Source organism: Vibrio sp. SCSIO 43153 (genome assembly GCF_023716625.1).
Lineage (GTDB): Bacteria > Pseudomonadota > Gammaproteobacteria > Enterobacterales > Vibrionaceae > Vibrio > Vibrio rotiferianus.
Map to the genome: position 1 here is coordinate 1,610,638 of NZ_CP071856.1, position 57,671 is coordinate 1,668,308.

General features: G+C 44.4%; 49 protein-coding genes and 1 tRNA gene (1 of these 50 running past the window's edge). 27 read left to right on the forward strand and 23 right to left on the reverse strand.

Annotated features, from left to right (window positions below):
- Positions 1-685, forward strand: the 3' portion of a protein-coding gene (gene cyoE / locus J4N37_RS23530; RefSeq protein WP_252042546.1) for a heme o synthase. Its footprint begins 230 nt before the window's first position; only the last 685 of its 915 coding nucleotides appear in the window; the start codon falls outside the window, past its left edge; its stop codon occupies positions 683-685.
- A 348-nt stretch (positions 686-1,033) separates the two neighbouring features.
- Here the strand turns inward: cyoE and J4N37_RS23535 are convergent, their stop codons facing one another.
- Positions 1,034-2,032 (reverse strand): OmpA family protein, encoded by a 999-nt coding sequence (locus tag J4N37_RS23535; RefSeq protein WP_252042547.1) that lies wholly within the window; start codon positions 2,030-2,032, stop codon positions 1,034-1,036.
- A gap of 453 nt (positions 2,033-2,485) precedes the next feature.
- Between J4N37_RS23535 and aroG the strand changes: the two genes are divergently transcribed.
- From aroG to J4N37_RS23550, 3 genes are all read left to right on the forward strand, one after another.
- Positions 2,486-3,538 carry a 3-deoxy-7-phosphoheptulonate synthase AroG gene (aroG, locus tag J4N37_RS23540; protein WP_045394517.1) on the forward strand — a complete coding sequence of 351 codons (1,053 nt, stop codon included), beginning with the start codon at positions 2,486-2,488 and terminating at the stop codon, positions 3,536-3,538.
- A 187-nt stretch (positions 3,539-3,725) separates the two neighbouring features.
- Positions 3,726-4,904 (forward strand): MFS transporter, encoded by a 1,179-nt coding sequence (locus J4N37_RS23545; RefSeq protein ID WP_252042548.1) that lies wholly within the window; start codon positions 3,726-3,728, stop codon positions 4,902-4,904.
- A 195-nt stretch (positions 4,905-5,099) separates the two neighbouring features.
- Positions 5,100-6,662 (forward strand): methyl-accepting chemotaxis protein, encoded by a 1,563-nt coding sequence (locus J4N37_RS23550; protein WP_171357765.1) that lies wholly within the window; start codon positions 5,100-5,102, stop codon positions 6,660-6,662.
- A 121-nt stretch (positions 6,663-6,783) separates the two neighbouring features.
- On the opposite strand, the gene tkt is transcribed toward J4N37_RS23550, so the two are convergent.
- Together tkt and tal are read right to left on the reverse strand one after the other, a co-directional pair.
- Positions 6,784-8,775 carry a transketolase gene (gene tkt, locus J4N37_RS23555; protein ID WP_252042549.1) on the reverse strand — a complete coding sequence of 664 codons (1,992 nt, stop codon included), beginning with the start codon at positions 8,773-8,775 and terminating at the stop codon, positions 6,784-6,786.
- 125 nt (positions 8,776-8,900) lie between these two features.
- Positions 8,901-9,851 carry a transaldolase gene (gene tal, locus J4N37_RS23560; RefSeq protein WP_005425862.1) on the reverse strand — a complete coding sequence of 317 codons (951 nt, stop codon included), beginning with the start codon at positions 9,849-9,851 and terminating at the stop codon, positions 8,901-8,903.
- A gap of 465 nt (positions 9,852-10,316) precedes the next feature.
- Here tal and J4N37_RS23565 point away from each other — a divergent pair, with 465 nt between their 5' ends.
- Together J4N37_RS23565 and J4N37_RS23570 are read left to right on the forward strand one after the other, a co-directional pair.
- Positions 10,317-11,318, forward strand: a complete 1,002-nt coding sequence (locus tag J4N37_RS23565; RefSeq protein WP_005435602.1) for a sugar-binding transcriptional regulator — start codon at positions 10,317-10,319, stop codon at positions 11,316-11,318.
- A gap of 126 nt (positions 11,319-11,444) precedes the next feature.
- A complete protein-coding gene (locus tag J4N37_RS23570; protein WP_252042550.1) occupies positions 11,445-12,740 on the forward strand; it encodes a glycoside hydrolase family 18 protein in 1,296 nt (431 codons plus the stop codon).
- A 29-nt stretch (positions 12,741-12,769) separates the two neighbouring features.
- Here J4N37_RS23570 and J4N37_RS23575 read toward each other — a convergent pair whose 3' ends face one another.
- The 6 genes from J4N37_RS23575 to moeA all read right to left on the reverse strand — a co-directional run bounded on the left by J4N37_RS23575 (position 12,770) and on the right by moeA (position 21,129).
- The gene (locus tag J4N37_RS23575; protein WP_252042552.1) at positions 12,770-15,061 is read right to left on the reverse strand and encodes a bifunctional diguanylate cyclase/phosphodiesterase; all 2,292 of its coding nucleotides are present in this window, start codon (positions 15,059-15,061) and stop codon (positions 12,770-12,772) included.
- 19 nt (positions 15,062-15,080) lie between these two features.
- Complete coding sequence (locus J4N37_RS23580; RefSeq protein ID WP_252042553.1) at positions 15,081-15,914, reverse strand: sulfurtransferase; 834 nt, start codon at positions 15,912-15,914, stop codon at positions 15,081-15,083.
- Positions 15,915-16,370: 456 nt separating this feature from the next.
- Complete coding sequence (locus tag J4N37_RS23585) at positions 16,371-16,802, reverse strand: hypothetical protein (protein ID WP_252042554.1); 432 nt, start codon at positions 16,800-16,802, stop codon at positions 16,371-16,373.
- A gap of 11 nt (positions 16,803-16,813) precedes the next feature.
- Positions 16,814-18,928 carry an LruC domain-containing protein gene (locus J4N37_RS23590; protein ID WP_045394493.1) on the reverse strand — a complete coding sequence of 705 codons (2,115 nt, stop codon included), beginning with the start codon at positions 18,926-18,928 and terminating at the stop codon, positions 16,814-16,816.
- A 206-nt stretch (positions 18,929-19,134) separates the two neighbouring features.
- Complete coding sequence (gene moeB, locus J4N37_RS23595; RefSeq protein WP_252042555.1) at positions 19,135-19,884, reverse strand: molybdopterin-synthase adenylyltransferase MoeB; 750 nt, start codon at positions 19,882-19,884, stop codon at positions 19,135-19,137.
- Between the two features lie 9 nt (positions 19,885-19,893).
- Positions 19,894-21,129, reverse strand: a complete 1,236-nt coding sequence (gene moeA / locus J4N37_RS23600; protein WP_252042556.1) for a molybdopterin molybdotransferase MoeA — start codon at positions 21,127-21,129, stop codon at positions 19,894-19,896.
- 286 nt (positions 21,130-21,415) lie between these two features.
- Here moeA and folE point away from each other — a divergent pair, with 286 nt between their 5' ends.
- Positions 21,416-22,069, forward strand: a complete 654-nt coding sequence (gene folE, locus J4N37_RS23605; RefSeq protein ID WP_005373478.1) for a GTP cyclohydrolase I FolE — start codon at positions 21,416-21,418, stop codon at positions 22,067-22,069.
- Between the two features lie 275 nt (positions 22,070-22,344).
- Positions 22,345-23,586: an NRAMP family divalent metal transporter gene (locus J4N37_RS23610; protein WP_252042558.1), complete on the forward strand. Its 1,242-nt coding sequence runs from the start codon at positions 22,345-22,347 to the stop codon at positions 23,584-23,586.
- 50 nt (positions 23,587-23,636) lie between these two features.
- Here J4N37_RS23610 and J4N37_RS23615 read toward each other — a convergent pair whose 3' ends face one another.
- Positions 23,637-24,602, reverse strand: coding sequence for a TDT family transporter (locus J4N37_RS23615; RefSeq protein WP_503048368.1), 966 nt, complete (start codon positions 24,600-24,602; stop codon positions 23,637-23,639).
- A gap of 211 nt (positions 24,603-24,813) precedes the next feature.
- The gene (gene clcA, locus J4N37_RS23620; protein ID WP_010452523.1) at positions 24,814-26,220 is read right to left on the reverse strand and encodes a H(+)/Cl(-) exchange transporter ClcA; all 1,407 of its coding nucleotides are present in this window, start codon (positions 26,218-26,220) and stop codon (positions 24,814-24,816) included.
- A gap of 632 nt (positions 26,221-26,852) precedes the next feature.
- Between clcA and J4N37_RS23625 the strand changes: the two genes are divergently transcribed.
- On the forward strand, positions 26,853-27,458 hold the full coding sequence (locus J4N37_RS23625; protein WP_252042560.1) for a hypothetical protein: 606 nt from the start codon (positions 26,853-26,855) through the stop codon (positions 27,456-27,458).
- Here J4N37_RS23625 and J4N37_RS23630 read toward each other — a convergent pair.
- The gene (locus J4N37_RS23630) at positions 27,455-27,874 is read right to left on the reverse strand and encodes a helix-turn-helix domain-containing protein (RefSeq protein ID WP_045394480.1); all 420 of its coding nucleotides are present in this window, start codon (positions 27,872-27,874) and stop codon (positions 27,455-27,457) included. The two genes, J4N37_RS23625 and J4N37_RS23630, sit on opposite strands and share 4 nt — an antisense overlap.
- Positions 27,875-27,970: 96 nt before the next feature.
- Between J4N37_RS23630 and J4N37_RS23635 the strand changes: the two genes are divergently transcribed.
- Positions 27,971-28,879 (forward strand): aldo/keto reductase, encoded by a 909-nt coding sequence (locus J4N37_RS23635; protein ID WP_138941131.1) that lies wholly within the window; start codon positions 27,971-27,973, stop codon positions 28,877-28,879.
- A gap of 49 nt (positions 28,880-28,928) precedes the next feature.
- Here J4N37_RS23635 and J4N37_RS23640 read toward each other — a convergent pair whose 3' ends face one another.
- Positions 28,929-29,102: an RNA helicase gene (locus tag J4N37_RS23640; RefSeq protein WP_252042562.1), complete on the reverse strand. Its 174-nt coding sequence runs from the start codon at positions 29,100-29,102 to the stop codon at positions 28,929-28,931.
- A 256-nt stretch (positions 29,103-29,358) separates the two neighbouring features.
- Here J4N37_RS23640 and J4N37_RS23645 point away from each other — a divergent pair, with 256 nt between their 5' ends.
- Both J4N37_RS23645 and pepT read left to right on the forward strand, forming a co-directional pair.
- Positions 29,359-30,213 carry a DUF6279 family lipoprotein gene (locus tag J4N37_RS23645; protein WP_182026801.1) on the forward strand — a complete coding sequence of 285 codons (855 nt, stop codon included), beginning with the start codon at positions 29,359-29,361 and terminating at the stop codon, positions 30,211-30,213.
- A 165-nt stretch (positions 30,214-30,378) separates the two neighbouring features.
- Complete coding sequence (gene pepT / locus J4N37_RS23650) at positions 30,379-31,608, forward strand: peptidase T (protein WP_252042563.1); 1,230 nt, start codon at positions 30,379-30,381, stop codon at positions 31,606-31,608.
- A 123-nt stretch (positions 31,609-31,731) separates the two neighbouring features.
- Here the strand turns inward: pepT and J4N37_RS23655 are convergent, their stop codons facing one another.
- A complete protein-coding gene (locus tag J4N37_RS23655) occupies positions 31,732-32,190 on the reverse strand; it encodes a dCMP deaminase family protein (RefSeq protein WP_005435882.1) in 459 nt (152 codons plus the stop codon).
- Between the two features lie 350 nt (positions 32,191-32,540).
- Between J4N37_RS23655 and vmeY the strand changes: the two genes are divergently transcribed.
- The gene (gene vmeY / locus J4N37_RS23660; protein ID WP_252042564.1) at positions 32,541-33,668 is read left to right on the forward strand and encodes a multidrug efflux RND transporter periplasmic adaptor subunit VmeY; all 1,128 of its coding nucleotides are present in this window, start codon (positions 32,541-32,543) and stop codon (positions 33,666-33,668) included.
- A gap of 8 nt (positions 33,669-33,676) precedes the next feature.
- On the forward strand, positions 33,677-36,829 hold the full coding sequence (vmeZ, locus tag J4N37_RS23665) for a multidrug efflux RND transporter permease subunit VmeZ (protein WP_252042566.1): 3,153 nt from the start codon (positions 33,677-33,679) through the stop codon (positions 36,827-36,829).
- A gap of 96 nt (positions 36,830-36,925) precedes the next feature.
- On the opposite strand, the gene J4N37_RS23670 is transcribed toward vmeZ, so the two are convergent.
- Both J4N37_RS23670 and arfB read right to left on the reverse strand, forming a co-directional pair.
- Entirely contained in the window at positions 36,926-38,695 is a 1,770-nt protein-coding gene (locus J4N37_RS23670) for a methyl-accepting chemotaxis protein (RefSeq protein WP_252042568.1), read from the reverse strand.
- Between the two features lie 78 nt (positions 38,696-38,773).
- Positions 38,774-39,187: an alternative ribosome rescue aminoacyl-tRNA hydrolase ArfB gene (gene arfB / locus J4N37_RS23675; protein ID WP_045394462.1), complete on the reverse strand. Its 414-nt coding sequence runs from the start codon at positions 39,185-39,187 to the stop codon at positions 38,774-38,776.
- 77 nt (positions 39,188-39,264) lie between these two features.
- Between arfB and J4N37_RS23680 the strand changes: the two genes are divergently transcribed.
- Positions 39,265-39,867, forward strand: a complete 603-nt coding sequence (locus J4N37_RS23680; RefSeq protein ID WP_252042569.1) for a beta-phosphoglucomutase family hydrolase — start codon at positions 39,265-39,267, stop codon at positions 39,865-39,867.
- A gap of 75 nt (positions 39,868-39,942) precedes the next feature.
- Here the strand turns inward: J4N37_RS23680 and bamJ are convergent, their stop codons facing one another.
- Both bamJ and J4N37_RS23690 read right to left on the reverse strand, forming a co-directional pair.
- Positions 39,943-40,416 (reverse strand): BamJ family beta-barrel-assembly machinery protein, encoded by a 474-nt coding sequence (gene bamJ, locus J4N37_RS23685; protein WP_010452495.1) that lies wholly within the window; start codon positions 40,414-40,416, stop codon positions 39,943-39,945.
- Between the two features lie 14 nt (positions 40,417-40,430).
- The gene (locus J4N37_RS23690) at positions 40,431-41,063 is read right to left on the reverse strand and encodes a thiol:disulfide interchange protein DsbA/DsbL (RefSeq protein WP_038882962.1); all 633 of its coding nucleotides are present in this window, start codon (positions 41,061-41,063) and stop codon (positions 40,431-40,433) included.
- Positions 41,064-41,296: 233 nt separating this feature from the next.
- On the opposite strand from J4N37_RS23690, the gene J4N37_RS23695 reads away from it, so the two are divergent.
- Positions 41,297-41,914: an OmpA family protein gene (locus J4N37_RS23695; RefSeq protein WP_038882972.1), complete on the forward strand. Its 618-nt coding sequence runs from the start codon at positions 41,297-41,299 to the stop codon at positions 41,912-41,914.
- Positions 41,915-41,962: 48 nt separating this feature from the next.
- Here the strand turns inward: J4N37_RS23695 and J4N37_RS23700 are convergent, their stop codons facing one another.
- From J4N37_RS23700 to J4N37_RS23715, 4 genes are all read right to left on the reverse strand, one after another.
- Complete coding sequence (locus J4N37_RS23700) at positions 41,963-42,322, reverse strand: glutaredoxin family protein (protein ID WP_010452490.1); 360 nt, start codon at positions 42,320-42,322, stop codon at positions 41,963-41,965.
- 128 nt (positions 42,323-42,450) lie between these two features.
- The gene (locus tag J4N37_RS23705; protein ID WP_038882963.1) at positions 42,451-42,993 is read right to left on the reverse strand and encodes a hypothetical protein; all 543 of its coding nucleotides are present in this window, start codon (positions 42,991-42,993) and stop codon (positions 42,451-42,453) included.
- Complete coding sequence (locus tag J4N37_RS23710; RefSeq protein ID WP_038882964.1) at positions 42,980-43,525, reverse strand: YaeQ family protein; 546 nt, start codon at positions 43,523-43,525, stop codon at positions 42,980-42,982. The genes J4N37_RS23705 and J4N37_RS23710 overlap by 14 nt, the downstream gene beginning before the upstream one ends.
- Positions 43,526-43,791: 266 nt before the next feature.
- Positions 43,792-44,001 (reverse strand): cold-shock protein, encoded by a 210-nt coding sequence (locus J4N37_RS23715; RefSeq protein ID WP_005433440.1) that lies wholly within the window; start codon positions 43,999-44,001, stop codon positions 43,792-43,794.
- Between the two features lie 369 nt (positions 44,002-44,370).
- Here J4N37_RS23715 and J4N37_RS23720 point away from each other — a divergent pair, with 369 nt between their 5' ends.
- Positions 44,371-44,637 (forward strand): alternative ribosome-rescue factor A, encoded by a 267-nt coding sequence (locus tag J4N37_RS23720; protein WP_252042570.1) that lies wholly within the window; start codon positions 44,371-44,373, stop codon positions 44,635-44,637.
- Here the strand turns inward: J4N37_RS23720 and J4N37_RS23725 are convergent.
- Positions 44,634-45,797: a threonine/serine exporter family protein gene (locus J4N37_RS23725; RefSeq protein WP_010452481.1), complete on the reverse strand. Its 1,164-nt coding sequence runs from the start codon at positions 45,795-45,797 to the stop codon at positions 44,634-44,636. The genes J4N37_RS23720 and J4N37_RS23725 overlap by 4 nt on opposite strands.
- Positions 45,798-46,129: 332 nt before the next feature.
- Between J4N37_RS23725 and J4N37_RS23730 the strand changes: the two genes are divergently transcribed.
- The 10 genes from J4N37_RS23730 to J4N37_RS23775 all read left to right on the forward strand — a co-directional run bounded on the left by J4N37_RS23730 (position 46,130) and on the right by J4N37_RS23775 (position 57,555).
- The gene (locus J4N37_RS23730; RefSeq protein WP_252042571.1) at positions 46,130-47,572 is read left to right on the forward strand and encodes a transporter substrate-binding domain-containing diguanylate cyclase; all 1,443 of its coding nucleotides are present in this window, start codon (positions 46,130-46,132) and stop codon (positions 47,570-47,572) included.
- A gap of 116 nt (positions 47,573-47,688) precedes the next feature.
- Positions 47,689-48,435 carry an outer membrane lipoprotein-sorting protein gene (locus tag J4N37_RS23735; RefSeq protein WP_252042573.1) on the forward strand — a complete coding sequence of 249 codons (747 nt, stop codon included), beginning with the start codon at positions 47,689-47,691 and terminating at the stop codon, positions 48,433-48,435.
- A 66-nt stretch (positions 48,436-48,501) separates the two neighbouring features.
- The gene (locus tag J4N37_RS23740) at positions 48,502-49,731 is read left to right on the forward strand and encodes an ABC transporter permease (RefSeq protein ID WP_252042574.1); all 1,230 of its coding nucleotides are present in this window, start codon (positions 48,502-48,504) and stop codon (positions 49,729-49,731) included.
- Positions 49,721-50,956 carry an ABC transporter permease gene (locus J4N37_RS23745; protein ID WP_252042575.1) on the forward strand — a complete coding sequence of 412 codons (1,236 nt, stop codon included), beginning with the start codon at positions 49,721-49,723 and terminating at the stop codon, positions 50,954-50,956. Before J4N37_RS23740 ends, J4N37_RS23745 begins: the two co-directional genes overlap by 11 nt.
- Positions 50,956-51,669 carry an ABC transporter ATP-binding protein gene (locus tag J4N37_RS23750; RefSeq protein ID WP_009704729.1) on the forward strand — a complete coding sequence of 238 codons (714 nt, stop codon included), beginning with the start codon at positions 50,956-50,958 and terminating at the stop codon, positions 51,667-51,669. Before J4N37_RS23745 ends, J4N37_RS23750 begins: the two co-directional genes overlap by 1 nt.
- Positions 51,670-51,748: 79 nt before the next feature.
- Entirely contained in the window at positions 51,749-52,921 is a 1,173-nt protein-coding gene (locus J4N37_RS23755) for a hypothetical protein (protein WP_252042576.1), read from the forward strand.
- Between the two features lie 67 nt (positions 52,922-52,988).
- Positions 52,989-54,989: a HAMP domain-containing methyl-accepting chemotaxis protein gene (locus tag J4N37_RS23760; protein WP_252042577.1), complete on the forward strand. Its 2,001-nt coding sequence runs from the start codon at positions 52,989-52,991 to the stop codon at positions 54,987-54,989.
- A gap of 284 nt (positions 54,990-55,273) precedes the next feature.
- Positions 55,274-55,753: a Dps family protein gene (locus J4N37_RS23765; RefSeq protein WP_252042578.1), complete on the forward strand. Its 480-nt coding sequence runs from the start codon at positions 55,274-55,276 to the stop codon at positions 55,751-55,753.
- Between the two features lie 215 nt (positions 55,754-55,968).
- Positions 55,969-56,043: transfer RNA gene (locus J4N37_RS23770), tRNA-Gly, on the forward strand.
- A gap of 507 nt (positions 56,044-56,550) precedes the next feature.
- Positions 56,551-57,555: an SEL1-like repeat protein gene (locus J4N37_RS23775; protein ID WP_252042579.1), complete on the forward strand. Its 1,005-nt coding sequence runs from the start codon at positions 56,551-56,553 to the stop codon at positions 57,553-57,555.
- The last annotated feature ends 116 nt before the right edge of the window (positions 57,556-57,671 follow it).

The following is a 57,671-nucleotide window of genomic DNA, read 5'->3' on the forward strand; positions in this document are numbered from 1 at the left end:
AATTGATGCGCGAATGGCTCGAACTCACAAGCGTCCTCTGCCTTCTGGTGACACGAATCCGTTATCAGTCGCGTTGTTTGCTGTTACGTTAGGTGTTGTTGGTTTTGTACTTTTGTACGCACTGGTTAATCCGTTAACAGCTTGGATGACGTTTTTAAGCTTGCTCGGTTACGCGGTGGTTTACACCATGTATCTCAAACGAGCGACCCCACAAAACATTGTAATTGCCGGAATTGCAGGTGCTATGCCGCCACTTTTAGGGTGGACTGCAGTGACGGGAGAGTTACACGCTCACGCTTGGTTGTTGGTGATGATTATTTTTATTTGGACACCACCACATTTCTGGGCGCTCGCGATTCATCGAGTTGAAGATTATCGCAAAGTGGATATTCCGATGCTCCCCGTGACTCATGGCATTGAATACACCAAAACTTCGATTCTTCTGTACACGATTCTACTCACGCTTGTTTGTATTCTTCCTGTGTTGGTGGGTATGGTTGGTTCGGTTTATCTTTTCTCTTCGCTGCTTCTCAATGCAGGTTTTATGTATCATGCTTGGAAGTTGAAGTTTTCCCCAGAGCAAAACAGCGCAATGGAAACCTTTAAATTCTCCATTTATCACTTACTCGCTCTGTTTGTAGCCTTGTTAGCTGATCACTATATTACCTTGTTCTTTGCGCAATAAATGCGCTTTGTCAACGGCATTAAACCGTGCTTAAGAGGCGCGGTTTTTATTTGTATCCCACATTGATTGCCATACTTTATGGAATCCACACCGTTTTGAAACTGCTTACCTAAGCTTATTCGCTAGCTATTGGTAACCTTTGAAGTGTTCTCTGGTTGGCTATGGGAGTATCAGGTTATGCATTGCTGTTTACGAAGAAGAGCTTGAAGCAAGAGTGTGTGAGAGCGAACAACTATATTGTGTTAAGCCATATGCTAGTTCGGGAGGTTCGAGTGGTAAATACAAATAGGAGGTAAACAAAAAGGGATGCTGAAGCACCCCTTTGACTAGGAATTAGAGCACAAACTCTTATTCTGGTTGTACAAGTTCTTCATATTGGAACTCAGGAACGAGTACTTCAACACGACGGTTCTTCTCTCGACCTTCATGTGTGCTGTTGTCGGCAACAGGGTTTTCTTCGCCCAAACCTTTAACTGTAAAGCGGTCTGCGTCAATACCTGCTGCGATTAGGTAATCAGCAACAGATTGAGCACGACGTTCAGACAGTTCTTGGTTGTAAACAGCTGAACCAGAGCTATCTGTGTAACCAGTGATTTCAACTTGAGCTTGAGGGTACTCATTCAAGAAGTTTACGAAGTTGTCTAGACGTTCAGATACTGAATCGGTTAGTTTAGCACTGTCGAATTCAAACGTACCTGTACCGTACTCTTCTTTGTGCATCTTTGTCATCATAACAGCTTCTTCGACAACAGTTTCTTCTACCACTTCCTCTACGATAATAGGAGCTGCGATAGGAGCTGCTCCGAATTTGTAGTTGAATCCTATACCGAAGAAGTTTGCATCCATATCATCGATGATATCGTCAGACATATCTTGATATCGTTGATATTCAGCCCTTAAGCTGAAGTTATAGTTCAACGTGTACTCAACACCTAATGAGCCAGTTGGTACGAAGTCTTTACCATTGTCATACATCATGTATGCAGCACCTACTTTAGCGAATAGTTGCCAAGAGTCATTGAGAGGCAAGTTAAACTTAGGTGCTAGTGTAAGAGCCCAAAGGTCGTCATCTATCACTCCGCTGTATCCCGCAGGCACTTTAAAATTACTATCAAAGTTGCCTAGGTAATCAGCGCCAAATTCAGCATCAATATAATCATTAAAGCTGTAGCCGATGTGTAAACCTGCAGCGAACGATTCTTCGTCACATGGGCTGCTTGCATAACATGAGTCATCTAAGGTACCAAGTCCAATCTTGCCGCCAATATACGGTTCAGCGTTAACTGAGCCGATAAGGGCACCACCACTTGCTACCACTGCTGCTATTGCAATTGCTACTTTATTCATAGTATTTCCTTGTATTGATTGCATATTAACTCTTACTTTCCTGACAAATCAGAGCGATTATTGGTCATAGGATATTAGTTTAATATTTACGCCATTTAACATTGCGCTACATAATCTTATATCCTGATACATCTTTTTTCCTATAAACCGCGACAAACTTCTGATATTTCTTACATTGTAGACGCTTTTTTGTACTTGATTAAAAAGTAGGAACAATCTGATGAGAGGGTGTAAGTAATAATTTACACTGTGTTTTAAAGTTAACGATCTTCCATGAATTGCATTTTATATAAAAAAGTGTTTGCAACTATTCTCCTGAGCCGATAAGTTAACTGTATCGATAAGATAAAATGAGCCCACAGCCTTTGTGTTTGCTTGCATTCTGAGCAGGTATGCCCTGAGCAAAATTGAAAGAAATTGTGGGACAGGGATAGCAACTAGGAAGTAGAAGTAATGTTTCAAACTGATGATGTAAGAATTAATAGAGTAAAAGAGTTATTGCCACCTGTAGCAGTATTAGAGAAGTTTCCGGCAACTGAAACAGCTTCCACAACAACATTTGAATGCCGCAATGCGATTCATAATATCCTTGAAGGAAAAGATGACCGTCTTCTGGTGATTGTTGGCCCGTGTTCAATTCATGATCCAGACGCAGCGGTGGAATACGGAAAAAAACTCAAAATACTTCGAGATGAACTCGGTGAGCAACTTGAAGTCGTAATGCGTGTTTACTTTGAGAAGCCGCGTACCACTGTAGGTTGGAAAGGACTAATCAACGACCCGTATTTAAATGATACTTACAAGCTGAATGATGGTCTTCGTATTGGTCGTAAGTTACTACTTGATCTAACAGATATGGGGCTTCCAACAGCAAGTGAATTCCTAGATATGATCACGCCACAGTATGTCGCTGACCTTATTAGTTGGGGGGCTATCGGTGCACGTACGACTGAATCTCAGGTACACCGTGAGCTAGCGTCAGGCTTGTCTTGCCCAGTTGGCTTCAAAAACGGTACTGATGGCAACATCAAGATCGCGAGTGATGCAATCCGTTCAGCAAGCGCATCTCACCACTTCTTATCTGTTACTAAGTATGGTCACTCTGCGATTGTCGAAACGGCTGGTAACCCTGACTGTCATATTATTCTGCGTGGTGGTAAAGAGCCGAACTACAGTGCATCTCATGTAGCGCAAATCAAAGATGAGCTAGACGCTGCAGGTCTACCGAAGAAAGTGATGATCGACTTTAGCCACGCGAACAGCTCTAAGCAGTTCAAGCGTCAAATGCTGGTTTCTGATGACGTATCGGAGCAGATTACTGGTGGCGAAGAGGCTATTTTCGGTGTGATGATTGAATCTCACCTGATTGAAGGTCGCCAAGATTTGGTTGATGGAAAAACTGCAACATACGGTCAATCCATTACTGATGCATGTATCGGCTGGGAAGATACAGAAACAGTTCTACGTCAGCTATCCGATGCAGTAAAAGCACGTCGCGCCAAGTAAACGTAAGCGTTTCAAATCCTTGAAAAGCCAGCACTCAGCTGGCTTTGTTAGTGCTCGAAGTCGTTTTATTGCATTGATAGCCGAAATGACTCGATTACAAAGGCCAATCTGTTGCACATATCCGATGTGTTTTAATCTCAAATCCGTTATGGTGTCTGAATAGATTAAAATAAACTCAAGGATTGAGATGAATAAAAACGTCTGGCTACTCTCACTTTGCCAAGCTTTATTAATGACTGGGAACATACTTCTTATTTCCGTCATTGCTCTTATCGGCAAACAAATCGCGCCTTCTCCAAGTATGATCACGCTCCCTGTCGCATTTCAGTTTTTAGGATTGATGTCTGCGACTATTCCTGCTTCTTTAATTATGGGCAAACTTGGCCGCCGTTTAGGTTTCAGTTTGGGTAACGTTATTGGCATCCTTGGCGCATCATTGGCAACGTATGCTTTGTCGTTAGAGAACTTCACCTTGTTTTGTACTTCTACTTTTTTATTGGGAGTTGGGATTGGCTTCGGTACACTCTATCGATTTGCAGCGATTGAAGTTTGTGATGAATCTGCTAGACACCGCGCCATTTCTATTTCAATGGCGGGCGGGGTATTAGCGGCAGTATTAGGACCAAACCTTGCAGTCTACTCACAAAAGTGGTCAGGTGATGGACTCTATATTAGTGCTTTTGCGGTACTTATTGTTTTGTACATCACGGCATTAGTATTACTGCAAACGATACGATTTCCGCCGGCGCATGCTCAAAATGTCCATGCAAAGCCCGACACTCTCAAAGAAATAATCTATCGCCCTAACTTTATGATTGCGGTCTTAGCAGCGATGGTTGCTTATGCCGTAATGAATATACTAATGACGGCAACACCGCTAGCAATGATTGGCTGTGGCTTTGATTTTACAAGAGCTGCCGGGGTTATTGAATGGCATGTATTGGGGATGTTTGTTCCCGCTTTCTTTACCGGCAGCTTGATTGAGAAGTTTGGTGCAAAGAAGATGATATTGGCTGGCGGTGTACTTTTTATTGCTTGTATTGCGATTAATATGCATGGGCTTTCTATTTGGCATTTCAGTGCGGCGTTGATCTTACTTGGGGTTGGATGGAATTTTATGTTCATTGCAGCAACCAGCTTGTTTAGTCAGAGCTATAAAGCAAAGAATAAGAGTAAAGCACAGGCGCTCAACGAGTTTTTCGTGTTCAGTTGCGTCACCATTACCGCACTTTTATCTGGTTGGTTAGAGTCCACTGTGGGATGGCAGAAATTGAACTTACATGTATTGCCCTTTGTTTTACTGGTGATGGCAATATTCTTAGCGAAGGAAAGAAGCACAGCCCAACAAGAGACGATTAACGAATAGTGCTTCTTGTTGAGTAAGTCATATTTTTGTTATTTGGCTCACCTGCTTATCTTTGGCGAAAGATTGTAATAAAAACAACCAATTTTGAGTAAAAAGTGTCGTTTGGTTAAGACTTTTTATCTAATATTTTGTAATAAGTTTGATATTTGTGTATATATCTCGCCACAAAAATAGAAATTTCAAAGAAAATTATATATGTCAGCCACTCTTTCCAATAAAGCTCAAGAAACCCTCGTAGGAGATTCTGACGAACTGGTTTCCACTACGGATCTCAAAGGCGTTATCACTTACTGTAACGACGCGTTTTGCAGAATTGCTGAATACAATCACGACGAATTGCTTGGACAAAACCACAATATCGTTCGTCACGGAGATATGCCAAAAGCTGCATTTGGTGATATGTGGGCGCGCCTAAAACAAGGCAAAGCGTGGCGAGGAATTGTAAAAAACAGTACCAAATCAGGTGGTTACTACTGGGTTGATGCTTACGTAACTCCAATTTATGAAGGCCACCAAGTAGTGGGCTATCAATCGGTTCGTGTTAAGCCCAAGCGAGAGTGGGTAGATATTGCTTCTAAAGCGTACCAAGGGCTGTTAAAAGCAGAGAAATCTGGTCGAGCGTGGGCATTGAAGTTAAATGACACCTTGCGCTATGCGATTCTTCTTGGGGCGTTAGCAGCACCCGTAACGAGCTTTGCTCTGTCATTAGAAGGACCACTAGCTTGGCTTGCTACATTGCTTCCTGCTAGTGTTTTGGCTGTACTATTTCGCCAAGAGCTTATCGATACACCTCAGCAGTTTAAAAAGCTGCAAGCTCAATACGATAGTGTTAGTCGCCTAGTGTATTCCGGTAATCATCAATTCTCGATTGCGGACTTTCACATCAAGATGCTTTCAGCTCGAATCCGTACCGTTCTAGGGCGTATGACCGATTCCGCTCTACCATTGCAAAGTTGTGCGGAAGAGCTTAACAGTACCACAGCAGAAGTATCAGCGGCGTTAACTCAGCAGAACAAAGACATAAGGCAAGTTCGAGACGCGACAGAGTCGATGGAAGCTTCTGCAAACTCGGTGTCATCCAGCACGAACGATGCGCATCTATTGATAGATGATACGTTGCAGTCATGCCTGATGGCGAAAGAGACCATCGACCAAACCCATACCAACTTAGCCCAACTTAGCTTACAGGCTGAGAAAGCGACCGAAACGACATATCAATTGAGCGATCAAGCACAAAAGGTAAGTCAATTAATGGAAGAGATTGGGGGGATAGCCGATCAAACTAACCTGTTAGCGCTTAATGCTGCAATCGAAGCAGCGCGAGCGGGTGAACAAGGTCGTGGCTTCGCTGTTGTTGCTGATGAAGTAAGAGCGCTTTCTGGGCGTACTTCAAATGCGACTGAGCAAATTAAAGCATCCATCGACACCATGTTGACAACGATTCATGGCTGGCAGAAAGATATTATTGCTAACAAAGAACAAACTGACACATGCTCAAATGTCGCTGAGCAAAGCGCATTGCGTTTATCTGAGGTAGAGCAAATGATGCAAACCATGAGTGGCTTGATGGTTAATGTCGCGGACTCTGCCAATAAACAGTTGCAGTTATCTAGTGACGTGAATCAGCACATTCATTCTATTGCCTCGACAGCGGAGCAGAATCTAGCGGCGACGCACTCTGTAGAGCAAAACAGTCAGCAGTTGAAAGAGCAAGTTCAAGACTTCTATCGACTTGCGAATCAGTTTGAAGAGAAGTGATTCGGGCTAGAACTAGATCGTTGAATCATTGTTGAAAATGGATAGATAAAATAAAGCCCCGCCTAAGCGGGGCTTTGCAGTTTTCAATTTCGCAATAGAGAAAACTGATAATACTAAGCGGTTAAGCTAGAACTTCTTTTGCTGTATTCACTACATTTTCTACAGTGAAACCAAACATTTCGAACAATTGGTCTGCTGGCGCAGATTCACCGAATGTTGTCATACCGACGATGCGACCTTCGAAGCCAACGTACTTGTACCAGAAGTCTGCAATACCTGCTTCTACAGCAACACGTGCAGTCACGTCTGAAGGCAGCACAGATTCACGGTAAGCCGCGTCTTGCTTGTCGAAAGTATCAGTAGCTGGCATTGAAACCACGCGTACTTTCTTACCTTCAGCGGTTAGTTGTTCTGCCGCTTTCACAGCTAGCTCAACTTCTGAACCAGTCGCGATTAGGATTAGCTCAGGCTTACCATCGCTGTCTTTCAGGATGTAACCACCTTTTGCGATGTCTGCAACTTGTTCAGCAGTACGCTCTTGTTGTGCTAGGTTTTGACGAGAGAAGATAAGTGCTGATGGACCATCTTTACGTTCAATTGCTAGTTTCCAAGCTACCGCAGACTCAACTTGGTCACATGGACGCCATGTGCTCATGTTTGGAGTCAGGCGTAGAGACGCGATTTGCTCAACTGGTTGGTGAGTTGGACCATCTTCGCCAAGACCGATAGAGTCGTGCGTGTAAACTTGGATGTTCTGAACTTTCATCAGAGCAGCCATACGCATTGCATTACGTGCGTATTCCATGAACATTAGGAATGTCGCGCCGTAAGGAACGAAACCACCGTGTAGTGCGATACCGTTCATGATTGCAGTCATACCGAATTCACGTACACCGTAGTGGATGTAGTTACCAGAGAAGTCGTTCGCTTCTAGAGATTTAGAACCAGACCACATAGTAAGGTTAGAAGGCGCTAGGTCAGCAGAGCCGCCCATGAATTCTGGAAGCATTTGACCAAACGCTTCTAGTGCGTTTTGAGATGCTTTACGTGATGCGATGTTCGCTGGGTTTGCTTGAAGGTCAGCAATGATTTGGTTTGCTTTCTCTTCCCACTGTGCAGGTAGGTCACCGTTTACGCGGCGTTTGAATTCAGCTGCCAGCTCAGGGTGCGCTGCTTCATAAGCTGCAAATTTCTCGTCCCACGCAGCTTCCTTAGCTGCGCCTGCTTCTTTCGCTGACCATTCTGCGTAGACTTCCTGCGGAATTTCAAAAGGACCGTGCTCCCAACCTAGTTCTTTACGTGTTGCTGCAATTTCTTCAGCACCTAGTGGCGCACCGTGACAGTCGTGTGAACCAGATTTGTTTGGAGAACCAAAACCGATGATAGTTTTAGTACAGATAAGCGTAGGGCGTGGATCTGCTTTTGCCGCTTCGATTGCTGCGTTGATTGCTTCTGCATCGTGACCATCTACAGCAGGGATTACGTGCCAGCCGTACGATTCAAAACGCTTAGGTGTATCGTCAGAGAACCAACCTTCAACGTGACCGTCGATAGAGATGCCGTTGTCATCCCAGAATGCGATCAGTTTACCAAGGCCTAGTGTACCAGCAAGAGAACATGCCTCGTGCGAGATACCTTCCATCAGACAGCCGTCACCCATGAACACGTAAGTGAAGTGGTCAACGATGTCGTGGCCTTCTTTGTTGAACTGAGCCGCTAGTGCTTTCTCAGCCATTGCCATACCAACAGCATTAGTGATGCCTTGACCTAGAGGGCCTGTTGTTGTCTCGATACCAGGTGCGTAACCGTACTCTGGGTGACCAGGAGTCTTAGAGTGAAGCTGACGGAAGTTCTTCAGATCGTCGATAGATAGCTCGTAGCCTGCAAGGTGCAGTAGAGAGTAGATGAGCATAGAGCCGTGGCCGTTAGACAGTACGAAACGGTCGCGATCAGCCCACTCTGGGTTTGATGGGTTGTGGTTTAGGTGAGAGCGCCAAAGAACTTCAGCGATGTCAGCCATACCCATAGGTGCACCTGGGTGACCAGAGTTAGCTTGTTGAACACCGTCCATGCTTAGTGCACGGATTGCATTAGCTAGATATTTACGATCCATAGTAGTTACTTCTCGATATTTGATTTAAATAGAGGGAACTCGTCGGAACAAGTTCAAATAGAATTTTCTGAATAAAGCGCTGATGCTAAAAGCGAGTAGGCTGGCTACTCGCTTTTGGTAAGCAATTAAAGCTTAGCTGCGATCATGTCTTCTAGTTTGCCTTGGTCTACCGCGAAGTTACGGATACCTTCAGCTACTTTCTCAACAGCCATTGCGTCTAGGTTGTGCTCCCATAGGAACTCAGCGTGAGACATTGGAGCTGGACGCTCTTTAGAACCTTTAGAATCAACCAGTTTCTCTACAACTTCGCCTTCAGCAGCTTCTAGCTCAGCAAGAAGAGCAGGAGCGATAGTTAGACGGTCACAGCCAGCAAGTTCTAGGATCTCGCCGATGTTACGGAAGCTTGCGCCCATAACAACAGTGTTGTAACCGTAGTCTTTGTAGTAGTTGTAGATGTCTGTTACTGAGATTACACCTGGATCTTCTGAAGCTTCAAAGTCACGACCTTCTTTCGCTTTGTACCAGTCCATGATGCGGCCAACGAATGGCGAGATTAGGAATACGCCTGCTTCAGCACATGCACGAGCTTGCGCGAAAGAGAATAGAAGCGTTAGGTTACAGTTGATGCCTTCTTTCTCTAGGATCTCTGCAGCGCGGATACCTTCCCAAGTAGAAGCCAGTTTGATTAGGATGCGGTCGTTAGTGATGCCTGCGTCGTTGTACATTTTTACAAGCTGGCGAGCTTTAGCAACGCTGCCTTCTGTGTCGTAAGAAAGACGAGCATCTACTTCTGTAGAGATACGGCCAGGGATAGTTTTTAGGATCTCTTTACCGATGTTTACTGCAAGCATGTCACAAGTGTCTTGTACTTGTTGTGCTTTGTCGTTGCTTTGTGCTTTTGCGTATTCGATAGAAGCGTCGATTAGAGGTGCGTACTCTTCGATTTGAGCCGCTTTTAGGATAAGAGATGGGTTCGTTGTTGCATCTTCAGGTTGGTACTTTTTGATTGCGTCAATTTCACCAGTGTCCGCTACTACAGTTGTTAGTTTACGAAGTTGCTCTAACTTGTTGCTCATAATCGATCATCCTATATAAATGGGCTTAAGTGTGGTTTTCAATACCACAGCTTGTGCATTTGCAAGCGTGTCGGCTAATCGTCTCATCATATTTAACGAGACATCTGCTCAGCCAACTACGGAAAATTTCGGTACCGAACATTTGCTATGAACATTTGATCGGTAGCTGAGTAAATGATGAATCCATATTTATCCTATCCATGCTGAAAGTCAATCGCCGAAACCGACTTTAAGTGAAGTTCATCAACGTTTTTTTGCTGTGTGTTCAGAGCATGGCCGAAATAAACGTTTGCCCTTATTGTTCAAGGCTTGAGCAGTGCTGATATTAATAAAATCACGCAGTGAGAAAATGTCATTGCAGTGAGCAAATGTCGCAGTAAAATTGGAGGGTAACATATGCTAAGTCAATGAGCGGATGCTCACCAATGCATATAATGTCGATCCTCTAAAAGGGCGAGAAAAACCATGAGCAGTTCTAACCAAGATATTTCTATTGAAAGCACAGACTTACTAACGGAAATTTCCGTTGCTTATTATCAAGATGGTGCAACACAGGAAGAGATATCCAGAAAATTTTCCATTTCTCGTGCCAAAGTAGGGCGAATGCTCAAGCAGGCACGTGATGAAGGGATTGTTGAAATCACAGTAAAGTACCATCCAGTGTTCAGCGCCAAGATCGAGCAACGCTTGATTGACCGCTTTGGTGTGAAACGTGCGCTGGTGGCATTGGATCAGCCCAATGAAGAAGCGCAGCGCCTTCAAGTGTCAGGTTTGGTCTCTAACTATCTCACTAGCACGCTCAAGAACGGCATGGTAGTAACGGTTGGGCAAGGGCGTAACGTATCTTCCGTGGCTCACCACATTGGTGTTATTACGCCGCGTGATTGTAAGTTTGTGTGTGGTATCGGCGGGATCCACCCACGTGGCGGTATGTTTAACGCCGACCACATTTGCCGACAGTTTGCTAAGAAATATGGCGGAACCTCCGAAACCCTTTATGCACCAGCTTACGCTGAAAACCGAGAGCAGAAAATTGCCTTCATGCAAAATGCTACGGTTAAACAAACGCTCGATCTTGCACGTAAAGCAGATGTAGCCCTTGTCGGTATAGGCGATATGAGTGAAAACAGCTATATGGTCGACCTTGGATGGTTCACTCCAGATGAAGTGGTGCAATCTCGTTTAATGCAAGGTGTCGTCGGGGATTTTGCTGGCTACGACTTCTTTGATATCCATGGCAACGTCGCAAACACCGTGATGAGTGACCGAGTAATCGGTTTAGGTATCGAAGAGTTTAGACCGATTGCAGAAGTGATTGCGATTGCGGCGGAAAACAGTAAGCCACTCGCACTATTAGGTGCTTTAAGAACTGGGGCGATAGATGTTATTGCAACCAGCGTTAGTAATGCACTGACGGTTCTTAACTTGGATGAGCAGATGCATGGCAACAGCACATCAGAGGTTTAGCACAAATAATATGCAAACTATGTAATCAGGCTGCGAGGATTTATAAATGACTCGCAGCCTGATTTCGTTTCCAAGTTAAAAATAATCCTCAGGAGTAGTTTGTAGTTAATTAATCTGGAGGAAATTATGAAAAAGGCACTTCTCGCAGCTGCACTATTTACGGGGTTAACAGGCATGGCGCAAGCCGAGCAAAAAGTCGTGGCAGGCTATTTTGCTGACTGGCAGTACGCTAACGCAGATAACCCATATACGGTAAAAGACATTCCAGCTAATAACCTGACTCATATTATCTACGCGTTTTTGAGCATGTGTGGTCCTCATACTGGCGCGTCAGAAACCATACAAAAACTGGTCGCAAAACAGTGTGAAGGTAAAGAACCGTATAGCGCGATTCTGGTTGATACCGAGGCGGCACTCGAAAAAGACTTTGGTCCTGTTTCTGTTGATGTGCCATATAAAGGCCACTTCGCTCAACTCGCCGAGCTTAAGAAGCAACACCCTGACCTAAAAATTCTCCCTTCTTTTGGTGGCTGGACCATGTCAGAGCCTTTCCACGCGATGGCTAAAAACCAGCAAGCCATGGATCAGTTCTCTAAAACGGCTGTCGAGTTGATTGCAAAGTACGATTTCTTTGATGGTATAGATTTGGATTGGGAATACCCAGGTGGCGGCGGCTTAACGACTTCGCCTTGGAATCCAGATACCAAGCTTACGGATGAGCAGAAAGCTTTAGAGCGCGACGCTTTCACTTACCTCGTTAAAACCATGCGTGGTGATCTAGATGCTCTAGCGAAACAGACCAAGCGAGAGTATGAGCTTTCAACAGCGGTGGGTGTCGGTCCAAAAGCCGCGGGCATTGACTGGAAAGCTGCCCAGCCTTACTTAACCAATATGTTTGCTATGACGTATGACTTCCTTGGCGGCTGGGGACAACAAACAGGGCACACAACAAACTTGCATGCCACGGACCGCAGTTGGTGGGGCATGGGCGCTGACGTGTTCATTAATCAAATGATTGAGCTGGGTATTCCGAGTGAAAAGTTAGTCATTGGTGCTGCGTTTTATGGTCGTGGTTGGCAAGGAACTAAAGACTTCTCTGGTGACCTACCAACGCAAGACCTAGTTTCTGAACAAGGCGCGCAGTTCGGTACTGGTGAGAATGGCTACTTCATGTTCTGGGACCTTATGAAGAACTACAGCGAAAAACAAGGTTACCAATATAAGTACGATGAACAGTCTCAAGCCCCTTACTTATGGAACCCAGACAAGAAAGTGTTCATCTCATTTGAAGATAAACGTTCTATCAAAGCCAAAGCAGATTGGGCGAAGCAAACTAATCTTGGCGGTATCTTTACGTGGGAGTTATCAGGTGACCCGAAAGGCGAGCTTGTTGAAGTCATGTATCAGGAAATGCAAAACTAGAACAGTGCTTCAAGCCGAGCAGAAGCTGCCTATATGGCGGCTTCTTTTGTTTTTTGGTTTTGCATTACATAGCTCTCTAACTCATCAATTGGTATTGGTTTTGAAAAAAGATACCCTTGATACAAATCGCACCCACATTGGGTTAGTTTTTCTTGCTGTTTTAAGGTTTCGACGCCTTCGGCGAGTACAGTCATACCAAAGTTTTTGCCAATATCGATGATGTTTTTTGCCATGTTGAGGGCTTTCTCATCAGTTTCAATGTTGTCGATGAAGCTTTTGTCAATTTTCAGCTCATCAATTGGCAAGGCTTTAAGCATACTCAAAGAGGAGTAACCTGTACCAAAGTCGTCAAGCGATATTTGGAAACCCATCAGGTGTAATTGCTGACAGATTGGTGAAAACTTATCTAGATCTTCAATAAATAAGTTTTCTGTAATCTCAAGCGTTATAACGTGACTAGATACATTGTGAGCATTAAGTGTTGATACTAGGTGTTCAATAAAGTCTCTTTGTAGAAATTGTTTGACCGATATATTTACCGATATGCGGATTGGCTGCTCTACATTTGCGTATAAGCTGGCGATATCTTCGATGCTTTTTTCTAGAATCAGTCTGCCTAATCTAACCATTAACCCAGAGCTTTCGGCAACTGGGATAAACTCATTTGGTGGTACAAAGCCTAATTCATGGTCAATCCAGCGCACCAACGCTTCTGCTCCATACACTTTACCTTGTTTACACAGTTGCGGTTGGTAAACCATAAAGATATCTCGATGCTCAACCGCAATACGTAGGCGTTGCTCAATTCTCATTTTTCTTAGGTGTTGAGCCTGCATCTCTTCATTAAAAAGGCAGTATGCGTTTCTTTCTTGCTTCGCTTTGTACATGGCAATATCGGAAGAAAGCAACAAAGCGTCTAAATCTTTTCCGTGCTCAGGATAGTGAGAAACCCCGATGCTGCAACTCAACAAGAATTGGTTGTCTGTAATAGCATAAGGTTGCGATAAAGCCATAATTAGTTCGCGAGCAAATTGCTGCAATTGCTCTTCATCTATCGCTTTGGTCAAAATAATGAACTCATCACTGGCCTCTCGAACGATCAGGTGTCTGTGAGAGTCAAAATGTTTGAGTCGTCTGGCTATTTGCTTCAAAACAAGATCGCCAAACTCATGGCCATGCGTATCGTTGACTGATTTGAAGTTATCCATATCAACAAACAAGAGAGCAAATGGCTCGGCTTTGCCGTCTGTCCATTTGTGAATATTATCCCTTAAGTATTCTCTATTAGGCAGGGCTGTTAATGTGTCGTGAGTCGCCTGAAAATAGAGTTGTTGTCTAGTCGCCAATTCATTGCTCGCAATGGACTTAACCAGTGCATAGAAACTCGCTTGAATAAAGATGAAAACCAAGAAATATAGCGAAAATTGTTCTAGAAATGTGCTTTGAATATAACTCAGGCTAGTGGACGAAATTGCCCATAAAGAGTAGTCGGGTAGATATTTTAGTGTGATTAGCTTGTCTACTTTTGGATCGGAGCTAACGATATTGTATGTCTTATTTGATGTTCTAACTTGCTCCGGGGTTAAGCCTAGCTCCTTTTCGAATAAAGATTTTAGAATTTTTTGGTTCGAGGTCGTTACTGGTTGTTGATAGTTTCTGTAAGAAGCTCCTGCTGAAGAAGTAAACATGAGGTAGCCGTCCTCACGTATTAGGCTCACTTGATTATGTTGATGGGCATGAACATCACTTCGAAAAACCAGTGTGGAGTTCATTTTCAATCCTGCCGTCATGACGGCAAGTGTATTACCTCTGCTATCTCGAATGGCTTTTCTTATTGGAATAACCAAAGAGTCCAGCGCTGGCATAAAGTAGGTTCTGCCAAGGATCATTCTATCGGAGCCTAAAGCTTCAATGAATGTATCTCTTGTTACAGGATCTTGCTTAAGGTTATGTAGTTTGGATAAGTTTAAGTTTGAACTAACCGCAAGAAAGTCACCATTAGGGTTTGCCAGACCGAACCCTGCAATTACAGGGTGAATATTCAATAGGTTGTCTAAAATTGGGCGAATTTGCAGTGCCGCTGTGCGAGTAAAATCATTTTGGCTAACAAGCTGGTACCCAACAACTTCAAGTAATGATTCCTGCCCTTTTAAAAGCGATTCAACAGAGTTGGAAAAAAGTTCAAGCTGGAGCAGTTGCTTGTCTTTGTACTTGTTTAGATTTGATTCGTAATGATAATGGCCAAATAGAAGGAATAATCCGATACTGGCTGCTAGCAGTATTAGGTAAAGAGTCCAAATATTTTTCTTAATTCCAGCCATACATTACTTCTTAGTTATCTTATTCGCATTTAATTGGCAGTGAGGTGTCTGCGCCCCATTCTGTCCATGACCCATCGTATATGGAGAGGCTACGAAACCCTATTTCGTGAGCAGCAAGCAATAGAATGCATGCAGTTACGCCAGACCCACAACTGAACACCAGTGGCTTATCAGCATCTAAATCTAAATCCGCATATGCATCTCTAAGATCTTCAAGCGGTTTAAAAGCCCCATTATTGAGTAGGCGACCAAACGGCAAATTTATTGAATATGGTATGTGACCACTACGTAAACCTTCTCTTGGTTCAGGCACTTCCCCATAAAAACGAGCTTTAGATCGCGCGTCTAGAATATTGGCAGATTGATCTGTTGAAAATTTGAGTACCTCTGCAGCGGAGATAAATGCAGATGCGTTGTTTTTGGCCAAAAAACTTCCACCACCTTGCGGTTCATTAAGTTTTTCAACGGTTTCAAACCCTGCTTCAATCCAAGCGGGTAAACCTCCGTTCAACACTAATACATTTGTTGCCCCCATCGCGGATAACATCCACCATGCTCGAGGTGACGCGAGTGTTCCTGAGTTGTCATAAACAACGATACAATCGCTGTTATTTAGCCCTAGCGCTCGAGCTTTTTTTTGAAATACCGTTACGCTGGGCATCATATGAGGTAGGTCTGAATCGAGTGCACAAAACTCATGGTCATAATCAAATCGTATTGAGCCAGCTATCCATTGGTCGGTTATTTTTGGTGCTTCTGAAGGTATCTGGAATGTGATGCTCGCATCTAGGAGTTTTACCGATCTGGTTTCCATTAACTCTTTAAGTTGTATTGCTGAAATCAGATTACTCATTTTGTGAACCTATCTTTTTTACGGGGCAGTGAGATTATATGAATGTATTCGTAACTATTCGTATCGGCAGCTTAGAAACTTGAAATGCGTAGCAGAAATTAGTGTAGACGTTACTTCGAATGAGGCATTGGCACCTACAGGGCAGTCTGAGGATGGTGGTACAGATACTCTTTGCTGACCATATTGTTCGGATCGCACAACTAAGTATCGCCTGTGACCGTCGAGAGATTGCGTCAAAGTATTACTTTCTACCGTCATCGTTACTATACTTTGCTCACTTTCTGACTTGCTAAGCAGTAAAAACACTAGCAATACAACGGTTAATCCCAGAAACGAATAAATGTATATCTTTGCGTTATCCATTTACGTCCTTGCTTTTTTAACACCTATTTGTTTTACAATAAAAAAAGCACACTATCAAAGAGATAATGCGCTCCAGTTCAATATTTGAACAATTTAAAGTGCCCAGTTTGTTTCTTCTTTAGTAATGACTTTCTGTAGTGGTTGAGTTTGGTCGAGCAACCAAATTTCTACTAATAACTGTCCTTGGCTATCTGATGTTGAATACCTAAGTTTGGTGGCTCCTTGGTTGAGTGAAGCAGATGCAATAACACTGTTGTAGTCTGCTATATAGCGGTCTGAACCATCACTCTTAAAGTTTGTGTAGATAGTTAAATGAGCTCTTTTAGTCGAATAGTTGCTAATGTCTACCCTTAACGTCCCCTTAACCACTGGGTTATAGTCAAATCCATCAGGCACTTCAAGTTCGTGCATTGTAGGTGCCTTCACAGGAGTTGGCGTAGTCGGTGGTGTTGAGCTACCACCACTGTCACCGCCGCCACATGCGGCCAGTAATAGGATAGTATTTAGAGCAAAATAACGTTTCATATTACGGCCTCCTATGGCGTATAACATTTGCTTGCTTGAGGGAGTTGATGCCAACTTGTTGATTGGGTTCCTCCTGATTCTGCATAACCTGCAAATGAGGGGTAGGCTTCAACAAGATCGACGGTTTCTAGAGGCCATTGCCAGCTTTCTACAATGAGTAGTGCCCAGGGGAGGTTGTTGGCTGTTTTAAAGTAGGTACCTGTAGAAGGGTTGCTAGCATCTACGCCAATGCCGAACAAGTTGTTTCCATCAAACTTTTCTGTAGGGCTTTGATCGGCGAGGTGTACTTCCCACTTACGCCCGGGCTGAAAAGTAATCCCATCTCCGTGATATGTGTTTGGTGTTGCGAATATGAAAGGGTCATACGGCATAGCCTGCAGGCTACTGGTATCCACATCATCATTTAGGTAGATATCTAAAGTGAACGAGAATGTTGTATTATCGTTGCATCCTTCTTGTGTTCGGAAGAACTTACAACTGGATGAAGCATAGTCACTTAAGTTTTCGTGAATAATAAAAATTGCTTCACTGGCGTCATTTTCTAAACCGTTACTGTCTTGAATAACGTCATTGTAAGAGAGCGTTGAGATGGATGAGTTAATATCACTTCTAGATATTCCTGGCAGTCGAAACGCAAAACCGTTGCTATAACTTGCGCCATACGCAGCCAAATCCCCAACAATCTTAATGTTTTTTACTTCGCCGCTTAAACTGGTTTCCTTGATATTAAATTTCATAACGAGATCATTCATATCGTAGTCTGCGGTATACGGCCAGTTATCTTCATAAGCAACAGTCGCGTAGCCACTTGCACTTGGAAAATGCTGAATAGAGTAACCGTTATTGGTAATCGTAATGGGATGATCTTCTACCTCGCCAGATGTCGAACCTCCATCGTAGTTGAGCCCAGTTTGTTGGCTAAAGCGGAAACGGCTCCAACTGTTACCAGCAGTGGCGGTCATGGATACAGTAAATGGCAAGACATTGTTGCCTGGTGATAGAAGCTGGTCAGTGAATACATGTTCGTTTTCATCATCAAAATCACCATCACGATTCCAATCGAACCAAGCGTTCAAATAACCGGAAGTTGACGCGTTCACTGTCACTACAGATCCGACGCCTGGATCAAGAGCGAAGACAAAACCCACACCATCTTCATCTGCAATGCCGACCTTGTTATCGCCTGAAGGTGCGACTTGACCATCAGCGTCGCCGTCTGGCCCTAAAGGGCCCAACCAAGTTACGCCGTCCACTTCGTGGCGGGGGCCATTCGAAGCAAGCGTTGTACTGTAACTATCGGGTGCGTCACCAAAATCGATAGGATCGTCTTCATCAATAACAGGGGCATTTGCACATCGTGCACCATCATTCTGACTTGAGCTTGGTCCGTTTGATACAAACTCAACTGCAGGAACGATACCCGCTGCGATATTGGCTGCGTTGCCTTCCGAAAGGTCAACGCGATAGATTTTGCCATCTTGGTTGCGTGACACGTAATAGTTACCATTTACGTCGAAGTAGCCAGCACCAAATGTGCCTAACTCGCCGGTGTCACCTATCGCAGTCGTACTACCATCCGATGGGTTGAACTGGTATAGAACTCCAGAGTTATTGTCGATGCCGTAAAGGGAACCGTCGCCTGGATGGAATGCAAAGTCGGTTAGGTTCACAGTCGCTGTAGAGCTAATTTTCACGATGCTCAATGTCGCATTTGGATCAGAATCGAGCGGAGAAAGGTCAATAGAAAAAAGTCCTTTGCCTTTGCGGTACAAGTAGTAAACGTGGTTGTAAACGTCACCTACGTAAAATGTGTGGCTTGTTGGCAGGCCTGAAACATCAAGCGTCTCTGCTTGGAAGTCTTGACCAAGACGAACAATCTTTTTGTTTGTGGTGTCGTAGCCGTAGATATAACGGTCGGTGAAGTTAAAGCCAACACCGTTGATGCCCGAAGCCAAACCTGTGTCGTCCTCTAAAAGAGTCGTTGAACCTGTAACCAAATTGACGCCATAGATTTGAACGGGGGTTGATTGAAATAGGTATGCTTTGCTTGGGCATGTGTCAAATGGCGCCGCTTGTGCATAAGCGCTCACTATTAGAGACCCAAGTAGTAGTGATGTCCTTTCCATAATTCGCCCTCTCATTGGTTTGTGATATATGCAATGAAAGGAATGTGCCATGTTTTAAAGTTATGATTTTAAACGAATTGTTTTTGAAGTGAGAAGGGGTTTTATTTATGATTGTCAAAATGAGAAAAAGCCCAACTCGGTGTTGGGCTTTTTGGGAGTGATTTGAAGTGTATACCCAAGCATCTTGGGGTGACTTGGGTATAGAACTAACCGCAAACCGGACAGGTTGGCATTTTCATCAGATTCATTTCTCGCCAAGACATGCTGAGCGCATCCAAAATCAGGATTTTACCTTTCTTTGGTTGCCCGTAGTTAGCAATCACTTTAATCGCTTCCATCGCTTGGACTGCACCGACAATACCGACAACAGGCGCCATTACTCCAGCTTCAACGCAACTTAGTGCACCGCTGCCAAACAAGGCACTCAGGCACTGATAACATGGTTGCGCTGGGTCATCGTAAGTAAACACGCTTACTTGCCCCTCCATGCGAATGGCCGCACCTGAAATCAGCGGTGTTTTGGTCGCAAAACATAGGCGGTTAAGTTGATTGCGCGTATCGACGTTATCTGATGCATCGACAACAATAGTGTGTTGCTTAATTAGGCTCTCTAACGCTGTATCATCAAGACGTTTTGCGATGGTATCTACAATGATGTGCGGGTTAAGCTCGCGCAGTGCATCGGCCGCCGAGTCTACTTTCTTACGACCAATATCCGCATCGTGATGCAGCACTTGGCGCTGAAGGTTAGACAACTCGACGATATCATCATCAATCAGCGTGATTTTACCGACACCAGCAGTGGCCAAATATTGGCTTGATGCACAACCTAAGCCGCCAGCACCAAGCATCAATACTGACGCTTGTTTGAGCGCCTCTTGCCCTTCAAAGTCAAATTGACGAAGAATGATCTGGCGGTTGTAACGCAGCATTTCCTGATCGGAAAGAATATCCACAACGATTTCCTAGTATAGGGTTGAGTTGAATAGTTGGATCTGAACCGTTTCACCTACTTCAACACGGCCGCGCTCACGCTCTAACACAACAAAACAGTTCGCTAGGCTCATGGAGCGGAATGCGCCAGAGCTTTGGTTACCGGTTGTTTCAACTACAAACTTGCCATCTTCCAATGTGTAGATACCACGTTGGTAATCGGTACGACCTGGCGCTTTCTTAAAGGCGGTTTTGGTTGTTGCAGGAATAGACTCAGGTGCTTTCAATTCTGTATGGCCTGCAAGTTTTGCCAGCATTGGTTGAACAAGTACGTACATGGTAAGTACAGCAGAAACAGGGTTACCCGGCAGACCACAGAACCAAGCAGTACTTAGCTTGCCAAATGCGAAAGGTTTACCCGGCTTGATTGCTAGCTTCCAGAAGCCAATTTCACCAAGCTCTTCAAGAATGTCCTTGGTGTAATCCGCTTCGCCGACGCTAACACCACCAGAGGTAACAACGACATCAGCCAACGTTTGCGCTTGTTCAAAAGTTGCTTTCAGAGTCTCTGGGCAATCTGGAATGATGCCAAGATCAATCGCCTCACAACCGAAGTTCTCGATAAGCGGCTTAATACCGTAACGGTTGCTGTCGTAGATCTGACCTTCGTCTAATGGTTCGCCTAGTGGTTTAAGTTCATCACCAGTAGAGAAGAAAGCAACTTTCGGTTTACGCACTACCGTCACATGGCTTACACCAAGAGACGCAATCATCGGAATATCGCGAGGTGTTAAACGCGCACCTTGTGCAAGCACGATGTCGCCCTGCTTGATGTCGTCACCTGTTGGGCGGATGTTGTTTTGCAGTTTCACATCAGTTTGGTTGAACTGAATGCCAGCATCCGTGACTTCTGTGTTTTCTTGCATGATAACGGCGTCGCAACCTTCAGGGATTTTGGCGCCAGTCATGATACGAACACAAGTGCCTTGTGGCCATTCACCTTCAAAAGGTTGTCCTGCAAATGATTTACCTGCTAGAGGCAATACAGAAGACGACTCAAGATCTTGAATGCGAATTGCGTAACCATCCATTGCTGAGTTATCGAATGGCGGTACGTGAATAGGAGACAAGATGTCTTCCGCCAGTACAAAACCGAGTGCTTCAGCAAGTGGAAGAGAAAGCGTAGTTTGGATAGGTTTGATTCGCGATAGCATTTTGTCCATCGCTTCTTCAATTGGCATCAAGCCAGGTGCGTCGCAGCAGCCCATTGAGAAAATCCTGTGTTCTTTTGTTTTGTGGCAACTTTACCATAAAAAGGGGACTGAGTAAGAATGTCCACCTATAAAATATGGGTGTAATTATTCAAAAATCCGAGTATCCTTGTCAGCCATCCGAAAGGGGTAAAAAACCTGCGGAGCTCAAGAAAATCAGCTCAGTACCTACATTTGATGTGCCTTGGTGTGAAGACACGAACTGAGCAGCGCAAAGCGAAAAGTATGAATGCAATTTTGATTGGGTTCGTATCAAAGCGGAAGTAACAAAAGAGGAAGTGGAATGTCAGGTCTTAGCGAGTCAGCGAAGTTAGTAAAAGAAGCGCTAGAGCAACGCGGTTTGGAAACGCCAATGCGTCCAAACAACGTAAGTCGTGAAGAGAAGAAAGAGAAGATCGAGCACCATATGCGTGAGATCTTAGGTCTACTTCAACTTGACCTTACTGACGATAGTTTAGAGGAAACGCCGCATCGTATCGCTAAGATGTACGTGGACGAAATCTTCTCTGGTCTGGATTACTCCAACTTCCCTAAAATTACTGTGATCGAAAACAAGATGAACGTAAGTGAGATGGTTCGTGTGAAAGACATCACGGTGACCAGTACCTGTGAGCACCACCTTGTGACGATCGATGGCAAAGCTGCCGTAGCGTACATCCCGCGTGGTAAAATCATTGGTTTATCGAAGATCAACCGTATTGTTCGCTTCTTCGCACAGCGTCCACAAGTGCAAGAGCGTATGACTCAGCAAATTCTTGTAGCACTTCAAACGTTACTTGAGTCCGATGATGTGGCAGTGACGATCGACGCAACCCACTACTGTGTGAAATCTCGCGGTGTGATGGATGCAACTAGCGAAACGACAACAACAGCATTGGGCGGTATTTTCAAAAGCAACCCAGCGACACGTGCTGAGTTTCTCCACGGTTTACGTTAAGTAACTAAGCAAGTTTCTAAGAGGATGGCAAACGCCATCCTTTTTTGTATCTATCTGAAAGTCATAGATAAGACGGACTGGAGACGACAAAAATCATTTATCGAACTTCGTATTGACAGTTATCTGAGTTACCCTTAATATCCGCGCCCAGCAAACGGTTGCGAGGGCTTTCTCTCTTATTTGATTTGCTTGTCTGAATCTTCAAGTTCAGCTGATCTCGGTCAGTTGTCTTTCTTTTTTCTAATAATAGAAAGGCAACAATATTGAGATTTGGCATGACCACACAAACTACCATTCAATCTTCTATTCCGACCTCTATCCAATCCTCGGAAAATAGCTGGCAAAAGAAAGCAATTCTTAGCGTAGCGTTCCTAATGGCGACAACCTCTGTTGGTCCTGGCTTTTTAACTCAGACAGCGGTCTTCACCAACATCTACAAAATCGATATGGCATTCCCTGTATTTGCATCCATGTTTATCACGTTTGGTATCGTGATGAACTTGTGGCGCATCGTGGGTGTGTCTGGTATGCGCATTCAAGACATTGCCAACAAAGTCGCTCCGGGGATGGGCTATGTGGTGGGCATTCTGCTGGCACTTGGTGCGGTTGCATTTAACTTCGGTAACGTCAGTGGTTCTGCGCTCGGTATTAATGTGCTAACGGGTGTGGATACGACTTGGGGAGCTCTCTTCACAGGCGTGGTCGGTTGTTTGCTGTTTGTGGTGCACAACGCTTCTAAGCGAATGGACCAAATGGCACGCTACCTCGGCTTGTTTATGATCATCTTAATTGCGTATGTCGCGATGACCAGTTTACCGCCAATGGGGGAGACCTTGAGCGCAGCGGTGATGCCGACAGATATTGGTAGCTTACTGCTGCCAACGTTAACCATTGTGGGTGGCGCAGTTGGTGGCTACTACACGGGTGCACAACGCTTGGTTGATATCGGCTTGCAAGGTAAAGATAACGTACCCGCTATTAAAACAGCAGCATGGGCAGGTATTTCCATTGCCGTGGTGATTCGTATTCTGTTGTTTATGGCAGTGTTCGGTGTGATTGCAACAGGCGCCACCTTGGATTCTACAAACCCAGCCGCAGACGCGTTCCGTCAAGGAGCTGGTGAAGTAGGTTACTTTATCTTTGGTTTGGTATTGTTTGTTGCTTCGATTACCTCGGTTGTGGGTAACTCGTACATGGCGATTTCCCTTATCAAAACACTCTTCCCTATCGTGGCTCGCAACGAGAAAGCGTGGTGTGTTGGCTTCATTATCATCACGTCTCTTGGCACAGTGACCATGAACATGCCGATTCTACTGCTTATGCTGGCTGGCCTAGTTAACAGTATCATTCTGCCAATCGTTTTAGGTATGATGCTGGTGGCGACACGCAGAAAGGACATCGTTGGCGACTACAAACACCCGGCCTATCTAACGCTGACAGGGATTGCGATTGTGGTGGTAATGGCAGCGTCAAGCGTGACCAACATCAGCAACTTTATGGCAAAGTTCATCGGGTAACGTTGCTCGCTTAAGACAAAAGAAAACGACCTCGCAGTGAGGTCGTTTTTTTATGTTTGTTTTGAAGGCGTTTTTACCAGTTCTGGCCAGTACATTTTGACATAACCAGCAGACACCCAGACTACGAGCACAGTGGCAATGCTTAATTCAAGAAATCCAAAATCGTGCAACCAATGCCAATGGGGATGAGATTCGGCAAAAAAAGTGGTGAGACGATGCATAGCAATAGCACTAATTACGGAAGGGAAGGTCACGGCCGCAATAGACGGCTGGAACTTCAAACGCATTAACCGGAAGTAACACAGGTAAATCAGCAACGTCATGGTGATTGCGATGCCTGCCAATGCGCCTGTCAGAATCGGGTCGGGTTGAGCGAAGTTGACTAGGTAGGCTGCCAGAGAAAGGTTCACAGGAGCTGCCATGATCGCCAATGTTGGGCGAGCACGGCGCGGTAGGGAGCCAAAGAACACCAAGCGATATAACACCAATGGCAACATGAAGAAGTAAATACCGATACACATCATAGCCAAAGTTTCTGAAAACACATTGTGTCCAAATTGAGAGCCTGCAAGAGAAGAGCTGATCAAGCCTACTGGGTACAAAAACCAACTTGGCACGATGTTCGACATCTTGAAGTTCATGATCTGAAACCCAAAGAACAACACCATCATAGTGAAGTGCAGTAACACTGCGATAAACCACAACGGGTATGCGATGATTGGTGTCACCACCGCAAGATAGTCACATAACATGAGTAAAGCCATGCTCATTGGCGCCATTAAGCTACCGCTCAGTGGGTGTTTGATGTCCGCCATAAACAGGCGAGGACTAGTGGCGTATTTGAGCAGAACCGGAGTAAGAAGCACTGCTCCGAGTGCAGCAAGGAATGGCCTTATTGGTTCTCCAATCTCTGGAATGTACAAAGCCCAAGCTTGTCCAAGCCCTATCATGCCAAGTGCTAAAGCCGCTTGTGATGGCGGAACACTATAAAACTGCACAAGTCTTTTCCAGTTCAAAATGACTCCAGAAATGGGTTAACTACTCTAATTTGACGCGCGAATACTAACAAGTTTAACGTCTTCTTACCTTTAATTATGATAAGTAAAGTTCAGAGATTGGGAGTTTTGTGAGTTTGGTAGGGGATTTATGTAGAGAGTTGCAAAAAAGTAGAATTTCCGGCTCCAAACTTATCTTCGTGGTGAAAGATAAGTTGGAGCCGATGTTAACTTAAGCTTGGTTTTCAGGTAGGTCTTGTTGACGTAGTTTGTCATTTTTAAGCGTACGATGTAGCAGCTGGCTGTAAATCGGTTGCCCACCAAGTAACTGCGCCACAATTACCGCGCCTAAGCTGGTAATAATGAGTGGTAGGATCAAGTAGTAGTTATTGGTCATTTCGATAACTAGCAAGATACCCGTAATCGGTGCGCGTACCGTTGCCGCGAACAATGCTCCCATGCCTGCAATCGCGAAGACGCCTGGTTCGATGGTCAACGATGGTAGCAGCATGTCAGCACTGGCTCCGAATGCATAACCAAATAGAGTCCCAAGAGCCAGCATTGGAGCGAAGATACCGCCTGGCGCGCCAGAGCCGAAACAAAGCAGGGTGGTAATAACACGGCCAACAAACAGCATGACTAAAATTGATACAGAGTAGTTGCCGTTAGTAATGTCCGGAATAAGACCGATGCCACCACCTGTTAGCTGAGGCACATAAAGAAGAAGCAAACCAAACACGCCACCCAAAATCGTACCTGTGATTAAGTAACGTTTACGGTCGTTCTTGTGCAAAGCGACAAAACTGTCTTGGGCGATAGTGATCAGTTTATTGAAGAGTACACCAAATACACCAAACAAAGAGCCCAACAGAAGAAACAACCATAGTGACTGCAATTCTGGAGACTGGTATTGCGGCATGGTGATAACGGCTTCTTGACCATTGATCGCGCGGAATACAATGTTTGCCATAATAGCCGAGATGATCACTGCACGGATTGAAATCAAAGAGTAGCGAAATTGGGGGCGCATCTCCTCAACCACAAACATGATACCTGCTAACGGCGCATTAAATGCAGCGGCCAAGCCTCCGGCAGCACCAGATGCCAATAGAGAGTGTCGAGTATCATCGTCCTTAACGCGGAAAATGTCGGTAACCATTCGACCAACGGCACCGCCCATTTGTACTGTCGGCCCCTCACGACCTAAAACCATACCCGAGCCTAGTGCTCCCATACCGCCAAAAAACTTTACGGGTATTACTCGCCACCAGCGAACCGGACGAATATTGTCCATTGCCCCTTCGATTTCTGGAATGCCTGAACCTGATGCTTCTGGAGCGAAACGGTGTACAAGGTAGTAACCGATGAAAGCTAATGCGCCACTGATCAAGATTGCGGCTAACCAAAGTGGAAGCACACTACCGATTTCGCTTTTAAGCCACTCAGTACGAGTTTCAGATACAAAGTGAACAGCAATTTCAAAGTAAGTACCGACGAGACCAGCTAAAGTACCAACGATGGCTGCCATGAAGAGAACGGAAAATGAAGTGGGTGTGGACCCTCGAGAGACAAACTGGTTAATCGCATCTTTCGGTACGTGCGCTAACACAGATTTCACAATTCTCTCGCGTTTGGTCATTAACAGATTCTCCTGATAGCATGATTTGGAAGGACGAAAGAAATTATACGCTCACGAGAGTCTAGACCTAATCAGTAAAGATGCAATTTAGCTTTCCACTATTGAGCAGTTCCAGTATCACCTATGCAAATATTGGTAAATATTGTGCTATCGATCCCATATATTTCGATATTTATTTATTTGGAAACTTGTTTTCTGAGAAAAATGAACCATGCTTTAAGTGTAAAGCAACATGACTGCTTCAAAGGAGGGATGTGAGGTTTTACACACAATTTGGATGGATTCAAACCCTACAGAAATTCCTCGTATTATGGTCGGGAAGCATCAGTAGAATTCCCAACTCGCATACTCACGATTGAGTCACGAGGCAGAGGCGCACGCACAAGTGCGCCTTTTTAATGTCCGCTCACAATAGCCGAACCCTCCGGACAGCGTTTGTTGGACATTTCTACTGCGTTATCGACTTCTCATGTAGGCTCGCTACACAGCAAAGTCTCTTCCTTGTATAAATACCCAACAATTCGCTGCAAAAGTCAGCTCGAAAGGTCAACAGACCCTAAAAGATTCGTGCGGATTAGATGGTCCGCTTTTTTTGTATTAAAAACTCGACCTCTTTTCTTGCATCTTGAGCGATGCGCATTAACTATAGGGTTTTCAAGTTATCATCAAGGCCGTTAATGCCACGTATTCCTCTTTTTATACTTCTCTCTTTTGGCCTATTCGCCAAGATCGTACATGGTCAAGATTTATGGTGGCAAACCATCCTATCTGATGCCCCAATTTCTCAAGTTAAGCAAGTTATAGAGGATGGCGGTATTTGGTATGACTGTGAAGTGCATCAGCAAGGCGTGGTGTTCTGTTTGGATGATTTTCACTATTACCATCAACCTCTCTATGGTGAGGCGACTTTAACAGGAGAAGAAATTCGCTTTTCCTTTTTGACAGACTATCAGGCACAGAATTTAAATGAATTGATTCTCAATTTGAGAAAAGATGGGCTGGTACTAACACGAGTTGAAATTCAAGGTGAGCGATATGATGTCAAAGAGCGTTTGAAGAACAATTTATCTCGTACGGTAGACAAAGAGCTTATTCTCTTTATCAACCGTTATTCGCAGAAAGCGCTACGCAGCATGAGTTGGGTTTTAGCTGACGAGTTTGATGCTCCAAAGCCAAGATTAGCAGTTACATTAAACAGCGATGGCGAGATGATTGAGCTAAAGGTTATTCGTTTCTAAACCGAAGAAACTGCAGTTTTGTTTTCGTGGTGTAGAGCGAGAAACGTTGCCATCGCAGATTCATCCAAAAAACCATCTGACTTTTTATGTGCGCGCAGATACTGATAACCCGCAACCAATTTGCGGTGTTGCGATTCTTCTGCCTCAGAAATCATTCCGTTCATCACATGTTGGTAGGCCAGTTTGTAAGCCTCCATATCTACGACTTCTGCTTGGCGGTATAAGTAGCCACAGCCAGTCGCTAGCCACTCTAGTGAACAGTTTGCGCGCATCGCGATTTGGTTAGCTTTGGTTAAACTTGGTTCGCTTCCTTTAAGGTATTTTCGGATTAAAGCTTCGGATACATCGACGCGTCGCGCGAAACCGCTGACACTTTCTTCACCAATCAGGGTGGCGAGTCGTTGGGCAAAAGACATATTTCGTACTCCAGTTCGAATTGCGAAAGTTTACCCGTTGAGTGAACGGTTAAACAAGTCTAGGATGAAATCAGATTAAGAAAAGGAGAGAAACCCATGGTTGCAAAAGTAGTGACTGCACCAAACGGTCCAGAGTTTTCTGAGCTGGTTCAAGGATATTGGCGTGCAGTAGATTGGAGTATGACGGCGCAAGAACGTTTGTCATTCCTAAAGCAACACATTGAGTTAGGTATTACGACTGTCGATCACGCTGACATCTACGGTAACTATGAATGTGAAGCGCTGTTTGGTGAAGCATTAGCACTGGACAAAAGCGTCCGTGAGCAAATTCAGATCGTGACCAAATGCGACATCAACTTGTGTGGCGATAAAACGCCAGAGCGTAAGATAAACCATTACGACACCAGTGCTGCGCATATCTACCAATCAGTAAATAACTCGCTTGAGCGTTTGAATGTTGATGAAATTGATGTGCTCTTGATTCACCGTCCTGACGTTCTGATGGATGCAGATGAAGTCGCAGAAGCATTTTCAGAGTTACATAAAGTCGGTAAGGTGAAACACTTTGGTGTATCTAACTTCACACCTCGTCAATTTGAACTTTTGCAATCGCGTTTGGGCAAGCCACTTGTTACTAATCAAGTGGAAATCAATCCTCTGAACTTCGAAGTTGCGCATGACGGTACACTAGACCAGATGCAAACTTTACGTGTGCGCCCTATGGCTTGGTCATGCTTAGGTGGCGGTTCAATTTTTACGGGGGACACAGAGCAAGCCGTTCGTGTTCGTAATGAGTTAGAAACCATTCGTGAAGAAGTCGGTGCGAATAGTATTGATGAAGTGATTTACGCGTGGGTACGCCGATTACCTTCGAAGCCTATGCCTATTATCGGTTCTGGTAAGATCGAACGAGTTCACTCGGCAGTCAATGCGCTCAATATCGAATTGACGCGTGAACAGTGGTACCGCGTTTGGGTCGCTTCAAAAGGACATGGTGTGCCATAGGCTTCCCACTATCAAAAAGCCAGCGTTACGCTGGCTTTTTGATATACACTTACTCATCCGGGCGGATAGAATATAAGTCGCTATTGTGCTTCCCGCAATACAAATAGTATTCATGTGCAGCTTTTTTGTTGTCCGCTACCACTCTCATACTATGTATCTTTCCTTGTTCGAAGTAACGAATCTCATACTCAACACTGGTGTCCAGTTGCTCAGCAGCAGTCATGGTACTCCTCCATAAACTAACTTAATGTATTTTAAGCAATATATATGCCAAGTAAGTGCATCATTTCCTGAAGCATTTCGCTTAATTTTTGAATTTATATCTGATGATTATCGTACAATTGTGAACGAAACGTTAATTTTAAACTCTATACTTATATGCTGCGGCAAACGAACTTGCCACTTTGCCGATTAATTGCCACTTAATTGACAGTATAGAAGCTAAATTCGGAAAGAGAGAACATGGATGGTTTACAAGTATGATTAGAACTAACAAAACCTGGCTCAGGGTTATATTCGTTATTACTGTCTGCACCTTGTTATTTGGATGCGCAAAAACCTTGTTTTATAAAAATATTGATTGGTTCGTAATCGACTACATTGATGAATATGTATCGCTAGACAGAGAACAAGAGGCAATACTCGAGGATAGGATCAGCCGCTTGGCTGCGTGGCACAAAAGTGAAGAATTACCTCGGTATATAGCGCACCTCAAAGAGTTAGAGTCTTGGAATAAGGACACTCTGTCTATTGATAAGCTCAAAACTAATAGAGAAGCTTTGAAAGAACATTACTCAAGAGTCGTAAACAAAGCGGCCCCGGACTTGTTTTCCCTCAGCTTATTGCTGACAGAAGACCAGCAACAGGAGTTTCTTAAAAATGTTAAGAAAAAATACGATGAAAAAGACGAAAAATACGCAGATAAAACGGAACAAGAAATCCGGAATATAATTTATGAATCAGCACTGGATGCGCTAGAAAACTGGATTGGAACCACGACGAATAAACAGAAACAAATAGCGAAAGTATTAGCCCAAAATGTTGAGCTCAACACCACGGATTGGAGAACATACCGAGCATCAATTTATACTGAGTTAGAGCTATTATTTCAAAGCCAACAAGATAGTTCTACTTATCAAAGAATGTTCATGAATCTTTTGTTTCAGCCAGAGAGCTATTACGGCGTAGAGATGAACAAGAAAATTGAGCGAAACATAGACAAGACTGATGATTTTACTCTAGCGATCGCTCAATCTATGACAGGCAAGCAATGGAAGCATTTCCACAACGAAATCAGAGAGTGGAGGGAGCTAGCAGAAGAGTTAATGCAATAGCGGTCTAGGTTTACCTTAAGACGTTATTCAATGAAAAACTGATTCAAAGCAATTTCTTATTGTGGCAGGGGCGTAACATGGCTCATCTAACTATATTGGATAGAACTCTCGCACAACCTAATGTGTACAGTGCAGTGTTCTTTTCCTAAAACGATGAGAATAATTATGAAGCATTTAGTTGATAGATTTCTTCGCTACGTCACGTTTGATACTCAATCTAACCCCCATGAATCAGCTTGCCCAAGTAGCTGTGGGCAACTGGTGTTTGCGCAGCAACTTAAAAAAGAAATGATTGAGCTTGGCTTAAGCAATGTGACGCTCAGTGACAACGGTTACCTAATGGCAACGCTCCCTTCTAACGTCGATTACGAAGTGCCGGCTATCGGTTTTATTGCGCACATGGATACCGCTCCAGATGCTTCTGGTAAAAACGTGAACCCTCAATTTATCGAAGATTACCAAGGTGGTGATATCGCGCTTGGCTTGGGTGATGAAGTGCTTTCTCCAGTACAGTACCCAGATTTGCACGAGCTTCATGGTCACAACCTAATAACAACAGATGGCACAACACTGCTTGGCGCGGATAACAAAGCTGGCATTGCTGAGATCCTGTCTGCAGTTGCTGTGTTGATTGAGAACCCAGAAATTCCTCATGGTGATATCTGTATCGGCTTCACGCCTGACGAGGAAATCGGTCGTGGTGCAGACTTGTTTGATGTTGAGAAATTCGGTGCTAAATGGGCTTACACCATCGATGGTGGTCCTCAAGGTGAGTTAGAATACGAAAACTTCAATGCAACCAGTGCGGATGTTGTTTTTCATGGCGTAAGCGTGCACCCAGGCACTGCGAAAGGTAAATTGGTTAATGCAATGAACTTGGCGGCTAAATTCCAAGTGCAGATGCCAGAAGATCAAACGCCAGAAACGACAGAGGGCTATGAAGGCTTCTTCCACCTAAAATCTGGTGAACTTGGTGTCGCTCGCAGTGAGCTAGGTTACATCATCCGTGACTTCGACCGTGAAGGTCTGGAAAGCCGTAAAGCCTTTATGCAGAGGCTCGTTGATGACATGAACGCAGGCTTGAAACACGGTTCAGTTGAGTTGAAGTTAACTGACAGCTATTACAACATGCGTGAAATGGTTGAACCATATCCTCATATTATCGACTTAGCGAAGCAAGCGATGGAAGCGTGCGATGTTGAGCCTCTGATTAAGCCAATTCGCGGTGGTACAGACGGTGCACGTTTGTCGTTCATGGGCTTGCCTTGTCCAAACATCTTCACGGGGGGTTACAATTTCCACGGTATCCATGAATTTATTTCAGTGGAAATGATGGAGAAGTCGGTACAAGTGATCGTCAAGATTGCAGAACTAACGGCGAAGAAACACGGTTAATCTTACAACTAGTGAACCTCACCATTCAGATAAACAAAAGCCCAGACACCTGTCTGGGCTTTATCATTTGTTTTTTCGAGCTTTAGGGTTGCCGGAGTGTTCAAACAAAAGCTCAGTGACAACTTAGCGAACGCTTTTCTCTTCGATTTCGCTGATTGGTAGCCAGTTCACTTCCACACCTGCTTGGTCGAACATGTCTTGGCTCACTTGAATCTTGTCGCCCCAGCGAGATAAGAAATCTTCAGATTGTTCAGGACAGCTAACACGCGCAATACCTGTTTGAATGATTTTCGCAGCGCAGTTCGGGCAAGGGAAGTGGGTAACCCAAATATCACAACCGTCTAAATCGCGTTTAGAGAACAAAATCGCGTTCTCTTCCGCGTGCAACGTTTTTAGATACTTCAGTTCACGCTCATCTGTATCCACACTGTCGGAAACACCGTGTGGGTAGCCGTTAAAGCCAACAGAGACAATGCGGTTGTTTTTAGTGATTACCGCGCCAACTTGTGTTGATGGGTCTTTACTCCAAGACGCCACAAGCTCAGCCATTTGGTAAAAACGTTTCTCCCATTTAGAAATCATAGTAATCCTCTCGGTCGAAAGCTTTGAATTACTTGCATGATAACGCATTTTGTTTAAAAAAATAGTCAAATCATACGCTGCGCTGACGAAGTTTTCGTTTTACTAGGTTATCGGCCTATCATTGTGCAAATAATCTCCATTCTCCAACCCACAACATTTACACGACTTTCATTGTGATTCGAGCACAGGATCGCAACAAATATTGCTTGCTAATTACGATGTTTGCGAGTCGTTTCATTGGCTTACACTTTGATACACTTTCCTCGGTTTCCTTTAAAGTTTTCGGACAAAGCACCCTGTAAGGTTAGGGTATTGTCAAACGAATCCTGTTCTATAAAGACGGTATATACATGCAAAAGAAACCACTCGTCGCATTAATGGCGGCAACAGCTATCCTCGCAGGATGCGGAGAAGCAAACAATGCCCAGAAGGGGGGCCAAGCTCCTCTTGTTGTGACTCAAGATGTCACAATTATCGACTACCAGCCGAGCAAATCTTACATCGGTCGCATTGAAGCAGTAGAAGATACAAATATCACGGCACAAGTCTCTGGCTATCTTGAAGCTCGCCATTTTGATGAAGGTCAAATGGTCGAGAAAGGACAACTGCTTTACTCCATCGAGCCTTCTTCTTTTGAAGCGCAAGTGGCGAGTGCAAAAGCGGCCTTGGCTCAAGCTAAAGCTGCTTTGAAGAAAGCGGAACTTGACCACGAACGAGGTAAGAACTTGTTGCCACGCGGCAGTATTTCTCAATCTGAATTTGATGCGTTAACGGCCACTCTTCTTGGCGCGCGTGCCGAGTTGGAAGCAGCAAACGCTCAACTCAAGCTTGCGGAAGTAAACCTTTCTTACACGCAAATTCGTGCGCCATTTAGCGGCCGCATCAGCGACAGTAAAGTAAGTACGGGTGATCTGCTTTCTCCATCTTCTGGCATTCTGACAACGCTTGTTAGCCTAGACCCAGTGCATACCTCATTCAGCGTGAGTGAACGTGAACGTTTAAACCTTGGTATGGACGGTATTAAAGGCGACGGTAGTGCAGAGTCGAGTGGCGTTGAGGTTCAGCTTGAACTGGAAAACGGCGAGTACTTCGAACATCTAGGTCAATTGGACTTTTTAGGTAATCGGATTAATACGCAAACCGGTACGATCGCGATGCGCGCAGTGGTACCAAACCCGGAGCAAAAGCTACTTCCTGGTCAACACATCAAAGTGAACCTTCGCGATAAGAATGCAAAAGACGTCATTGTGATTCCTCGTCGTGCAGTGCAAACGGACCTAGAAGGTGACTTCGCCATGGTGATGGCTGAAGGCAATGTTGCGGAGCGCCGTAACGTTGAGCTTGGTGCGCAAGTAGAGCAGGGTATCATCATCAAAGAAGGTTTGGACAAGGACGACACTGTGATTACACAAGGTCTACAACGTGTACGCAACGGTGTAGAAGTGCGTATTCAATCACCTGCTGAACAGAAACAGTAGGAGGCGTCATGTTAAGTCGTTTCTTTATTCAAAGACCAAAATTCGCACTGGTTATTTCGATCATATTGACGTTGGCAGGTGCCATCTCTTTAGCGATCTTGCCAGTTGCTGAATATCCAAAAATCAGCCCGCCATCGGTGAGCGTGACCGCATTCTACACGGGAGCAAGTGCAGAGGTTGTGGAGCAGGCGATAGCCGACCCAATAGAAACCTCAGTGAACGGCGTTGAAAACATGATTTACATGTCTTCAAAGAGCGCGAATGATGGTTCTTACAGCCTAAACGTAACCTTCGATGTGGGTACTGACCCAGATATGGCGCAGGTTAACGTGCAAAACCGTGTATCACAGATTGAGTCTAAACTGCCTCAAGAAGTGCGCATGGTCGGTGTAACGGTGAAAAAGCGTTCTCCTGACTTGTTGATGGTTTTGAACTTCTACTCACCTGATGGTAAGTACGATGACAAGTTCCTTATCAACTACATCAACCTGAACGTAAAAGACCAGCTGGCGCGTGTTAAAGGTATCAGTGAAGTAAACGTAATCGGCGGTGGTGAATACGCAATGCGTGTTTGGTTAGATCCTGAAAAAATGGCTAACCTGAATCTCACAACAACCGATGTTTACGCGGCACTGGCTGAGCAGAACGTGCAGGTGGCAGCTGGTCGTATTGGTGCTGCGCCATACAATAACCCTCAAGAAGTTCAGTTTAACTTGGTGACCAAAGGTCGTCTTGAGAGCGTGAGCGAGTTTGAGGATGTGGTACTTCGTGCAAATCCAGATGGCTCTACGGTATACCTAAAAGACGTCGCTCGTGTTGAGCTTGGTAAGAAGTTCTACGATGGTAATGGTAAGTTCCGTGGTCAAGACGCGTCGATCGTTGCTCTGTCACTTCAATCGGATGCAAACGCATTGGAAAGTGGTCAAGCGGTTATGGACTTGCTGGAGCGTTTGAGCACTAACTTCCCTGAAGGCATGGCTTACGAGACCAGTTACGATACCACTGTGTTCGTTGCTGAGTCGATCAAGGGCGTAGTGAAGACGTTGATTGAAGCGATCTTGTTGGTAATTGCAGTTACTTACCTGTTCCTTGGTAGTGCGCGCGCAACCTTGATTCCGGTTGTTGCGATTCCTGTATCCCTTATCGGTACATTCGCCATCATGCAGGCAACAGGCTTTACTATAAACACGGTAACTCTGTTTGGTTTGATCCTTGCTATCGGTATCGTGGTAGATGACGCGATTCTGGTTATCGAAAACGTCGATACCACTATGGCGAAAGACCCAACCATTTCACCACGCAAAGCCACTTTGCTGGCGATGAAAGAAGTAACGGGTCCAATCATTACCTCGACCTTGGTTCTATTGGCGGTATTCCTACCAGTAGCTATGCTTCCGGGTATTACTGGCATCATGTACCGTCAGTTCGCATTGACGATCTGTATCTCGGTAGTTATCTCTTCTATTAACGCATTAACGCTGTCTCCAGCACTATGTTCGTTGGTACTGAAGCAGGGTGGCGGCAACACAGCAAACTGGTTCCAAGCGTTCAACCGTGGTCTAGAGCGTGTAACTGCTCGCTACGGTCAGATCGCTGGCTTCTTGGTTAAGAAGTCTATGTTGCTGATTGCCTTCTTCTTCGTCGCGGTTGCTGCAGTAACGTTCTTCGCGAAAACAACCTCAACGGCGTTTGTTCCGCAAGAGGATAAAGGCATCTTGTTGGTGAACGTACAGCTTCCGGATTCGGCGTCACTGTCTCGCACTGAGGAAGTGACTAATGAACTGATGAAGATGGTTGAGCAAGAGCCGGGTGTTGATGGCGTGACGGTTGCGAATGGTTACTCATTCATGACGGGTGCCGCAGCATCAAACGGTGCGTCTCTGTTCATTAAACTGCATGATTGGGACACGCGTAACTCGCTTGGCGGTGAACACGCTGCTAACGCGATTGCCAACCGCATCAACGGCCGTGCTGCGATGGAACTCCCTCAAGCGGTAGTATTCGCGATGGGGCCTCCGGCCGTTCCGGGCATGGGTGCAGCCTCAGGCTTTGAATTTGTACTGGAGGACACGCTAGGTCGTAGCCGTACTGATTTGTCGATGGTAATGGGGGAAATGATTCAGGCTGCTAACCAAGCGCCAGAAATTGCATACACCTTCAGTACCTTCCGTGCAAACGTGCCGCATTACTATGTCGATATTGACCGTGAGAAAGCGCAACAGTTAGGTATTCCACTGTCGTCTATTTTCCAAACATTACAAGGTAATCTTGGCTCACTGTACGTGAACGACTTCACCATGTTTGGTAAAAACTTCCGTGTAACCATGCAAGCGGATAGCCAACATCGCAGCAGCATGGAAGATCTAGAGCGTTTCCATGTTCGTTCTTCGAGCGGCGATATGGTGCCACTGAGTACGCTAGTGAGCTATGAGCAGGTGTTTGAACCAGATGTTGCATGGCGTTATAACATGTACCGCAGTGCCATCATTCAAGGTCAGCCTGCACCGGGTTATTCAAGTGGTGACGCGATTGCAGCAATGGAACGTGTCGCGGCTGAAGTTCTGCCACAAGGTTACACTTACGAGTGGACGGGTATGGCTTACCAAGAAGTATTGGCAGGTAACCAAGCGATTTACGCGTTCGCATTGGCATTGATCTTTATCTACTTGTTCATGGTGGCGCAGTATGAGAGTTGGAGTATTCCTTTGGCGATCATTCTGGTGGTGCCAGTGGCGACGTTAGGTTCCTTCCTCGCATTGAACTTAACCGGAACTCCGCTTAACTTGTACGCTCAGATCGGTCTCGTCCTGCTCATAGCGCTCGCGGCGAAGAACGCAATCCTAATTGTGGAATTCGCCAAGCAAGAGCGTGAAGAGAAAGATGTGGATATCGACAGCGCCGCGGTACAAGGTGGTAAGCTTCGTTTCCGTGCGGTGAACATGACATCATGGTCGTTCATCTTGGGTATCTTCCCATTGATTTTCGCGGCCGGTGCGGGTCATGTGAGTCAGAACTCGTTAGGTATTTCCCTAATTGGCGGTCTGTTGTGTGTGCTTCTGGCGGGTACTTTCCTGATCCCAGGCTTCTACGCACTGGTACAGAGAAAACGTGAGAAAATCCACGGCGGTAGCACCAAGCTTGTTCCTCTTGATGACGAATAAGCACTGAGTTTCCTCAGATAGAAAAAAGCCCGAAGCATTTGAGTGCTTCGGGCTTTTTGTTTTGCTTAAGATTATTTCAATATTGGAAAGGCTGAGTTAAGCATTGCGAGTTTTAAACTCAGCTACTGCGGCATCCATGTCATGGGCTTGTGCAGAGACACTATCTACTTCTTGCAAGCACTCTTGGGCTGAACGCATATTATTGTCAGAGATAACATTCAGTTCAGTGATTGACTCACTCACTTGGTTCATCACAATCCCTTGCTCTTCAATTGCCGAAGCGATTCGCTCTGAATTCGCTTGAATCGAATGCATATCGGTGATGATTTGTTGCAGGCTTGAGTCTAGTTTCTCTGATGCATGCAAAGTTTGTTGCCCTTGGTCATTACATTGATCTATGTCTGCAACCACTGTCGACATCTGAGACTGAATATCAGAAACCACTCTTGTGATTTCTTCAGTCGATTGGTGTGTACGGCTTGCAAGCGCACGCACTTCATCAGCTACGACAGCAAATCCTCGACCTTGTTCTCCAGCACGGGCAGCCTCGATAGCAGCGTTTAGAGCAAGTAGGTTAGTTTGTTCTGCAATTTCTTGAATGATATTTACGGCACCACCAATTTTATCAACATGACTGTTCAGAGATGCAATTGACTGCTGGCTGTTGGACAGAATTCCGGTTAGCTGACCAACATTTGTTACGGTTGACTCAACAACTTCGCGTCCACTTTCTGCATTGTTTGAAGCTTGGTGAACGCCTTCGACAGCAACGGATGTACTCTGAGAGATTTCACCGATCGTAGCGACCATTTGTTGTACAGCTGTAGCCATTGAAGACGTATGGTCAGCTTGATTGTGGAACTGTTCAATAACGCCTTCAAGCTCGCGATGCATGTTATCCGTGCTGGATGAAAGAACGCCCGATTTCTCTTGTGTTCCTTTAATCAAATCCTCTAACTTATCTAACAAGTCATTAAGGTGATGACTAATTGATACCAGCTCGTCCTTTCCTTCTAGCGTAGAACGAATCCCCATGTCGTTGGTTTCACTGATAGACTTGATGGTGGCAAGCAAGGTTGAAACACGAGAGTTAATGGAGCGAGAGATTTGAAGTATGATCAATGCAATCATCGCTAAGATAACAACGCTTGTTCCTTGCTTTATTAGCGTCATCTGAGCTTCACGGTCTGAATAAGCTTTTGTTAAAGCACTAGAGAAGTTCTTGAACTGCTCTTCAACTGCGTGAGAGGCTGAGCGAGTTTCACCGAGCAAGCCCTTGTTGTATGAAACCCCAATCAGTTGTCTTTGGCTAGCAACGGCTTGAGCGGCGCTAAGAAGCTCTGCGTTATCGATACCCGATACTAATGATGTATCGACTTCACCAGTTCGAACCAATTGGTCAAATTTAAGAAGAGATAAAAGTTGCTCATTGGTTGCGTATTTCTCTGCCTTTTCAAGGACATGTGAATAGGAAGCCAATAAGCCTTGCTCGTTGTTTAGGCCAAGTTTCTTAAAAGCAGAGACTAAGATTTGAAAATCTTTCTGATAGGTAAGCAAGTCTTGTTTAAATTGTTGGCTAGAAGGGAGTTGATGAGATTGCAAAATATGAGCGAGTTCATTTTCCACAATGACAAACTGCTCAACGTTTTGGTCAAACTTGCCAAGATATTTGGCATTACTTCTTAATAGAAAGTCCTTTTCATTACGACGTAAGTTTAAGAGTCTGATTTCTAAGTCGCCCACTAGCTTAATGGCGTGGTTAAGTTCTTTGCTTTGTTCAGCAAAATGTGACGAGGTGCCTAAGAGGGTAATGATACCTAAAATAGCGATGATGCCTAATGAATAGAGCTTTTGCCTAATAGTCATAATGTTAATCCTGAATAATTGACTAAAAATTGAGACCTATGCTGGTCTTTAAATGTAATGGCTCTAGCTTTTGACGTTTTAGAATGACACCTTTTTTCGGTGTTCTTTTTTGGCCGCATGTTTGGTTTTATTATCTAAGCGGCGTCGTTGTGAAGCTCTTGTTGGCTTAGTCGATATTCGCTTCTTTTGTTGATGACTCGCAGATTGAATCAGGGCAGCTAATCTATTCAGTGCATCTTCTCGATTCTGCTCTTGTGTCCGGTACGTTTGCGCTTTAATTACCACCACTCCTTCCTTTGATATTCTACTGTCAGACATAGCTAGTAAGCGATCTTTGTAGAATTGGGGAAGCGTGGAATGATGTACGTCAAAGCGTAAATGTATCGCGGACGATACCTTATTAACGTTTTGACCGCCAGAACCTTGAGCTCTTATGGGAGCAAGTTGGATTTCCCAGTCTTGAATTGTGACAGAGTTCGAAATTTTGAGCATATTTGATAAATGCCAATAGGGGTTACAGCGATGACTGATAAATTACCATATTGAAATGTAAAAGTAGAAGAATAGCGATGAACACGATTGATTTAAGCCCCTACAAAGGCCTGATTTTTGATATGGACGGCACTTTAATTGATACCATGCCAGCGCATTTAGCGGCTTGGCAAGCAACGGCAGATCGTTTTAACTTTCCATTCCACCAAGATTGGCTTCACAGTTTAGGGGGAATGCCAAGTTTCAAAATTGTCGGTGAAGTGAACCGCCAGCATGGTTTATCTCTCGATCCTAAAGCTGTGTCGCGTTTTAAAATGGACACGTTTGCTGAAATGGAACAACACGGTGAAATCATTTCATGCACGAATAGCGTTTTGGATGAGCATCTTGGCCATAAGAAAATTGCAGTAGGTACAGGTAGCCAACGTGAAAGTGCACTGCGTCTATTAGCTAAAGCAGGCATCTTGAAGAAGCTTAACGCCGTGGTAACCGCGACAGACGTAGAAAATCATAAGCCTTTCCCCGACACTTTTCTAATGGCCGCAGATCAGCTTGGCTTAGGAGCACAAGACTGTGTGGTGTTTGAAGATACCGAGTTAGGCAAGAAAGCCGCTCACGCTGCAGGTATGGATTGTGTGATGGTGGAAGGGGATAAGTTGGTCTTTTATCCAAAGGCTTAATTAACTACTGTTCAGAAGAGCTCGTCCAATAAAAAACGCCGCAATCGACGCGGCGTTTTTTGTTCTCACTGAGAATCATTGGATGTCCAATAGTTCCACATCAAAGATCAGGACACTTGCTGGTGGGATAGGGCCCGTACCGTTTTTACCGTAACCAAGTGTGCTTGGTACGAACAGGCGGATTTTCTCACCCACAACCATGTATTGCAGACCTTCTTGCCAGCCTTTAATCACTTGGTTTAGGCCGAATGTGATTGGCTCGCCGCGCTCTACAGAGCTATCGAAAACCGTGCCGTCGATCAGTGTGCCATGGTAGTGCACCTTCACTTTGCTAGTCGCTGTTGGGTGAACATCACCAGTCCCTTTCTCAAGCACTAGGTATTGCAGGCCACTCTCTGTGGTAATTACACCTTCTTTCTTGCTGTTCTCAAGCAGGAATTCTTGGCCTTTAGAAAAGTTCTCATCAGCCACTTTGTGGTTGGTCCAAGTGCGGTAAATAAAGAATGCCGCTAGGACGAAAATAATAAGAGGAAACAGAAATTTAGACACAGTAGCTCCTTGTCTTATTTTGGTTGTTTTAGCAGATAGTTGATTGTGTCAGCCATAGCTTCAACGGTTTCGTGACCGCCAGTGATCACTTGGTATTTACCGTTTACGATAAACGCTGGAACTGAGTTAATTTGACCACGAGTAGTGATCTCTTCTGCTTTGGTGATGTATTCAAACAGTTTTGCTTGTTGCGCGTCGTCTAGCTGGTATGGGCTTACTAGGTTGCGAGACTCAAAAGCTTTCTCAACTGCTGCTTGGCGCTCATCTGCTGTTGCATCTGCACCCATTTGAACTGCCGCAAACAGCTCTTCCATAAATGCTTTGTCTGGTGTGCCGTTAACTTGCATTGCTGCTGTGTAGAAGATGATCGCGCTGATCTGTGCACTCTCATTAAAGGTAACGTGCATCTTCTCAACTTTTTGTTCTGTCAACGATTCAATCTGAGGAACGAACTGTTCCATCGTACGACAGTGGCCGCAAGTTAGAGAGAAAACTTCAGTAACTGGCGCTAGGTTATATTCAGCAAGAGAAACAGGTAGCTCTTCATATTGCTTGCCTTGTTGTGGCTGACTATTGCCGTTGTCACAAGCCGAAAGGGCAAATACTGTCGCAAAAAGTGCAGCGCCTTTAGAAATAGTTTTAAACATAAAGTGGCTCTAAATTAAGTGGTTATACCTTAGTTTATAGGCTAAAAGGCCAGACGAAAACCGTTTAAATGTATTGTTACACTAATGGTTTTAAAGTGCTTCAACACTGAGCTAAATGGCATGGATTGTGCTTGGTTTTCACACAAGCAAAACAACGTTTTGGTTCCAATTGGCTAAAGCTTGATTCAAGCCCGCCGATTAATATCATAATCAACTACTGTATTGGGATTCGTATGAAGTATTGGTATTTGGTCATTTGCGGCATTTTGAGTGGGTGCGGTAGTCTTGATTCGGAGATGATTCCGGGAAACATGCTGGATGTTGCTCCAAGATCAAATGAGCAGTTAAGGCATCCAGAGTGGGGTTATAGCACGATACCTTATGTTTCGGCTAAGCAGCACGTTACAGCGGTGAAGTACGATGAAAAAAAGCCCCAAGGCGTGACTTCCCTAGAGATGTACCTTGATCGTAATCAGATTGCACATGAGGTACTAGCTGGTGAGAATGTCATGATACGCTTGAAAGAAAAAATAAACTTTCAGTTTGATTCCTCTCGCTTATCAGCGAACTCTCAAAATTGGATTCAAAATTTAGGCCAGTATCTGTCAAGTCGCCCTGATGTCGATGTTGTGATTGATGGGCATGCAGATAGCTCTGGTGCAGAGTCATACAACGAGGGATTATCCGAAAGAAGAGCGAAAGAAGTCGAAAGTCAGCTCCTTACAATGATTCCCCGACAGCGTTTGTTTTCTAGAGGTTTTGGTGAATTGGTTCCTAAGTGCAGCAACAATAGCTCTACAGGAAAAGCCTGTAATCGACGCGTAGAACTCATGTTGATCGTCAATCAATAAAAAGAGGCACTGACTAGGTGCCTCTTTTGCCTTTGTTCTAGGGGGAACTTAGGCAAATTCTTTTTCGATGTACGCGACGATGTCTGACGACTCGTATAACCACTGTGTTTCACCCTCTTTTTCAATGCGAAGGCAAGGTACTTTCACTCGACCGCCACCTTGTTCTAGTGCTTCACGGTGGGCTGGGTCGTTTTTCGCATCACGTACTTCAATATTCACTGATTGACGCTTCATCGCGCGACGAACTTTTACGCAGAAAGGACAAGCTTCAAATTGGTACAGTGCGTAGTTTTTCGCTTTGTCATCAACACTTTTCTGTTCTTCTGCTGAGCGTTTTACGCCGCGAGGTGAGAATACTGCGTTGAGAAGTAGAATGATTTTTCCCAAAATCCAACGGATAAACTTCATAATGATCCCTTGATGTTCAGTGGATAAGTGTCCTTGAGTTTCATGCAACGAACTTATTTCAGCGAAGAAAGTCGTTGCATGTGAGGGCGTAGTCTATCAGGTGTTTGGTTTTGACAAAACCATGTTTTTTATGAGGAAAATAAGCGCTTAACCCAACTAAACAGCCCTTGTTTTTTTGCTGGGTTTACTTCTTTACCCATGTAGAAGCTTTGCATCAAATCAGTACGAAAGGCATCTAAATCCATTCGTTTTATCACGAGCTCATGTTGCAAAGTATTCTGGGTTTGCTCCGCGTGATCGTGAGCGAGGCTAAAATCCATATTTAGGTAACCTTGGGTGTATAGCCACAAGTGTGTCACCAATACTAAGTCCTCGGCTGACTGATTAGTGAACTTCTCAGCGTGCTCTTCACCTAGCGTGTCATTTAGAACTTGTTGCATGTGATGTGCTGACGTTGAATGCTGTTCATACAGTGCACTCGCTTCTATGTGAGATTTAGTCAACAATCCAAGTAGATGTAGCGCAGGTGCCGTATCAGGCTTGTTTTCACATACTTTTATGAACAGGGGCGCTTGTTCTTTCGTCCAACGTCGTCTAGCTGCTTTATGCTGACATACAAAGGGAATATTCTTGACACCTATCTCTTCAATAAATTCTTTAAGAGGCGTCATTCGTCTGCAATTCCCTTACTGTTACTTCAATATGTTGTTCGTTGATATCAACAAAAATAGAGGTGCCAGTGATCATCACAGACAGACTAGTACCACGATCAAGATGTTGTGCGATCATGTCAATTGCGTCGTAATCTAGGCTTGCGACATCCACAGGGAGCATACCAAACTTACCTGCCATCTTATCCCACCATACCGACGCTTTTGTGTTGTAGGTATAAACCTTCACATGCTTTGCAAGGCGAGTCGCTTTTTTTATGCGGTCTGGCTCAGGCTCTCCAATCTCAATCCAGTGGGTAATGGATTGGTCGTCTTCCACATGCCATAGATCGGGTTCTTCTGTTGTAGAAAGGCCCTTGGTGAACTCAAGTTCGTCCTGTGCATTTAGGCAGAAAGCAAAAATGCGCGCTAGCATTCGTTGCGGTTTCTCTGAAGGGTGAAGAGCGATCGTCAGGTTTTTCGAATCGTAGTAGTCGTTGTTCATATCAGAGATAGCGATACGAAATTTATAAATAGTGGGTTTCAGAGCCATGTTCTTAGTCAGTCTCAATGTGTGAGGAGGTTGTTATCCCTATCAAAGTCTCAGTCGTACAAAATAACATTAGATATGATGCTAAATACCTTAGGGTTGTTGAGGTATAGCAAGGTCGTGGCACTAGGATACATCAACTCTAAAGCTGAGTTTGCATTTTATTGAGTAAAGTTAGTGTTTTACATATATGCAGATAGTAATCTTGTAAAAATTAGGCAAAAAAATAGCCAGCTAAAAGCTGGCTACTATATCAAAATCTATAAGTCTTAAACTAGAGTGATTTTCTCAGCTTGTGGACCTTTTTGACCTTGAGTGATTTCGAATTCTACTTTCTGGCCTTCAACAAGAGTACGGAAGCCGTCACCTTGGATTGCAGAGAAGTGAGCGAAAACGTCAGGACCGTTTTCTTGTTGGATGAAACCGAAGCCTTTAGTTTCGTTGAACCACTTAACTGTACCAGTAGCTTTGTTAGACATGTCTATTTCCTAAATATCTAAATTTTGTGTAAATCTTCGCCTTTCAGGCGCTTATAGCGTGGAAAAATAAATTGCTATTGCGTACCACAGGACGGCGGACTTACTAATCATCCAACGAAATGTGAGAACAAAGAACTTTCTTTCTAGCCGTCGTTGAGTCTAGGTTAAATTCAGAGAGAGTCAACATATATCGGAAGGATACATGGAAATATTTGTATTTAGTCACTTTTTAACCACTGTTTTTTTGATGGAGTTGCAAATAAATGAAACAAGCATGAAGTTTTTCAAGAGATTTATGAATTTAATTCTACAAAATTGACTAGTTTGCGAAATTATTGTTCAATCTGGTTTGACCAATAAGGAGTATGTATGAGTAGTTTAAAACATAATCCCTGCCCGGATGAATTGAGTTTAGATACAGAATTTGGACGCGGGATAATCAAAGATAATGCACTTAAAGCGGCAGTCACGAGCAAGTTATTCAGGACGAGAGTAGTAAAAGCGAAGAAAGGTAAAGGAAGCTTCAACCGGAAAGCGAAGCATAGAGGCAAAGAGCCCTATTCAAAGTCTTCACTAAAGTGGATTTTGAATAGGGCTCTTTTCTTATTTGAGGGTGACTGCGGAGCTGTGTTTTAACGTTCTATTTTGGGTGAGTAAATGGAGTATGCGGTGATTTGCCCAGCAACGATTGCAGAGAACATAAACAGTGCAGAAAGCCCGATACTTGGGATTGGCAGAATTGACTGTTCAAACACCGATTGACTCGCACTGACCAAAACACGACTGCCTGGAACCAAAATAATGATCCCTTGTACGATATAAATAGATCCTGTCAGTTCCATTTTCTTTGCGATCCAAGTGCCGTATAAAGTGATCAATACAGTCGTTATCCAAGTTCCGACAACCCATCCACTGTCAAACCCTAGATAGAATGGCCCCCACATGCCGAGCATTGCTACTGGCAAACCTAGTAAAATATCGAGCGGACGAGCATTAAAGATAACGCCAAGACAGCTTGAAATGAGAAACAGGCCACTGATATGCATCCAAGTTGGAATTTCATTAGTGTAAGCGATAGATTGTGCTTGCCCCCAAATGGCCTCGCCAATGTTAAGTCCCATTGTAATGCCCACAAACAGTTTGATCAGCGTGAGAGCGCATTGTCCTAATAAACTGGTGCCAGATACCAAGTCATTAAATGCTAAGCACTCTAAAGAGTTTGAAATGGAGAGGCCGGGAACAAACAGCACAATAGTGGCTATGCATAAAGCCCATACCGGAATAGGCAAGCCTGTACTAGAAAGATATGCGACGATGATGCCGGTAAAAAGCGCAGCGATAAATTCGACAGCAATAGCGCGGCGTGCTCGACATACCATTTGGCATCCCCAAACCATTAAGCCGAGTAAGAAAGCAAAGCCAACCGCCTCTAAAGTACTACCGACCAGCATCAAATAAGCTGGTGGAATCCCCATGTTTGCCAATGCTATCACCCACAAAGGATAGCCAGCTGGTTCGGGTACTGGTTCACTGCTTGGTTGGTTAATACGTATGATGGTATTTGCTAATAAGCTTAAGTTGATCGAAGCTGGCTTGAGACGTTTTAGTACAACAGCATTGTTGTCGTCGGGGAATTGATAATTGATAGCCGTTGGTGTTGCTTGGATCATTACATCAACCCCATGCTTTTGAGCGTAGTGTTGAGTGTACTTTTCTACTTTGTAAGGCGCGCAACCACTGCGATGGAGAGTATCGCCAATCTCAACAATTTTGTTTATTCGATATTGTGAAGGCATGATGAATTATACTGCAAAAATTTTGCATTAAAGTTAACAAAGCTCATCGCTTTCTTGAAGCTAAGAATATGAGGGAAAAGCAGGACTGTGCTCTAGGTCTGATGGCATGCGGTATTTCGTAGATTATTTAAGCAGAACCAGAATTTTTGAGATTGGGAATTGCGAAGAAGCACTTTAGTGCTAGCGGAGGTGTACATCAGTAGTACAAATTTATAGAATTCTCAATATTGATATCGTGAATTAGATATGCATCACATTTGGTACTCAATTACACTCACATTATTTGCTATACCTAAGGTTGTAGCCCATCAGTATTTGCGTAGAGAAAAGGTATGATGTTGTACGTGCATAAAGTATTAACACGGCTTAAGGTCGGACGGTTCTACCTTGTTCTTCTTCTGGCGATCTTCCTTCCTTGCTTTAGTTATGCTCACGTAACGGAGCCTAACGCTTTAGTTGTTGCTAACTCTAAAGCATGGAAACCATTTTCTTACCTAACAGAAGATGGCGAACCTGCTGGAATCTTAATCGACTATTGGAAAGCCTATTCGGAAAAGAACCATGTTCGAGTCGAGTTTTTGTTGCTTGACTGGGATGAATCGTTGCGTGCTGTGGAAGAGGGTAAAGCGCATATTCATGCTGGACTCATCTACTCCAAGCCAAGAGATGAATATCTAGAGTTTGGTGCAGTCATTATGCCCATTGATACACAATTGTATCTCGCGACTGAACTGGTCGGTTTGAATGTCCAAGAGGCACTAAGAGGCAATTCAGATACGAAAATTGGAGTCGTGAAAGGGGGATATGAAGAGTACTTTATTACTAATAAGTACCCTGATATAGAGGTAAATACTTACGAAAATAATGAATTGCTATTAAAAGCAGCGGCGCGGCAAGAGATAAAAATGTTTATTGCGGATGAGCAAGTGGTCAACTTTCATTCAGCGACATCGAATGTGATATTTAGCTTTGTGCCAGTTATGCATTTGTACAGTCGAGATCTCCGAATTGCAGCATCAGAGAGCAGCCCTATTTCTATCGGAGCTTTGTCTCGTCAATTTGAAAACATACCCCATTCAGAAAAAGATCGCATTATTAACCGTTGGACCAATATTCAGAGAGTCTATCCGATGTATTTGCTTCCTCTGGCCATTGTGCTGTTTTCGGCGGCTGCGATGTTTCATATTTTTAGTTTGCGAAAAACCGTTCGTCAAAAAACGAAAGAGTTAACGTTAGCCAATAAAAAACTCTTAGAGCTGACGCTGACCGACCCATTAACGAAGCTACAGAACCGACGCCATTTTATTGATCAGTTATCACGTTATAGTGCGGGGGGCTGTAACCTGACGTTAATGATTTTCGACATTGACGACTTTAAATCCGTCAATGATCGGTTTGGCCACATTTGTGGAGACGAAGTCATTCTCTCTGTCGCCAATACTGCGAAGAAGAAAATGCCAGCCGAGGTGTCGCTAGCAAGGATAGGAGGAGAAGAGTTTGCCATTATTTCTTCTCATCTGACAGAAGCTCGTGCTCGACAACTTGCAGAAGAGCTATGTATTGCTATTGCAGCAAATGCAGTGATGATTGACGACCATGTGGTTAAAGTCAGTGTCAGTCTAGGGTGTGCGTTCTATCCAGAGTTTGATTCACCACTGTCGCTGGCGGATGCTGACGCTCTGATGTATCAGGCCAAATCTGCGGGTAAGAACTGTGCTGTCTTCCAATGTGTACGTAGAGATAACGTGGCGCCTTTACTCCGTAAAGCTGAATAAACTTTGAGCGATCTCTCGCCGACCTTCCACCCCTTCTTGCTATACTGATTTGAACTCCCTGTTTTTGTTGTTATTTCTGACGTGAATAGTATTGGATTTCAGTGTCGAGGACGGTTATGCGTACTGCTTTGTTATCTCTATTGTGTTGGTCCATTTCATTTACTGCTGTCGCTGAAAGTGCTTTTGATATCGTACAACAGTCAGATCAGGCAATGCGCGGTGATTCCAGTTATACCGAATCTACAATGGAGATCATTCGTCCTGATTGGACTCGGTCGATGACCATGAAGAGTTGGACAAAAGGGACGGATTTGTCTTTGGTGTTGGTTACGGCGCCAGCCAAAGATAAGGGCAGCGCTTCTCTAAAACGACAGAGAGAAATGTGGAATTGGGTGCCGAGTATTGAACGCGTCATCAAAATTGCGCCATCTATGTTGAGCCAATCGTGGATGGGCTCTGACTTCACCAATGATGACTTGATAAACCAGTCCTCTATCGTGGTCGATTATCAACATGAATTAAAAGGCGAGGATGTGTTTGATGGCGACAAGGTTTGGGTGATAGACGCCGTTGCGAAGCCCGATGCTCCCGTGGTTTGGAGCAAAGTAACTTTGTGGATTTCCAAATCGACCTACCTGCAGCGCAAAGTGGAATTCTACGATGAGTTTGATGAGCGAGTGAACGTGATGACGACTTATGACGTGAAAGAGCTCGGCGGGAGAAAATTAGCGACCAGAATGGAAATGCAGCCGCTTGATAAGCCAGAGAACAAAACCGTACTCATTACCCACCAAGCGCAGTTTGATTTCGATATCGATGACAGCTTTTTCTCTCAGCAACAGATGAAATCGCTGCGCGACTAAGTTTGGATAAATGAGCGGCTAAAAGAAGAAACGGATAATCAAACATCAACGGAAGGAAGCGAATCAATGCTTGTGAAACTGGCTTGGCGAAACCTCTGGCGACAAAAACGCAGGACACTACTGACGGCGTCTGCGTTGGCATTGGTGCTGTTTCTTTCGCTTATTACGCGAGCGTTTCAAGAAGGCAGTTACACGTCCAATATCAAAAATGCCGCCAAGTTTTATACAGGTCTGATTCAACTGCAAAACCCCGAGTTTGGTGACTCTTCCAGCATTGATGATGTTTTGCCGCAAACCAACACCTTCATTTCGGCGGCGAAAAACAATCCCAATATTGATGTGGTATTACCTCGGGTGGAATCTTTTGCTTTAGCCGCAAAAGACGAACGCTCAAAAGGCGTGATGGTACTAGGTGTGGAGCCTGAAGCTGAAGATCAGTACTCCAATATCAGCGACAAATTGATTGAGGGAAGCTACATCCAATCAGGGCAAAAATCAGTGCTAGTTGGTGGTGGTTTGGCGAATTATTTGCAACTCAAGGTTGGCGATGAATTGGTGCTATATGGTGTCGGTTATCGAGGGCAAACGGCGGCAGGTTTGTATCAAATCTCGGGCATTCTTCATTTTCCTCTGCAGCAGCTTGATTCTCAGTTGGTGTACATGCCGCTCGATACTGCGCAAAACCTGTATTCGTTGGATGACCAAGTCACTGCATGGGTTTTAAATACTGAGAGTCTAAGAGACTTACCTGATACCGTTGAACAGCTTAAAGCCGAGTATGGCAAAAATGTCGCCGTGAAAGATTGGAAAGAACTGTCGCCAGAAATGGCACAGCAAATCGCCTTAGATAAAGCGGGTGGCATTTTCTTGATTTACATTCTCTACGGCATTGTTGGTTTTGGCTTGTTCGCGACTATCTTAATGACGACATTAGAGCGCCAACGTGAGTTTGCTGTCATGCTGGCGACCGGAATGCTGCGCTCCAAGCTCGTCCTTCTGCTCACGATAGAGTCTCTGTTTATGTCCGTCATTGGCATCATTATTGGGCTTATCGTTAGTGCTCCTGTGTTGGGGTATTTCTATTTTAATCCAATCGAAATTACCGGCGATGCTGCCAAGCTCATGCGCGAAAGTGGTTTTGAACCTATTGTGCCCGTTTCGCTCGACCCACACTTACTGCTCAATCAAATCGTAGTCGTGCTGTTTATTCTTTTGTTGTGTTTGCTTTACCCAATGGTTCGCATGCTTCGAATGCCCATTGCGGCAGGGTTAAAAGGAGGTGCTCATGCTGGTTAAGTTGGCTTGGCGTAACTTGTGGCGTAACAAGTTGAGAACCTCAATCATGCTCGGTGCCATGGTATTTGGCTTGATGGGCGTGGTTGCCATGATGGGTTTTATGAATGGCTTAGTCGATAGCATGATCAAGAACGCTATCTCTTGGCAAACCAGTCACTTTCAGATCCAGCAAAAGTCCTACTTGGTCAATCCTGAGCTAAAAGATGTGATTCCCGATTCGAATAAGATAGGCAAAGTGTTATCGACTAATCGAGAAGTGAAAGCCATTTCTGAACGATTTCTAGCAGATGGCATGGTAGCGTCAGCGCGGAGTACACGTGGTATTCGCATCAACGGCGTTAATATCGAGCAAGAGCAAAACATCACGCCACTATCGAAACATATTGTCGACGGAGAATGGCTGAGCGAAGAAGGCAGAAATCCGATTTTGGTATCGAGCAAAATAGCCGAACGATTGAAGCTACGAGTCGGGTCCAAAGTTGTACTTACTCTGTCTGATATCAATGGGGAGGTCGCAGGCGCGGCATTTCGTGTTCGAGGTATATTCAAAACACCATCGACAGGGTTTGATGACGGTAATGTCTACGTCCGAAAAGCAGATCTTGAAAAGGTCGCGGGGCTGAGTGGCACACACGAAATCGCAATACTCCTTACTTCTAATAACGATACTGAGCTCAAGCAGATACTGGCGTTCACTAACTCTATTTTACCGCCGGAAAGTAAAGACTTGCTCAGTGTGAGACCTTGGCAAGAGATCCAACCTTTGCTCTCGACCATGATGAGCACAATGGATGTTTCCAACCAAGTGATGCTGGTGGTGTTTGTGTTGGCGATGACCCTTGGCATCATCAATATCATGTTGATGTCGGTGTTTGAACGCACACGAGAGTTCGGTGTGTTAATGGCTGTCGGGATGCAAAAACACAAGATACGCTTGTTGATCGTTTTCGAAACCTTGTTCCTCGGATTAAGCGGTTGTGCGCTTGGGTTACTCGGGAGTGTAATTATGCTCAAGGTGCTGAGTACTACTGGATTATCGCTGGCTAGTATGGCGGAAGGGCTGGGGGCTTATGGCGTAGATACCTTGCTCTATCCACGGGTATCGCTAGCGGAATATCAAATGATCATTGTCGCGATTTTTGTTGCTAGCTTTATTGCAGCACTGTATCCCGCACGACAAATCTTAAAGCATCGACCAGTGGATGCCATGGCGGAGAAAAGCTAATGACCATCAAACTAGAAAACCTAACTAAAATTTACAACGCCGATGGTGATTATCCCGTGCATGCAGTGCAGTCGGTCGATCTGGAGATCAAGCAAGGTGAGTTCGTTGCGATCATGGGACCATCTGGTTCGGGTAAAACGACGTTGCTGAACATGATTGGCGGTATTGATGCTCCAAGCTCTGGCAAAGTGGAAATCGACGGCTGCATGATTTCATCGATGTCAGAAAAAGAACTGATTGCCTATCGTCGCGATAATATAGGCTTCATCTTCCAAGACTACAGTTTGTTACCTGTGTTAACCGCGCTTGAGAATGTGGAATTCGTCATGCAACTGCAAGGAAAAACCGAGCGAGAGTGCCGTGAACGTGCGACGTCCTTGCTTGAACAAGTGGGGTTAGCGGAGCAAATGAATAAGGTGCCAGGTAAGATGTCTGGTGGGCAGCAACAGCGTGTTGCGGTTGCTCGAGCCCTAGCGCCGAAGCCTCGTTTTGTCATGGCGGACGAACCCACTGCCAATCTAGACGCCAAAAGCACTGCGGAGCTGCTCGACATTATGGAGCAGCTTAGCGAACAAGAGGGGACGACGTTTATCTTCTCGACCCACGATCCGCGGGTGATAAAACGTGCACACCGAATTATCGTGTTTGAAGACGGTCGCTTAGCGCGTGATTTCAGTAACATTGATAATCGTGCAGAGAGATCACATGCATAGAGCCGCTTACCATTTGTATACGACTTGCACCAAAGCTCTCCGATTAAATACTTGCTTGCCCAGAACAAAAGTAAGTACGATGTTTATCAAGGTGTTAAGTCTTTCTCTGCTTAGTCTTAAGGCTGGTGGAGCCTTTTCTGCGGTTCCCGGATTAGAGCCTCAAAAGTCATGGGATTTGGAGGGTTACATCAAATACATGGCAACTTACAGTATTCCTGATGGCACTGATAATACGTTCGATAACCTGATACACAATCGACTTAACTTTGAATACCGTTTTTCCTCTAGCTGGCGTGTGAATGTTGGACTACGAAATCGAGCACTTTGGGGTGATTCTACCGACTTTCCTAGCTATGCCGATTTGGTTGCGTTGGATTCTGGTTACATGGATTTAAGCAAAAACTGGCATGAAGATGATGTGGTCATTAACAGTCAGCTTGATCGCTTGTATCTCACTTGGCAGCAAGATGACTGGGGAGCGCAACTAGGGCGCTTTCGTATCAATTGGTCGATGAATACGATATGGAATCCTAACGATATCTATAATGCGTATTCGATTTACGATTTTGACTATGAAGAGCGGGCAGGCACGGATGCGGTCATGCTGAGCAGAAAATTAGGTTTTGCCGATGGGGTAGATTTGGTGTTTTCACCAGCTCGTCAGTCAGGACAAGACAGTGCCTCACTGCGTTATTTCGCAAATCAATCGGGATGGGATTATCAGTTTATTGCAGGACGAGCTCGGATGGATTACGTACTCGGCGTTGGTTTTGCAACGGATGTGTTTAATGCGGGTTTTCGTGGAGAGCTCACGTGGTTTGATCCCATTGATCCAGAATTTGAGGGTGAAGCGACCAAAAAGACCACGGTTGCCAGTATTGAATCGGATTACAGCTTTGGCGGCAAACGCAGCTGGATGGGGCGTGCAGCGTGGTTATTTATCTCTGAACCGCAAGATGCATCAAGCGCATTGGCGTATTTGAACCTTCCTCTCGATGCAAAAACGTTGAGCTTTACACGAAATACATGGTACGCCGATGTGAGCTTTGACTTAACACCTCTAAACCGCGTCACGTTTTCAACCAGTTACTACGATGATCATTCCTATTTCCTTGGGATATCGAGTAACTACTCCCTCGCAAATGACTGGCAATTACTTACCGTGATCCAAAGTTTTAATGGTAATCACGATAGTTTATTTGGAGCCACTCCAGCAACATTGTTATTCGCTAATATAAAATACTCTTTTTGATTACATGTCTTTAACATTTTAATGGTTAAAGTTATATTTAGGGCTCATCGTTGTCAGGAGTTTATGGATGAACCTTACAATATCAGGGAAGTTGCAGCTCAGTTTTGTGCTGCTAGCCGTACTTTTTATGGCATCAGCGGTATTTACTTATCGCAACGTCACCACCGTTGAGCAATATGCCTCTTCATTACTTAAATCCGATTTACCGACCGTAGACATCAGTCGCGGTATCCAACAATCCGTTCAAGCCTCGCTTTCCTCTATTCGGGCCTACATGTTGTTAGGTGGTGATGAGCAACAGAGCATGCACTTGAGTGAAGATATGCGCAATATCATGGCGTCAACTGACGAATCTCTTCCGACTTTACAAGCTTTGATCTCACAACAGGACTTTCAAGCGGTTCAAAGCCAATGGGACACAGTAAAAGAGTCTCTAAATGAGCTGCTGGAGCTTAGCCACAGCGACGAGAACTTACCTGCTCACAACCTCTTCATTAACGAGGCAGCACCTATAGCGGAAGTGGCGCTTGACCAGCTTCAAAACCTAATTAATGAAGAGTCTGGGAACCCATTTGGTGGAGACAGAAAACGCCTGTTTAAAGTCTACGCCGACAGTTACACATCGTTAGCCAATGCACTTTCTGCTTTGCGAGATTTTCTGTTATACGGGAAGCAAAGCTACTTGGATAAATACCAAGACTTGATTAAGTACCACAATCAGTCTGTAGCGGAAATCGACAGCAAACTGGATAGACTCACCGATAACGACCAATCACTGTGGTCACTGTTTAAGGAAATGCAGCAACTGTACTTTCCTCTGGCAGAGCAGGTGATTGCATTGCGTCAGTCAGCAGAATGGAACGAATCAAACTTGCTGATGGCTAACGAACTGTTACCAGCTGCGGATGCTCTAGACCAAAGCTTAGAGACGATTGTATTGGCTCAGCAAAATCGTGCCGATCAGAGTGGGCAGGGCATCAATCAGTCGATCAAAAACGTACTTACCACCATGTTGATTGCAGCGGCGCTGGTTTTGTTTGCCGCAATAGCGATTTCAAAATACATGGGCAGCACCATTGGTCGCCGAGTGAAGAACTTGTCGGAGCGAGCAAAGACGATCGCTTCAGGAGATGTTTCTCAGCCTCCATTGGTTGTTGTAGGTAAAGATGAATTGGCTGATCTCACCGATTCGATTAACCGCATGAACGAATCTTTGGCAGGTATCGTTTCCGGAGTTAATGGTAAAGCTAGCCAGGTTGATATCAGCATGGAAGAACTGTTGGAGTCAGCTCAGGTCACTTCATTGAATATAGAACAGCAACAAACCAACATTGTTGAAATGGGGCGTCAACTGGATGAGATTGCTCTCGCAGCAAGAAACACTTTGGATCAAGCCAACCAATCGGTGCAGAAGCTTTCTGATTCAAAAGGCGAGATTGAACAAGGTCGTGATGCTCTAGAGCAAAATAAAGTCACTATGGAAAGCTTACACGGCAGTATTGAAACCGCCAGTACGCAAGTGACACAGTTAAGCAAAGAGAGTGCAGCCATTGGGCGTGTTACTGAAGTGATTGAAGGCTTGGCTGAGCAAACTAACTTACTGGCATTGAATGCGGCGATAGAAGCGGCGCGTGCAGGTGATCAAGGGCGAGGCTTTGCGGTGGTTGCTGACGAGGTTCGTATGTTGGCGACACGGACGACTGAATCGACAACAGAAATCAACGGTATCATCAATGCCATTCAACGCTCGACTAATTCTGTGGTTGAGGAGATTGAACACAGCCAATCACTTGCGGAGCAGGGCGCTGAACACATTGATAAAGCAGTAACTCGTTTGCTTGTTACTACTGAGCAAATTGGCTCTTTGAATGAACAAATGGCAGAACTTGCGGCAGCGGCAGAGCAGCAATCTCATGCAACCAATTCGATCACTGGATTGATGTCAGATGTCACTCATTCAGTGGAGGAAGTTTCGAATAACAGTCAGCGAGCATCAGAGACATCATTGCAAGTAAAAGAGCAAGTTACCGAGTTGAATCATCAAATGGCGGCTTTCAAGACCACTTAGAAGCGGTACCTTGAACTCTTAACCTAATGCGAAAAAGCCCCAACCATTGTTACATGAAAATGGTTGGGGCTTTTTTGTTGAATGATACGCCGATATTCGTCTGCTTGCTCATTGGAATTGGCTATTTAAATCATAGCTAAAACCAAATTTTCTTCACCGAGCCGGAGTCGTAATATGACTCCATCGGCAGTAAATACTGCAAAAGAATTTTTAAACTTTATACCAATCCCGGTAAGAGAATCGTTCGTTACTACGATTGGTATCATCCTTCTAGGAGCAAGATTATGAACAAACAAGCAAGCCTAATTGGTCTAGACAGCGAACAATCAGCACAACTAGCTCAACAGCTAAATCAACTGTTAGCGCACTACCAAGTGTTGTACATGAACTCACGTGGTTACCACTGGAACATTAAAGGTGCGCAGTTCTTCGAACTGCACGTGAAATTTGAAGAGATCTACACTGATCTACAAACAAAAATCGATGAGCTTGCAGAGCGTATTCTAACTTTGGGTCATACGCCAGCGCACGCATTCAGCAACTACTTGGAAGCAAGTGAAATTAAAGAACATCAAAACGCGACTTCTGGTGAGGAGTGTGTACAAGGTCTGGTTCAAGGCTTCAGCGTTTTACTTCTAAAACAGCGTGAGATTCTACAAAACGCGAGTGAAGCAGATGACGAAGGTACAGCGGCATTGATGGGTGACTACATCCGTGAGCAAGAAAAATTAATGTGGATGCTTAACGCTTACCTACAAGGCTAAGCGACGCATCACCCAAACAATCCTTGGGAACGCATGCAACAATCGGGAATAAGTTAGAAGGAGCACATTAGTGCTCCTTTATTTCGTTGTGATGAAACAAAAAATGAGCGCCGTGTGCAAGCATTTGATTATATTTGGCTGATTAGTAAGCAGTTGAACAAAAAGCGCTTTTCTTTTCCTACAGTTGTGGCATATTGAGGTTATCTCTTCGATGCGCGGGCATCGTATAATGGCTATTACCTCAGCCTTCCAAGCTGATGATGCGGGTTCGATTCCCGCTGCCCGCTCCAATCCAATCCAATCCAATCCAATCTGTGATTTTTAGCTTTCCATTTTGGGAATGTTTCATTTCGTGCCCAATATATACATAATTTTTATATCATAACTTTGATAATTTCTTACGAATCCAACTGATTCCTCTTAAAGAATATTCTATTTTTACCGTTTGGTATAATGTATTTTTTAGTGCGAGAACCAATACTTAAATTCCCGGTTTGTCTTGGACAACATTGCACTCCTAAAAATAAAAACAAATAACTGGCTCATTAATAAGACAGGCTTTTGGGCAGTTTCTTGCTCGCTGGTTGGTGATTTTGTTTTTCCTGGGCAAAAAGTTGCCTAGGGCTGGGCCTGATTCTAGTAAAGTTCGGTTGTCCATATTTGGAATGTTTATTGCTTTATTATATTGCTCATAGAATAAAATTAATTAGAGCAGTGGACGTCTTGGTTGACATTTATATTTGTCTTCACTAATAGAACGAATTGATTGTACGTTTTTGGCTTTAAAGGTGACAGGAATGTCAGCAGTAACAAGGTTATTCGCTTTAAGTCTTTGGCTTTTTTGCGCTATTGCAAATAGTGCTGAAGAAGGGAGTTATGATTTAAATAATCTTTCAGCAGTAGAGGCTTTTGAAAAAGGAAGGCTTTTAAGGGCGCAGTTTAAGAATGTAGAAGGGCGTAGGTATCTTAAGTTCGCAGCAGAGCTCGGAAACCCTAATGCTGCGTATCTATACGCAATGGAATTGGCTTCATACAAAAGTACCATTAGAACCCCTCCGGAGAGTAAGCACTATTTGATGATTGCGGCTAAAAATGGAAGTCGTAAAGCAATGCAGTTTCTTTATCTACATGCGAATTGGTTGGAAAAAGAAGAGCGTAATCTTTGGAAAAAGAATTATTACAACGCTGTCATTAACTTAGGTAGGGAAGAGCCTGATCAAGCCTTTTATGAGCTCGCTCTTTATCACCAGGGTAGTGATGCTGAACTCTCACAGTACTACCTAAGTCGCGCTGCCGCATTTAACCACCCTCATGCATTGATGGATTTAGCGAGCCAAATAGAAGCGGGAAAGGGCACATTCGTTTTACCAGGTAGCAGAGAAACTAATGCTCGGCACACTTACTTAAAAGCAGCAGAGACGGGATACTTACCAGCAATCTTAAACTACATCAAATACTTAGAGTCCGCTCAGATGTACGGCAAAGCATATGAGTGGCGAGTCAAGGCTATGGAAGCTGGCGATCTAACGTCCTTACCGATCCTTGCGTCACTACTCACTGAACAAAGCGAACCGTACGGATTTGTCGAATCTGATTTCGTTACTGCAAAGGCGTATTTAAGTGTTTATTTAGAGTCGGCAGGTAGAGACAAGTTACCTGCGTTATATTCAAATGTAGAAACGTTATTTGCTAATCTGTCTTTAGTTGTCAATGATACATATGACAATAAATTAATAATTCTCGAAAATAAGATAAAGTCTCATGCTCCCTTTTATAATCATGATACTTTTTGGGATTATTAACTAAAGCGTTAATAAAAGTATGATCCGTATTACACCAACTAATTATGGAATAGAGATCATGTTTTTATTTATTTTTAGATAAAGTTTTCATGTTTCGTGAATAGAATGCCGCTTAT

Excerpts from the sequence above, each read along its gene's own strand:
- J4N37_RS23535 (WP_252042547.1), bottom strand. The coding sequence starts at position 2,032 with ATGAATAAAGTAGCAATTGCAATAGCAGCAGTGGTAGCAAGTGGTGGT.
- aroG (WP_045394517.1), top strand. The coding sequence starts at position 2,486 with ATGTTTCAAACTGATGATGTAAGAATTAATAGAGTAAAAGAGTTATTG.
- J4N37_RS23545 (WP_252042548.1), top strand. The coding sequence starts at position 3,726 with ATGAATAAAAACGTCTGGCTACTCTCACTTTGCCAAGCTTTATTAATG.
- J4N37_RS23550 (WP_171357765.1), top strand. The coding sequence starts at position 5,100 with ATGTCAGCCACTCTTTCCAATAAAGCTCAAGAAACCCTCGTAGGAGAT.
- tkt (WP_252042549.1), bottom strand. The coding sequence starts at position 8,775 with ATGGATCGTAAATATCTAGCTAATGCAATCCGTGCACTAAGCATGGAC.
- tal (WP_005425862.1), bottom strand. The coding sequence starts at position 9,851 with ATGAGCAACAAGTTAGAGCAACTTCGTAAACTAACAACTGTAGTAGCG.
- J4N37_RS23565 (WP_005435602.1), top strand. The coding sequence starts at position 10,317 with ATGAGCAGTTCTAACCAAGATATTTCTATTGAAAGCACAGACTTACTA.
- J4N37_RS23570 (WP_252042550.1), top strand. The coding sequence starts at position 11,445 with ATGAAAAAGGCACTTCTCGCAGCTGCACTATTTACGGGGTTAACAGGC.
- J4N37_RS23575 (WP_252042552.1), bottom strand. The coding sequence starts at position 15,061 with ATGGCTGGAATTAAGAAAAATATTTGGACTCTTTACCTAATACTGCTA.
- J4N37_RS23580 (WP_252042553.1), bottom strand. The coding sequence starts at position 15,914 with ATGAGTAATCTGATTTCAGCAATACAACTTAAAGAGTTAATGGAAACC.
- J4N37_RS23585 (WP_252042554.1), bottom strand. The coding sequence starts at position 16,802 with ATGAAACGTTATTTTGCTCTAAATACTATCCTATTACTGGCCGCATGT.
- J4N37_RS23590 (WP_045394493.1), bottom strand. The coding sequence starts at position 18,928 with ATGGAAAGGACATCACTACTACTTGGGTCTCTAATAGTGAGCGCTTAT.
- moeA (WP_252042556.1), bottom strand. The coding sequence starts at position 21,129 with ATGGGCTGCTGCGACGCACCTGGCTTGATGCCAATTGAAGAAGCGATG.
- folE (WP_005373478.1), top strand. The coding sequence starts at position 21,416 with ATGTCAGGTCTTAGCGAGTCAGCGAAGTTAGTAAAAGAAGCGCTAGAG.
- J4N37_RS23610 (WP_252042558.1), top strand. The coding sequence starts at position 22,345 with ATGACCACACAAACTACCATTCAATCTTCTATTCCGACCTCTATCCAA.
- clcA (WP_010452523.1), bottom strand. The coding sequence starts at position 26,220 with ATGACCAAACGCGAGAGAATTGTGAAATCTGTGTTAGCGCACGTACCG.
- J4N37_RS23625 (WP_252042560.1), top strand. The coding sequence starts at position 26,853 with ATGCGCATTAACTATAGGGTTTTCAAGTTATCATCAAGGCCGTTAATG.
- J4N37_RS23630 (WP_045394480.1), bottom strand. The coding sequence starts at position 27,874 with ATGTCTTTTGCCCAACGACTCGCCACCCTGATTGGTGAAGAAAGTGTC.
- J4N37_RS23635 (WP_138941131.1), top strand. The coding sequence starts at position 27,971 with ATGGTTGCAAAAGTAGTGACTGCACCAAACGGTCCAGAGTTTTCTGAG.
- J4N37_RS23640 (WP_252042562.1), bottom strand. The coding sequence starts at position 29,102 with ATGACTGCTGCTGAGCAACTGGACACCAGTGTTGAGTATGAGATTCGT.
- J4N37_RS23645 (WP_182026801.1), top strand. The coding sequence starts at position 29,359 with ATGATTAGAACTAACAAAACCTGGCTCAGGGTTATATTCGTTATTACT.
- pepT (WP_252042563.1), top strand. The coding sequence starts at position 30,379 with ATGAAGCATTTAGTTGATAGATTTCTTCGCTACGTCACGTTTGATACT.
- J4N37_RS23655 (WP_005435882.1), bottom strand. The coding sequence starts at position 32,190 with ATGATTTCTAAATGGGAGAAACGTTTTTACCAAATGGCTGAGCTTGTG.
- vmeY (WP_252042564.1), top strand. The coding sequence starts at position 32,541 with ATGCAAAAGAAACCACTCGTCGCATTAATGGCGGCAACAGCTATCCTC.
- vmeZ (WP_252042566.1), top strand. The coding sequence starts at position 33,677 with ATGTTAAGTCGTTTCTTTATTCAAAGACCAAAATTCGCACTGGTTATT.
- J4N37_RS23670 (WP_252042568.1), bottom strand. The coding sequence starts at position 38,695 with ATGACTATTAGGCAAAAGCTCTATTCATTAGGCATCATCGCTATTTTA.
- arfB (WP_045394462.1), bottom strand. The coding sequence starts at position 39,187 with ATGCTCAAAATTTCGAACTCTGTCACAATTCAAGACTGGGAAATCCAA.
- J4N37_RS23680 (WP_252042569.1), top strand. The coding sequence starts at position 39,265 with ATGAACACGATTGATTTAAGCCCCTACAAAGGCCTGATTTTTGATATG.
- J4N37_RS23690 (WP_038882962.1), bottom strand. The coding sequence starts at position 41,063 with ATGTTTAAAACTATTTCTAAAGGCGCTGCACTTTTTGCGACAGTATTT.
- J4N37_RS23695 (WP_038882972.1), top strand. The coding sequence starts at position 41,297 with ATGAAGTATTGGTATTTGGTCATTTGCGGCATTTTGAGTGGGTGCGGT.
- J4N37_RS23700 (WP_010452490.1), bottom strand. The coding sequence starts at position 42,322 with ATGAAGTTTATCCGTTGGATTTTGGGAAAAATCATTCTACTTCTCAAC.
- J4N37_RS23705 (WP_038882963.1), bottom strand. The coding sequence starts at position 42,993 with ATGACGCCTCTTAAAGAATTTATTGAAGAGATAGGTGTCAAGAATATT.
- J4N37_RS23710 (WP_038882964.1), bottom strand. The coding sequence starts at position 43,525 with ATGGCTCTGAAACCCACTATTTATAAATTTCGTATCGCTATCTCTGAT.
- J4N37_RS23715 (WP_005433440.1), bottom strand. The coding sequence starts at position 44,001 with ATGTCTAACAAAGCTACTGGTACAGTTAAGTGGTTCAACGAAACTAAA.
- J4N37_RS23720 (WP_252042570.1), top strand. The coding sequence starts at position 44,371 with ATGAGTAGTTTAAAACATAATCCCTGCCCGGATGAATTGAGTTTAGAT.
- J4N37_RS23725 (WP_010452481.1), bottom strand. The coding sequence starts at position 45,797 with ATGCCTTCACAATATCGAATAAACAAAATTGTTGAGATTGGCGATACT.
- J4N37_RS23730 (WP_252042571.1), top strand. The coding sequence starts at position 46,130 with ATGATGTTGTACGTGCATAAAGTATTAACACGGCTTAAGGTCGGACGG.
- J4N37_RS23735 (WP_252042573.1), top strand. The coding sequence starts at position 47,689 with ATGCGTACTGCTTTGTTATCTCTATTGTGTTGGTCCATTTCATTTACT.
- J4N37_RS23740 (WP_252042574.1), top strand. The coding sequence starts at position 48,502 with ATGCTTGTGAAACTGGCTTGGCGAAACCTCTGGCGACAAAAACGCAGG.
- J4N37_RS23745 (WP_252042575.1), top strand. The coding sequence starts at position 49,721 with ATGCTGGTTAAGTTGGCTTGGCGTAACTTGTGGCGTAACAAGTTGAGA.
- J4N37_RS23750 (WP_009704729.1), top strand. The coding sequence starts at position 50,956 with ATGACCATCAAACTAGAAAACCTAACTAAAATTTACAACGCCGATGGT.
- J4N37_RS23755 (WP_252042576.1), top strand. The coding sequence starts at position 51,749 with ATGTTTATCAAGGTGTTAAGTCTTTCTCTGCTTAGTCTTAAGGCTGGT.
- J4N37_RS23760 (WP_252042577.1), top strand. The coding sequence starts at position 52,989 with ATGAACCTTACAATATCAGGGAAGTTGCAGCTCAGTTTTGTGCTGCTA.
- J4N37_RS23765 (WP_252042578.1), top strand. The coding sequence starts at position 55,274 with ATGAACAAACAAGCAAGCCTAATTGGTCTAGACAGCGAACAATCAGCA.
- J4N37_RS23775 (WP_252042579.1), top strand. The coding sequence starts at position 56,551 with ATGTCAGCAGTAACAAGGTTATTCGCTTTAAGTCTTTGGCTTTTTTGC.